Annotated in this window: 33 protein-coding genes and 3 tRNA genes (1 of these 36 running past the window's edge); 21 read left to right on the plus strand and 15 right to left on the minus strand. The window is 45.7% G+C overall.

Annotation, left to right across the window (positions count from 1 at the left end; all coding sequences use genetic code 11):
- Positions 1–72 precede the first annotated feature (72 nt).
- The 3 genes from WD077_04920 to WD077_04930 all read left to right on the plus strand — a co-directional run bounded on the left by WD077_04920 (position 73) and on the right by WD077_04930 (position 25661).
- Positions 73–9495 carry a T9SS type A sorting domain-containing protein gene (locus tag WD077_04920; GenBank protein MEX0966558.1) on the plus strand — a complete coding sequence of 3141 codons (9423 nt, stop codon included), beginning with the start codon at positions 73–75 and terminating at the stop codon, positions 9493–9495.
- Positions 9496–9748: 253 nt separating this feature from the next.
- The gene (locus WD077_04925) at positions 9749–18406 is read left to right on the plus strand and encodes a right-handed parallel beta-helix repeat-containing protein (GenBank protein MEX0966559.1); all 8658 of its coding nucleotides are present in this window, start codon (positions 9749–9751) and stop codon (positions 18404–18406) included.
- A 142-nt stretch (positions 18407–18548) separates the two neighbouring features.
- Positions 18549–25661 (plus strand): T9SS type A sorting domain-containing protein, encoded by a 7113-nt coding sequence (locus WD077_04930; GenBank protein MEX0966560.1) that lies wholly within the window; start codon positions 18549–18551, stop codon positions 25659–25661.
- A 653-nt stretch (positions 25662–26314) separates the two neighbouring features.
- Here WD077_04930 and WD077_04935 read toward each other — a convergent pair.
- The 3 genes from WD077_04935 to WD077_04945 form a co-directional block, all read right to left on the minus strand.
- Positions 26315–26716 carry a VOC family protein gene (locus tag WD077_04935; protein MEX0966561.1) on the minus strand — a complete coding sequence of 134 codons (402 nt, stop codon included), beginning with the start codon at positions 26714–26716 and terminating at the stop codon, positions 26315–26317.
- Positions 26717–26786: 70 nt separating this feature from the next.
- The gene (locus tag WD077_04940) at positions 26787–27518 is read right to left on the minus strand and encodes a ribonuclease H-like domain-containing protein (protein ID MEX0966562.1); all 732 of its coding nucleotides are present in this window, start codon (positions 27516–27518) and stop codon (positions 26787–26789) included.
- A gap of 64 nt (positions 27519–27582) precedes the next feature.
- Positions 27583–28218 (minus strand): 4'-phosphopantetheinyl transferase superfamily protein, encoded by a 636-nt coding sequence (locus WD077_04945; protein ID MEX0966563.1) that lies wholly within the window; start codon positions 28216–28218, stop codon positions 27583–27585.
- 162 nt (positions 28219–28380) lie between these two features.
- On the opposite strand from WD077_04945, the gene WD077_04950 reads away from it, so the two are divergent.
- Positions 28381–29295, plus strand: coding sequence for a WD40 repeat domain-containing protein (locus WD077_04950; GenBank protein MEX0966564.1), 915 nt, complete (start codon positions 28381–28383; stop codon positions 29293–29295).
- Positions 29296–29344: 49 nt separating this feature from the next.
- On the opposite strand, the gene WD077_04955 is transcribed toward WD077_04950, so the two are convergent.
- From WD077_04955 to WD077_04975, 5 genes are all read right to left on the minus strand, one after another.
- On the minus strand, positions 29345–29512 hold the full coding sequence (locus WD077_04955; protein ID MEX0966565.1) for a hypothetical protein: 168 nt from the start codon (positions 29510–29512) through the stop codon (positions 29345–29347).
- 7 nt (positions 29513–29519) lie between these two features.
- Positions 29520–29786, minus strand: coding sequence for a HipA domain-containing protein (locus WD077_04960; protein MEX0966566.1), 267 nt, complete (start codon positions 29784–29786; stop codon positions 29520–29522).
- 59 nt (positions 29787–29845) lie between these two features.
- Positions 29846–29920 (minus strand) — tRNA-Asn (locus WD077_04965).
- Positions 29921–29923: 3 nt separating this feature from the next.
- Positions 29924–29998, minus strand: a tRNA-Asn gene (locus WD077_04970).
- Positions 29999–30001: 3 nt separating this feature from the next.
- Positions 30002–30076, minus strand: a tRNA-Val gene (locus WD077_04975).
- Positions 30077–30408: 332 nt separating this feature from the next.
- Here WD077_04975 and WD077_04980 point away from each other — a divergent pair.
- Both WD077_04980 and WD077_04985 read left to right on the plus strand, forming a co-directional pair.
- Positions 30409–33021, plus strand: coding sequence for an AsmA-like C-terminal region-containing protein (locus WD077_04980; GenBank protein ID MEX0966567.1), 2613 nt, complete (start codon positions 30409–30411; stop codon positions 33019–33021).
- A 3-nt stretch (positions 33022–33024) separates the two neighbouring features.
- A complete protein-coding gene (locus WD077_04985) occupies positions 33025–34182 on the plus strand; it encodes a HAMP domain-containing sensor histidine kinase (protein ID MEX0966568.1) in 1158 nt (385 codons plus the stop codon).
- Between the two features lie 14 nt (positions 34183–34196).
- Here WD077_04985 and WD077_04990 read toward each other — a convergent pair whose 3' ends face one another.
- Positions 34197–34799, minus strand: coding sequence for a thymidine kinase (locus tag WD077_04990; protein MEX0966569.1), 603 nt, complete (start codon positions 34797–34799; stop codon positions 34197–34199).
- 175 nt (positions 34800–34974) lie between these two features.
- Here WD077_04990 and WD077_04995 point away from each other — a divergent pair, with 175 nt between their 5' ends.
- Positions 34975–35982, plus strand: coding sequence for a hypothetical protein (locus WD077_04995; protein ID MEX0966570.1), 1008 nt, complete (start codon positions 34975–34977; stop codon positions 35980–35982).
- A 6-nt stretch (positions 35983–35988) separates the two neighbouring features.
- Here WD077_04995 and WD077_05000 read toward each other — a convergent pair whose 3' ends face one another.
- A complete protein-coding gene (locus WD077_05000) occupies positions 35989–36933 on the minus strand; it encodes a hypothetical protein (GenBank protein ID MEX0966571.1) in 945 nt (314 codons plus the stop codon).
- 150 nt (positions 36934–37083) lie between these two features.
- Here WD077_05000 and WD077_05005 point away from each other — a divergent pair, with 150 nt between their 5' ends.
- Positions 37084–38031 (plus strand): UDP-3-O-(3-hydroxymyristoyl)glucosamine N-acyltransferase, encoded by a 948-nt coding sequence (locus WD077_05005; protein ID MEX0966572.1) that lies wholly within the window; start codon positions 37084–37086, stop codon positions 38029–38031.
- Positions 38032–38121: 90 nt separating this feature from the next.
- Here WD077_05005 and WD077_05010 read toward each other — a convergent pair whose 3' ends face one another.
- Positions 38122–38967, minus strand: coding sequence for a hypothetical protein (locus tag WD077_05010; GenBank protein ID MEX0966573.1), 846 nt, complete (start codon positions 38965–38967; stop codon positions 38122–38124).
- 136 nt (positions 38968–39103) lie between these two features.
- Between WD077_05010 and WD077_05015 the strand changes: the two genes are divergently transcribed.
- From WD077_05015 to WD077_05025, 3 genes are all read left to right on the plus strand, one after another.
- On the plus strand, positions 39104–40171 hold the full coding sequence (locus WD077_05015) for an RluA family pseudouridine synthase (protein MEX0966574.1): 1068 nt from the start codon (positions 39104–39106) through the stop codon (positions 40169–40171).
- 53 nt (positions 40172–40224) lie between these two features.
- Positions 40225–42057, plus strand: a complete 1833-nt coding sequence (locus tag WD077_05020; protein MEX0966575.1) for a sodium:solute symporter family protein — start codon at positions 40225–40227, stop codon at positions 42055–42057.
- Positions 42058–42450: 393 nt separating this feature from the next.
- Positions 42451–43911, plus strand: coding sequence for a TlpA disulfide reductase family protein (locus WD077_05025; protein ID MEX0966576.1), 1461 nt, complete (start codon positions 42451–42453; stop codon positions 43909–43911).
- A gap of 47 nt (positions 43912–43958) precedes the next feature.
- Here the strand turns inward: WD077_05025 and WD077_05030 are convergent, their stop codons facing one another.
- The 4 genes from WD077_05030 to rpsF form a co-directional block, all read right to left on the minus strand.
- A complete protein-coding gene (locus WD077_05030) occupies positions 43959–47012 on the minus strand; it encodes a DUF2723 domain-containing protein (protein MEX0966577.1) in 3054 nt (1017 codons plus the stop codon).
- A gap of 194 nt (positions 47013–47206) precedes the next feature.
- Positions 47207–47659 (minus strand): 50S ribosomal protein L9, encoded by a 453-nt coding sequence (gene rplI / locus WD077_05035; GenBank protein MEX0966578.1) that lies wholly within the window; start codon positions 47657–47659, stop codon positions 47207–47209.
- A gap of 9 nt (positions 47660–47668) precedes the next feature.
- Positions 47669–47941: a 30S ribosomal protein S18 gene (gene rpsR / locus WD077_05040; protein ID MEX0966579.1), complete on the minus strand. Its 273-nt coding sequence runs from the start codon at positions 47939–47941 to the stop codon at positions 47669–47671.
- A 14-nt stretch (positions 47942–47955) separates the two neighbouring features.
- On the minus strand, positions 47956–48339 hold the full coding sequence (rpsF, locus tag WD077_05045; protein MEX0966580.1) for a 30S ribosomal protein S6: 384 nt from the start codon (positions 48337–48339) through the stop codon (positions 47956–47958).
- Between the two features lie 273 nt (positions 48340–48612).
- On the opposite strand from rpsF, the gene WD077_05050 reads away from it, so the two are divergent.
- From WD077_05050 to WD077_05095, 10 genes are all read left to right on the plus strand, one after another.
- The gene (locus WD077_05050) at positions 48613–50394 is read left to right on the plus strand and encodes a DNA polymerase III subunit gamma/tau (GenBank protein ID MEX0966581.1); all 1782 of its coding nucleotides are present in this window, start codon (positions 48613–48615) and stop codon (positions 50392–50394) included.
- Positions 50395–50511: 117 nt separating this feature from the next.
- Positions 50512–51777: an NADP-dependent isocitrate dehydrogenase gene (gene icd, locus WD077_05055; GenBank protein ID MEX0966582.1), complete on the plus strand. Its 1266-nt coding sequence runs from the start codon at positions 50512–50514 to the stop codon at positions 51775–51777.
- 313 nt (positions 51778–52090) lie between these two features.
- Positions 52091–52759: a hypothetical protein gene (locus tag WD077_05060; GenBank protein ID MEX0966583.1), complete on the plus strand. Its 669-nt coding sequence runs from the start codon at positions 52091–52093 to the stop codon at positions 52757–52759.
- Positions 52760–52851: 92 nt separating this feature from the next.
- Positions 52852–53574 (plus strand): hypothetical protein, encoded by a 723-nt coding sequence (locus WD077_05065; protein MEX0966584.1) that lies wholly within the window; start codon positions 52852–52854, stop codon positions 53572–53574.
- Between the two features lie 42 nt (positions 53575–53616).
- A complete protein-coding gene (locus WD077_05070) occupies positions 53617–54342 on the plus strand; it encodes a hypothetical protein (protein MEX0966585.1) in 726 nt (241 codons plus the stop codon).
- A 177-nt stretch (positions 54343–54519) separates the two neighbouring features.
- A complete protein-coding gene (locus tag WD077_05075; GenBank protein ID MEX0966586.1) occupies positions 54520–54663 on the plus strand; it encodes a hypothetical protein in 144 nt (47 codons plus the stop codon).
- Between the two features lie 357 nt (positions 54664–55020).
- Positions 55021–55731, plus strand: a complete 711-nt coding sequence (locus tag WD077_05080; GenBank protein ID MEX0966587.1) for a hypothetical protein — start codon at positions 55021–55023, stop codon at positions 55729–55731.
- A 63-nt stretch (positions 55732–55794) separates the two neighbouring features.
- Entirely contained in the window at positions 55795–56505 is a 711-nt protein-coding gene (locus WD077_05085) for a hypothetical protein (protein MEX0966588.1), read from the plus strand.
- 57 nt (positions 56506–56562) lie between these two features.
- Positions 56563–57276: a hypothetical protein gene (locus tag WD077_05090; GenBank protein MEX0966589.1), complete on the plus strand. Its 714-nt coding sequence runs from the start codon at positions 56563–56565 to the stop codon at positions 57274–57276.
- A 60-nt stretch (positions 57277–57336) separates the two neighbouring features.
- Positions 57337–57671, plus strand: the 5' portion of a protein-coding gene (locus WD077_05095) for a hypothetical protein (protein MEX0966590.1). It continues 46 nt past the right edge of the window; the window shows 335 of its 381 coding nt (coding positions 1–335); it begins with the start codon at positions 57337–57339; its stop codon lies off the right edge, out of view.

The raw sequence follows: 57671 nt of genomic DNA on the forward strand, positions 1-57671 counted from the left end.
AACCGGATCTGGAACAACATTTTTGCGAACAGCGGTGGCGGCCCCGCAGTGTATTACCACCGGCCAAACGACTTGCAGTCAGACTACAACAATTTCTACAGCACCGCCTGCAATCTGGGCCGTTATGACAGCACCAGTCCAAGTTTTCAAATATTCTACCCGGTTGACCTGGCCGAATGGCAAAGCATTACCGGCCTGGACCAGAACTCCCTGGAGGTAAATCCTGCCTTTGTAAATGATACTGACCTGCACTCCATATCCTCCATGCTGGATGGCGCAGGAATAACTACCGGGCGCGTAACCGATGATTTTGACGGCCAGGCGCGCAGCAATCCACCCGATATTGGTGCCGATGAATTTACAGGCGGGGCTGGCACCTATAGTGCGGGCACCTATTCAGTGCCCACTGATTTCGGGACCATACAGGCCGCTATTGATTCCTTTAGCAAACGAGGGATCAATGGGAACATCATCCTTAACATTGCTTCGGGAACTTATACCGAACAGGTGGAGATCAAGGACATCCCGCGCTCATCACCGGCTGACAGCATCATCATCCAATCATCCACACAGGACAGTTCTGATGTGGTGATTCAATACAGCTCCACTGCTTCAGATTCTAACTGGACAGTTTTGCTTGACAAGGCTGAGGGCGTTACCCTTCAGCACCTGACCATCAGGGCCAATGGCAACACCTACAGCAATGCCCTGGCCCTGGCCACAAAGGTCGAGCGGATCAATATCCAGAACAACATCATCGAAGGCCAGGACCTGAATTCTGCCCAGCGGGATGATGCAGTGATCTATGGCAACGGTCTCAGTGCCACTGATCTGAAAATCATGCATAACCTCATAAGGGAAGGTTCGTTTGGTATTGATCTTCGCTTTACCAATAATACCAACTGCGCCACCTCCACCAGTACATTTATCGCTTATAATGTCTTCAGAAGCAATTACAGCAACGGTATGTACATCCAGGATGTATTTTTCCTGAGTGTCATTGAAAATGACATTACATCTGATGATGAATATACAGCATACCACGGCATTTATCTGTGGGACAATGACAGCGCGCTCATGGTGCTGGGCAACTATGTGTATGATGTGAAGAATCTAGCCATGCGGATAGAACATACTGAAAACTCTGCGGGAAATCGCGGACTGGTGGCTAACAACTTCCTCCACTCCCGGGATAATGGTAATGGAGCCTATTTCAATTCTAACGATTACGTCGACATCTTTCATAATTCTGTTCACAAGAGCAACAATACAAGCACGTCTCAGTATGCGATCCAAATGCAGAACAGCGACAACAACAGGGTATGGAACAACATCTTCGCGAATTCAGGCGGTGGGCCTGCAGTGTATTACCATCGCAATGTCAACCTCATTTCTGATTACAATGCTTTCTACAGTACTACCTGTAATCTTGGCCGGTTTGCTTTACCCGTATCTCCATTCACAAACTTTTTCCCGGATGATCTGGCCGAATGGCAATCTGTCACCGGCCTTGATGCCAATTCCTATGAGGTGAATCCCGCATTTTTGAATGACACAGACTTACACTCCATTTCTGCTGTTTTGGATGGTGCAGGAATAACCACCGGGCGCGTAACCCATGATTTTGATATGCAATCCCGTGGAAACCCACCGGATATAGGCGCTGATGAATTTACCGCTGGAGGTTCTGCACTTTCAGGAACATACAGCATTCCTACTGATTTCGGTACATTCCAGGCTGCTATTGATTCATTGGTAGCCCGGGGAATTAACGGAAATGTAATCATAAACGTAGCAAATGGTACATATACCGAGCAAGTGATCGTTCCCAATATTTCTAAAACCAATCCTGGAGATAGTGTCATTTTCCAATCTTCAAGTGGTGTGCGTACTTTGGTGATACTTCAGTATGCTTCTTTGGTAACAGACTCTAACTACACGGTGAAACTTAAAGGTGCTGAAAGTATCACATTTCAGAATTTGACGCTGAAGGCTTTGGGTACAACTTATGGGCGGGTGCTAGAGATCGAATCGTATATCAGAAATGTGAACCTGATCAATAATGAGATTATTGGTGATAGTAGTAATTCCACTTCAACTAACAAAGCTTTGATCTTCGGCAATCCTGTCTACACTGATGATTTTACTGTATCAATGAATGCATTTACAGACGGGTCCGAGGCAATTCACCTTATTTCGAATACTTCAGCCTGTGCTAACGAGAGCCCCATTCATGTACACGATAATAACTTGACAGATCAGTTTTCCAGAGGTGTGTTTCTCCAGCGATTTGATTTCGCTAAAGTTTGTGAGAATGACATAACCACCGCAGGGAATCACTCGACTTTTGAGGGAATTTACTTGCATACCTGTGATAGTGCAATTGAGGTTACAAAGAATAACGTGAATGGTGGAAGAGGAACAGCTTTGCGTTTATGGGACTGTGATGCGTCTTCAGGCAAAGAGGGAAAGATATACAACAACATGCTGCAGACTCATACCAATGGAAGTACAGTAGACATTCAGCATTGCTCATATCAGAATTTTTATCACAATAGTGTTCATCTTTCCAACTCTTCAAATAGCAACATTTACGCTGCCATCATTTGGCATCAGGGACCGATTAGAGTTGTGAACAATATTTTCTCAAATTCAGGTGGTGGACCAACCGTCTACTTTACTAATGGGACCAACATTGATACATCGGACCATAATGATTTTTATTGGACCGGATCCACATTTGGCCGTTGGTTTAATACGGTTGTTAACAGCTTTGGTGCCTGGCAAACTACTTCAGGTCAGGATGCAAATTCTGATACGCTGGATCCCCGGTTCGTTTCAACCACTGACCTGCACCTTACGGATTCATCACTTGCCAATATCGGAATGGATTTACTTGCTGAAGTACCCGAGGACATTGACGAGGACCCGCGTACAACCACACCATTCGTGGGAGCAGATGAATACACAGGGGCCTGTCCGGGTATTTTCACTAACATTAATTGGCAAAACCCGTCCTGCAACGGAGGGAATGACGGCTATGCTATTGTAACAGTGACTGGTGGGGCTACACCGTATACCTATGACTGGTCAAATAATGACACCACTGACAGCATCGGCAGCCTGTCCGCAGGACTTTACGTGGTGACTGTTACAGACAATAATAACTGCGAGGTCAGGGATTCTGTCATCCTCAGCAATCCCCCCGCAATAAACCTGAGCGTATCAACCACTCCGGTAAGTTGCAATGGCGGAAATGATGGCTCAGCTTATGTTTCCAACCTGACCGGAGGAATGGCCCCATACAGCTATTTGTGGAGTTCAAACGAAACCGTGGATTCCATCTTTGGCAAAACTGCTGGCGGGTACTCCTTAACGGTTACTGATTCTAATGGATGCCAGGAAACAGAAAATTTCAACATTACCCAACCCAGTCCGCTTTCTGTATTTTTCAGTCCGGTGGTAGGAGTAAACTGCAGCGGAGACAGCACAGGTTCTGCAAGGGCGCTGGTTTCCGGTGGAAATGGCGGCTATTCCTATAGCTGGAGCAACGGAGATCTCACACAAACTGCCGATAGCCTTGCTGCCGGATATCACACAGTAACTGTAACCGACTCCAAAGGATGCATGGTTGTGGATTCTGTACTGATTAACCAGCAGCCGCCAATCACCATTAACTTCAATTCCAGCAATGCCCAGTGCAACAATGATAGTACAGGTTCTGCAACTGCATTCGTATCAGGTGGGCAATCGCCATATTCCTACAGTTGGAGCAATGGCGACATGACCCAAACTGCTGACAGCCTCCCTGCCGGTACGCACTATGTAACCGTAACTGATGTTAACGGCTGCACCGGCAATGATTCGGTAACTATAACACAGCCCTCTGCACTGACCACTTCAATTCCACATAACGATGTGAATTGTAATGGAGACAGCACCGGATCTGCCATGGTCAATGTATTTGGCGGGACATCCCCATTCAGTTACAACTGGAGCAACGGTGAAACCACCGCGGCCATAGACAGTCTTGCTGCCGGGATATATTATGTGCAGGTAACTGACGACAATGGTTGTATGGGATCCGATTCTGTTATAATCAATGAACGTCCGGCTTTGGTGTTGAATCTTGACTCAACGGATGTAACCTGTAATGGAGCTGCCGATGGAACCGCTACGGTATCAGTAAGTGGCGGAACACCGGGATATTCTTACGCCTGGAGCAATGGGGACATTACGGCAACAGCCGACTCTTTGCCAGCCGGAATTTACCAGGTGGTGGTTACCGACTTTTTCGGATGTATAGATTCAGCATCTATTCAGGTCAACGAGCCTGCAGCACTTACCATATCCATTAATAACACTGATCTATTGTGTCATGGTGACAGCACGGCCACTGCCACGGCTTCTGTAAATGGTGGCACTCCCCCCTACTCTTATCAGTGGAGCAATGGGGATGCAACGGCAACGGCAGACAGCCTCCCGGCCGGAATGCACTACCTCACTGTTACTGATTCAAATGGTTGCCAGGTAATGGATTCAGTGGAGATCACACAGCCTTCACTCCTTTCACTTGGCCAGAACCATACAGATGTTTCCACTTCCGGAGGCAATGACGGTTCAATCGACCTGAGCGTATCAGGCGGAACATTTCCTTATACTTATCTGTGGAGCAATAATGCCAACACTCAGGACATAAACAACCTTACCGCGGGGCAGTACTGCGTGTTGGTGACCGATGACAATGGGTGTCAGGACAGCCTCTGCGTTATAATCAACGAGCCCGGCTGTGCCGGATTTTCCGTAACAGTCGATTCCACTGATGTTTCCTGTAATGGTGGTGATGATGGTACGGCCACGGCAGTCGTGACCGGTGGTGCCTCACCATATTCCTATAACTGGAGTAATGGGGATACGGGCATCATGGCAGATACATTGAGTGCCGGGGCTTATTCGCTCACGGTGGTTGACAACAATAATTGTAGTACCAGCACCAACTTTGTAATCAACGAACCCAGTGAATTGCTCGTAACGGTGAACGGAACCGATGTGCTATGCAATGGCGATAACACCGGAACGGCCACAGCCAATGTTTCAGGCGGAACAACTCCTTATTCTTATTCCTGGAGTAATGGTGATACAACTTCAACTGCTGACAGCCTTGACGCAGGAATGCACTACGTTACGATTACTGATTCTAATGGGTGCATGACATTGGATTCTGTAGAGATAACAGAACCACCGGCCTTATCCGTTTCAACTTCAGGAACCGATGTATTGTGCAATGGAAACAATAGCGGCACTGCAACAGCCAACGTTACTGGCGGAACCGGCCCATACAACTATGAGTGGAGCAATGGTGATACGGGTTCAACTGCTGACAGCCTTGCTGCAGGAATTCATTATGTCACCGTTACGGATGACAATGGTTGTATGATCCTGGATTCAGTTGAGATTTTGGAACCACCTGCCCTCTCTGTTTCAACCTCAGGAACGGATGTGCTTTGCAATGGTGATAACACCGGATCAGCAACAGCGACACCATCAGGTGGAACCATGCCTTATGCCTATAATTGGAGCAATGGCGACATGACCCCAACTGCTGATAGCCTCGCAGCCGGTTGGCATTACGTAACGGTTACAGATTCCAATGGCTGCATGGTGACGGATTCGGTTGAGATCACTGAGCCTGCTGTATTGGACCTTACCCACAACAGAACAGATGTTTCCACCAATGGCGGCTCTGACGGTTCAATTGATCTCACCGTCTTAGGAGGAACATCACCTTACTCCTATCTGTGGTCTAATTCTGACACCACCCAGGACATTTCAGGCCTTACCGCTGGACAATATTGTGTGGTAGTTACAGACGACAATGGTTGCATAGACAGCGTTTGCGTCAACATCACTGAACCAGCACCTGGCTGTCCTTCCCTGGGCCTATCTACCGTTGATACTGACGTGCTTTGCAATGGAGGCAATACAGGATCCTCCACTGTTTCTACTTCCGGTGGAACTGCACCGTTTACCTATCAATGGTCAAATGGCGATACCGGTACCACTGCTGATTCTCTCTCTGCAGGCGCTTATTCCGTAATTGTTACTGACGACAATGGATGTGTAGATACTGCCACCGTGAATATTTCAGAACCGGCTTTACTGACCGTGTCAGTTTCAGGAACGGATGTGCTTTGCAATGGTGATAACACCGGGTCTGCAACAGCTACTCCTTCAGGAGGCACAACGCCTTATGAATACAGTTGGAACAATGGCGATATGACAGCAACTGCCGATAGCCTCGCAGCCGGATGGCACTATGTAACCGTTACCGATTCCAACGGCTGCATAGTCACTGATTCGGTGGAAATTACGGAACCAGCGTTACTGACTGTTACGACTTCTGTGGACAATCATGTTTCCTGCAATGGAGAAAGCAATGGCATGGCCACAGCATCAGCATCTGGCGGCACAATGCCTTATGAATTCAGTTGGAGCAATGGCGACATGACGGCAACTGCTGATAGCCTTCCAGCCGGATGGCATTACGTTATGGTGACAGATTCGAATGGCTGTATGGTGACGGATTCAGTAGAGATCACTGAGCCTGCTGTATTGGACCTTACCCACAGCAGTACAAATGTTTCTACAAATGGCGGCTCTGACGGATCAATTGATCTCACTGTCACTGGAGGAACATCACCTTACTCCTATCTTTGGTCTAATTCAGCCACCTCGCAGGACATTTCAGGCCTTACTGCTGGGCAATATTGTGTGGTCGTTACAGATGACAATGGTTGCATAGACAGCGTTTGCGTCATCATCACTGAACCTGCACCGGGTTGTCCTTCGCTGGGCCTCTCTACTATTGATAATGACGTACTTTGCAATGGAGGAAATACGGGCTCATCCACTGTTTCTACTTCCGGTGGAGCTGCACCGTTTTCTTATCAGTGGTCAAATGGCGATACAGGAACCATTGCTGATTCCCTCTCCGCTGGTGCTTATACCGTGATAGTTACTGACAGCAATGGATGTGCAGATACCGCCACCGTGAATATTTCAGAACCGACTTTACTGACCATGTCTGTTTCAGGAACGGATGTGCTTTGCAATGGTGATAATACCGGGTCTGCAACAACTACTCCTTCAGGAGGCACAACGCCTTATGCATACAACTGGAGCAATGGCGATATGACGGCAACTGCCGATAGTCTCGCAGCCGGATGGCATTACGTTACAGTGACAGACTCCAACGGCTGCATGGTCACGGATTCCGTGGAGATAACCGAACCTGCTATTTTGAGTGTTTCCATTTCGGGAGTTGGCCATGTGCTTTGCAATGGTGAAAACACCGGAGCAGCAACTGCTAATGCTTCAGGAGGAACAACGCCTTATTCATATAGTTGGAGTAATGGCGACAAGACCGCAACTGCCGACAGCCTCGCAGCCGGATGGCATTACGTTACGGTGACAGATTCAAATGGCTGCATGGTCACGGATTCGGTAGAGATTACCGAACCTGCGTTACTGACAGTTTCTGTCTCTGTTGACAATCATGTTTCCTGCAATGGCGGCAGCAATGGAATGGCCACAGCATCAGCTTCCGGGGGAAGTAATCCTTATGAATACATCTGGAGCAATGGCGACATGACTGCCACAGCCGATTCACTGCCTGCAGGATGGCACTATGTCACTATTATGGACGACAACGGATGTACCCTGCTGGATTCCGTTGAAATTTCAGAACCCACACCAATTGAGATTACGGGCAATGTAACTGATGAATCCAGTTCAGGCGCTTCTGACGGGGCTATAAATATTACAGTTACCGGTGGTACTGCTCCTTATGCTTTCGCGTGGAGCAACAGCGACACCACTGAAGATATTTCCGGGCTGTCTTCAGGAAATTATTGGGTGGTGGTGACCGATGACAATGGCTGCCAGGATTCTGCAGAATTTGATGTATTTGTAGGAGCGGTTGTTCCGGTTGTAAAGGTTACTCCTTCTGACAGTATTGGTTCAGGCCGCGCAGGATATTCCACAGCCATCAGAGGCGACTGGGCAATAGCAGGTGCCCCGCTGGATACTACTTATGGGCCTAAATCAGGGGCTGCTTATATTTATCAGAAAGTTGGCGGGGCATGGACAAGCCATGACAAACTCACATCAACCTCGAACCAGTCTGGTGATAAATTCGGCTTTGCTGTGGACATTTATGATACGCTCGCCATTATCGGAGCCCCCGAGGAAAACAGCCTCGGCTTTGGTACCGGTGTAGCCTACGTGTTTGCCCGCAGGTCTGGCTCATGGGTCGAACTCCAAACCCTAACTGCTCCAACCATCAAACGTGGCGACTTCTATGGCTATGATGTGGCAATCTTTGGGGAACGAATCGCAATTGGAAGTTTTGGGGCTGATCTCTCGGGTTACACACAATCAGGCGCAGTCTATATTTATGAAAGATCTGCAGGCACCTGGGCTCACACAGAAACGCTGTTGCCAAATGACGTAAACCACAACGACTACACCGGTCTCTCCGTGGATATGTATGAAGACCGCGTGGTGGCAGGATCGCCCACCAAAAACTCAGGATTGCTCTTAAAGGCCGGTGCTGCTTACGTCTGGAAATATGATGGCGCAGGCAACTGGGCGCAGGAGGGCAAGCTGGTTTCAGGCGACCTGGATACCCGCGATTCATTCGGTATATCAGTGGCCGTTGTAGATAGCACCGTGATCGTAGGTGCTTATGGTAATGATGATGACGGCAACAACTCTGGTTCGGCTTACATCTTTCAGAAAGGTGCTAGCACGTATGCGCAAACAGGTAAACTCACCGCGAGCGATGGCGATGCCACCCATCTGTTCGGCCATTCCGTAGGCATTACAAATGACACTGCCATTGTAGGGGCCTATGCTGATGACCACAGCGGCATCCGCTCAGGTTCTGCCTATCTCTTCGCCAACAGTGGCGGCTGGGGCCAGTTCAAAAAGCTGGTGGCACCCACGCCTGGCGCGTATGAAGATTATGGATTCTCTGTGGATGCCTCTGAAGACTGGGCAATGGTAGGTGCAAAGGGCGATGGCGAAGTAGCTGCCCTGGCGGGAGCTGTGTATTTCTATCACCTGCCGTCTGTTCCCACGCCAATCCTGGTGCATCGTGAGACCAACCTTTTTGATGAGGATGGTGAAGATGCTGGAAATGATGAAGAAAGCGCCATATCAGCTTTTGACATCGCTGAGGAAGAAGCATTTGAACGGATGTTTGATCAAATCACAGTTTATCCCAACCCGGCCCGCGACAGGCATGACATCAACATCAGCATTCCCGAAGGCAAAGAAGCCCAGGTGCAGATTATTGATGCAGCAGGCAACTTTGTGGTAAACCGCTTTGAGTATGGACCTATGAAGATCCACAACCTTCGGGCTGGCGTTTACTTCCTGCGCATCCAGATTGATGCACATGTGGTACACAGGAAAATTGTTGTAGTAAAATAGTTCATCAAATACCACTTTTTTCAGATAGGGCTGCCTTCATAGATGGCAGCCCTTTTCTTTTTGAGTTAGACCTGAATTTCCTCTAAATTCGACAAGTAATTTTTTAGCAATTCTTCCCTCTATAAGAAATACACTCGGCATCTAAAGAAGTACATTAGCGTATATTCCTCTTCCTGAATTTTAATGAAGTACATTCGGGGCTACTCGCCCATGTTTTTTTACCATGATCTCAAATCAGTCAATATTTTTAACTATGAAAACGCTTACAACTACCCTGGTACTAATGCTGCTTTTTGGCTTCACTTCAATTATGGCCCAGCCCCTGAGTGGAAGCTATAGCATAGATGCCGGGATGGCAACCGGAGGAACCAACTATCAGAACTTTACTGATGCCGTGAGCGATCTCACAACCAATGGAATTTCCGGAAATGTAATTTTCAATATCGCATCTGGAACTTATCCTGAACAAATCACGATTCCGTGGATTTCCGGCTCCTCCCCTAGCGACTCCATAATCTTTCAGTCGGCCACCGGAGATAGTACCGATGTTGTGCTCACCTATAATGCAGGCAGTTCAGCGAACTACACCTTGCAACTTGACAGCACTGCCTACATTACTTTCCAAAACCTGACCCTTCGGGCTTCCAATCTCACTTATGGCCGGGTGGTACTTTTTACAGATTATGTGAAGAGCATTCATTTCCTGAACAACCATATTCTTGGTACAGATGCAAATGGCGCTGCAAACAGCATATTGGTTTATGGCAATAATATCGGAGGGTCCGATATTAACTTTGAGAATAACAGAATTGAAGAAGGTGCCAATGGAATATATCTTAATTTTAAGGGGAGTTCACGCGGGACAGATATAACGATCGCCAACAATTTCTTCCTGAACAATTTTTTGAGGGGAATAGATTTGACGCGGATAAACTTTTTGGAGGTCCGCGGGAACAAGCTAACCACTGACGATGAAGCCACCGGATACATTGGAATCTTTCTTTTTGATGTTGACAGTGCCTTAAAGGTAATTGGAAATCAGGTATCTGATATAAAAAATGTAGCATTGTACCTCCAATTTTCAGAGAACTCATCAACTGACCGGGGCCTGATTGCCAATAATTTCTTCCATGCACGGGATAATGGTGATGCGGTCATGTTGATCAGGAGCAATGAATATCTGGATATATTCCATAACTCCGTTAATCGCAGTGATGACGCCAACCAAGACGATTATGCCCTGGAATTCCAATTTGGGAATAACAATCGAATCTGGAACAATAATATCGCAAACACAGGTGGTGGGCCGGCTATCTATTATCATCGACCGGGTAATCTAACTTCAGACTATAACAATCTCAATGTGCCGGGCTGTAATTTGGGCAGGTATACCTCGCCAGTTTCGCCATTTACGGAATCCTATCCCGGCAATCTCGTTGAATGGCAGGCTACAACGGGATTAGATCCAAACTCAATTTCAGTTAATCCTGCATTTAAAAGTGACAAAGACTTGCACTCCAGTTCATTTATCCTTAGGAATGCAGGTGTAAATACCAGCCAGGTAAGTAATGATTTTGACGGGGAACCGCGCAGTAACCCACCGGACATTGGGGCAGACGAAATAATGGGCCCCGGGCCTTATGCAGGCGGCACTTATACAGTTCCTGGTGATTTTGTCACCATACAGGCAGCCGTAGATTCATTGGCGGCACGCGGGATTGGAGGCAATGTAGTACTCAATATTACTCCCGGCACTTACAATGAACAAGTGGAAATCGGGTACATTTCCCGAGCTTCTATCAGCGACTCCATCATCATCCAATCCTCAACGCAGGACAGTTCGGATGTGATTATCCAACATACCTCCACCCAAAGCACGGCAAATTGGACCATATTATTGGACCAGACGGAAGGATTGACCTTACAGCACCTTAGCATCAGGGCCAACAACAATACCTACGGGCATGCCTTGGTGTTAACAAAAAGGGTGGACGGCCTAAACATTCTCAATAATTCAATTGAAGGGACGGATATGAGTACCAACGGCACAGATGGCGCTCTGATATATGGGAACAATGTACTTAGCACCAGTAGCCTGCACATTGAGAGAAACCTAATGAGCGAGGGTACCCGTGGAATTTCCCTTGATTTTGCGAATAGTGCGATCTGTCTTTCCAATAATACGGTCATCGCGCACAACCAGCTAAGCGGCCATTATGATAGGGGAATTTCCATTCAGAAAGCCTTTTTTCTGCAAGTCCTGGACAATGACATTACCTCTGATGATGAATTTTCAAAATTCGTGGGCATTTACCTCAATGATAATGACAGTGCCCTACAGGTAATGGGCAATTATGTTTCCGATGCCAGGAACATCGCATTGGAACTGAGGAATTCAGATAATTCTGGAGCTAACCGGGGGTTGGTGGCCAATAATTTCGTGCACTCGACCGGCAACGGAAATACTGTTTTGGTTGACAGCAATTCTTATTTGGATTTCTTCCATAATTCCGTGCACCAAAGTACGGGTAACGGGGCAGCATTTTTTGCCTTCGTTTTTGCCAGCGGGGATTCTAACCGGATATTGAACAACATTTTCGCGAATAGCGCAGGAGGGGCTGCTGCATACTATGGATTGGCACCCCAGGCATCAGACTTTAATAATTTCTATAGCACCACATGTTATCTCGGCCGATACATCAATTCTTATCCTATAGATTTAGCTGAATGGCAATCAGTAACCGGACTTGATGCCAACTCCTTTGATGTCAATCCATCTTTCGAAAGCAACAGTGACCTTCACAGCCATTCATCGGTACTTGATGGGGCTGGAGTCTTTACAGGGCGTGTGCCTGGGGATTTTGATGGAGAAGCGCGCAACAATCCTCCAGATATTGGGGCGGATGAATTCACCATCAGCCAGTCGCCCTATGCTGGCGGTACCTATACGGTTCCCGGTAACTTTGCTACGATACAGGCCGCAATGGATTCTCTTGAAAAGCGGGGCATAGCCGGTACTGTGCTTTTGAATATTGCCTCGGGCACTTACAATGAACAGGTTGAGGTAGGGTACATTGAGCGCGCGTCCAGTACTGATTCTATCATCATACAATCATCCACGCAAGACAGTAGCGATGTGGTGATCGAATATGCGTCTATGCGTGCCGATTCGAACTGGACGGTGCTATTGGATGGTACGGAAGGAATTACCATCAGGCACCTGACCATACGCGCCACAGGCACTAATTACGGGCGGGCATTGGTGTTCTCAGATCGGCTAATAGATGTGAATATCCTGAATAATGCGGTTCAGGGCACGGACTATAACGGCAATCTCACCGATTTCTCAGGAATCTTTACGGAGAAACTTGGCGCTACTAATCTTCGTATTAGAAATAACCTGGTGGAGGAGGGCGCCTACGGTATTTATCTGCATTTCAACACCTTCTCTGTATGCAGATCGGCCGATAACCTGATTGTAGCCGGCAATAAGGTTATCGGCAGTTTCGTAAACGGTATTGATGTACTCCGGGCTTCCCGGGTCCAGGTGTTGAACAACGAGGTTACTACAGACGATGACTATTGCTGCGGCAGCGGGATATACTTGTACCAGGTGGACAGCAGCCTTAAGGTTACAGGCAATTATGTGTATGATCAGCCCGGTTATGCGCTTTACCTTTTAAATTCAGATAATTCGGCCCTGGACCGTGGGCTGGTGGCCAACAACTTCTTCCATAGCGATTCCAGTGCGGACGGGGTATTTATAAGTGAGGCGACCTATCTGGATGTTTTCCATAATTCTGTTCATAAAACCAATAACAACAGCACGGACGAATATGCCTTTGTGATCCGGGAGGGCAGCGACAATCGCATTCTCAACAACATCTTCGCAAACAGCGGTGGCGGCCCGGCAGCGTTCTATTTCCGCCCGGATGGCCTAACCAGCGATTACAATGGCTTCTTCAGTACTTCCTGCAACCTGGGACGGTACGATAGCACCGCCCCCAGTTTGGAAACCTACTTTCCCGCCAACCTCGCTGAATGGCAGGCTGTATCGGGGCTTGACATGAACTCACTGCAAGTGAACCCTGCTTTTGCCAGTAATGCGGACCTTCACTCCAGTTCGATTTCACTGAACAATGTGGGCATGACCACGGGCCGTGTGCCCAACGATTTCGATGGGGAGGCGCGCAACAACCCGCCTGACATTGGTGCCGATGAATATGGCCTAACGGGTGCCCCACCCTATGCGGGAACCTATTCCGTCCCGACTGATTTTGCCACCATACAAACGGCCGTGGATTCCTTTGCCAAGCGCGGCATTAACGGAAATGTGGTGCTCAATATCGCCACGGGCACCTACAATGAGCAGATAGAGATACCCAACATTCAGCGATCAGCGGCTGCGGACACCATCATCATCCAGTCATCCACGCTGGACACAGCGGACGTGATAATAGAATATGCAGCCTCACAAGCCGATTCCAACTGGACGATATTGCTGGATAATGTGAAGGGGCTGACACTGCGGCACCTGACGATCCGTGCTATTGGGGGTGCTTATGACCGGGGCATCGCCATCCAGACCCAAGTAGAAAATGTGAACATTCTCAACAACGCACTGGAGGGTGGCACACCACTTTATGGGAATGGGTTTTTTGACAACGATCTGATCATAGTCAAAAACCAGATAACAGCCAGCGTCAGGGCTATAGATTTCAGCTACGAATACAGCAATGCCTGTAGTAGCAATAGCAGCCTTAACCATACTGTGATAGACAGTAACATAGCTTCCAATGGCGTAGCCCTGGGATATGCCTTGAACCCAAATATCCGCTACAATGATTTGGTGGGGCCCATTAGTTTGGAGAGAGGGCAGGATGCCCTGGTGGCCAACAACCAGTTGGCAGGTGGTGTATTTGCCTTTAGTACCGTGAACCTCACGGTCAGGGACAATGAGTTAAGTTCAACCAATGGCAAGATCGGCCTAACTACCGATACGAATACTACCATCGCCAATAACCGGATACAGCAAGGTATATCTTCTGACGGCTCGTTGTACCTGACCATTCACGGCAATGAGATCGGCAGGGGAATAAGTGTGGACGATGCCGAGGAAAACTTTACCATAACACAGAACCAGATATTCAATGTGGGAGGCCCTGCACTTGAAGTCAGGCGGTTTAATTATCCAAGTGACGCGTATTTGGCCAATGGTTTAATCGCGAACAACTTCATCTATTCCACAGGCAGTGGCCATGGGGTTCATTTATATCTTAATACTTCAATTGATTTCCACAATAATTCGGTGCATAAAACCGGCAATTCCGATCCCAACGTGTATGCATTCGTAGTGGAATTCGGAGGTGGTACTTTTGTAAAGAACAACATTTTGGTTAATAGCGGTGGCGGTCCTATCGTATTTTACTATGATGGATCAACAACATCCGACTACAATAATTTCTTCGGTTCGCCTTGCATATTTGGGCGTTATGGGGATCTTTATCTTCCAACCGACCTTGCCGAGTGGCAGGTTGTCACAAGGCGAGAGGACGCACATTCCTTTTACGGAGATCCTATGTTTTTGAACGACAGTGACCTGCACATCAATATCGCTTTTCTTGATGGCGCAGGAACAAGTTTAAGCCAGGCAACAATGGACTTTGACGGTGAGCCGCGCAATAACCCACAGGACATCGGTGCCGATGAATTTACGTATACCGGGCCAGGTCCTTATGCAGGTACTTATTCCGTTCCCACCGATTTTGCCACCATTCAGGATGCGGTGGATTCCTTTACAATTGGGGGCATGACAGGCAATGTAGTGCTGAATATTGAACCCGGCACCTACAATGAGCAGGTTGAAATCGGTCGAATACATCGCTTCTCTTCAGGAGACAGTATCATTATTCAATCAGAAAACCAGGACAGCGCTGACGTAATTATTGAATTCGCCTCCACCTCCAGCGACTCCAATTGGACGGTCCTTTTGGCTGAGGCCCAATACCTGACCTTGCAACATCTCACCATTCGCAATACGGGTGGCACAACTGCCCTGGCCATACAGGACAGGATAAGGGAAGTCAATATCCTCAACAATCAACTTGAAGGGTCTGGCAGCAAGGCCTTGCATGGGAATGCAAGGATAGACGACCTCTTGATTGCGAATAATCAGGTAAACGGTATTTATATGTTAACCCCTCAATGTGGCATTCATAGCAGTGCTGTTGCGATTGTTGATGGCAATATCTCTGATGAAGGGATATATATCGAGGGAATTAATATGCTCAATGTGCAGTACAACATCGTCACTGCGGATGACTTAGAGGTGGTAGAGGCAGACACCACGTTGCAGATAATCGGAAACCATATTTATGATGGAAAGCTAAAGGTCCTCCATTCTATCAACACTTCTTCGGCACCTGGCCTCATTGCCAACAACTTCGTAAGTGGTGGCGGGATTGACCTGGCATTTACGGCCTATATGAACATCTATCATAATTCGGTCAACAGCCGTTCTGATGCTTTCCGCGTAGCACCCGGACCTGACAACCTCGTTTACAACAACAGTTTCGTGAGTGATTTCGGTTTTGCTATTTACATTGATGAGCCGGTGCTCCTTAATGCAAGTGTCCGCTCTGATTATAATAACCTGCTTACCAACGGAACTTACCTGGCCGCTTATGATCTTGCGGATCCATATTTTACTACTTACCCGGTTAAGTTCTATGAGGATTTGGCAGATTGGCAGCAGGGAACATTAGAAGGTACCAACTCCGTTTCCGTTAACCCTGGATATGTGAACGATACGGACCTTCACGCCAGTTCGAGCGTCCTGAACGGGACAGGCAAGATTGTGAGCGGTGTGCCCTTGGATATTGACAAGGAAACACGCGGAACGCCTCCTGATATCGGTGCCGATGAATTTTCGGGTTCGTGCCCTGGCGCGGTCATCACTTTCACGGTCTATGGCCCGTCCTGCAACGGTGACAGCGATGGCGCTGTGAAGGCCACTGTTACCGGAGGGACACCACCTTACACCTTTCTGTGGTCCACCAATGAAACCACGGACAGCCTCGGAAACCTGTCCGCAGGTAAGTATTTCTTAGAGGTAGGGGATGCGAATGGCTGCACCTATTTTGACACTGCGGACATTGTTGACCCTGCACCACTTGGCATCACAGCGCTGGTCACGGGCGAATCGAGCAATGGGGCATCTGATGGGGCCATTGACATTACCGTGAGCGGAGGTACTACGCCCTACAGCTACCTGTGGAACAATAGCGCCACTTCCGAGGATCTATCGAATATTGGGTCTGGGAATTATAAAGTCATTGTCACCGATTCGAACGGTTGCCAGGATTCCGCTGAATACGAGGTAGACCTAAGAACCATGACGCTCGTGGTGAAAGTCACTCCCTCAAGTAGCGCAGGTTCTGGCCGGGTAGGATTCTCCACTGTAATCAATGGCGACTGGGCGATGGCCGGGGCACCACTTGATGCCACAAAAGGCATAAAAGCAGGTGCAGTCTATGTCTACAAAAGGAATGGTGGCACCTGGACGACAAATGCCAAGCTCACTTCCAATTCCACGCAAGCAGGCGATAAATTTGGATTTGCAGTTGGCATTGATGATACGCTGGCCATTGTCGGTGCGCCCGAAGAGAACAGCCAGGGCTTTGGTACCGGTGTAGCCTACGTGTTTGCCCGCAGGTCTGGCTCATGGGTGGAACTCCAAACCCTAACTGCTCCAACCATCAAACGTGGCGACTTCTATGGCTATGATGTGGCAATCTTTGGGGAACGAATCGCAATTGGAAGTTTTGGGGCTGATCTCTCGGGTTACACACAATCAGGCGCAGTCTATATTTATGAAAGATCTGCAGGCACCTGGGCTCACACAGAAACGCTGTTGCCAAATGACGTAAACCACAACGACTACACCGGTCTCTCCGTGGATATGTATGAAGACCGCGTGGTGGCAGGATCGCCCACCAAAAACTCAGGATTGCTCTTAAAGGCCGGTGCTGCTTACGTCTGGAAATATGATGGCGCAGGCAACTGGGCGCAGGAGGGCAAGCTGGTTTCAGGCGACCTGGATACCCGCGATTCATTCGGTATATCAGTGGCCGTTGTAGATAGCACCGTGATCGTAGGTGCTTATGGTAATGATGATGACGGCAACAACTCTGGTTCGGCTTACATCTTTCAGAAAGGTGCTAGCACGTATGCGCAAACAGGTAAACTCACCGCGAGCGATGGCGATGCCACCCATCTGTTCGGCCATTCCGTAGGCATTACAAATGACACTGCCATTGTAGGGGCCTATGCTGATGACCACAGCGGCATCCGCTCAGGTTCTGCCTATCTCTTCGCCAACAGTGGCGGCTGGGGCCAGTTCAAAAAGCTGGTGGCACCCACGCCTGGCGCGTATGAAGATTATGGATTCTCTGTGGATGCCTCTGAAGACTGGGCAATGGTAGGTGCAAAGGGCGATGGCGAAGTAGCTGCCCTGGCGGGAGCTGTGTATTTCTATCACCTGCCGTCTGTTCCCACGCCAATCCTGGTGCATCGTGAGACCAACCTTTTTGATGAGGATGGTGAAGATGCTGGAAATGATGAAGAAAGCGCCATATCAGCTTTTGACATCGCTGAGGAAGAAGCATTTGAACGGATGTTTGATCAAATCACAGTTTATCCGAACCCGGCCCGCGACAGGCACGACATCAACATCAGCATACCCGAAGGCAAAGAAGCCCAGGTGCAGATTATAGATGCGGCAGGCAACTTCGTGGTAAACCGCTTTGAGTATGGACCCATGAAGATCCACAACCTCCGGGCTGGCGTTTACTTCCTGCGCATCCAGATTGATGCACATGTATACCATCGTAAGTTGGTGGTAGTGAAGTAATATTGCCCTAATTTCGACATCAGTTTTTAATACAAGAAATTCCTCAGTGATTAAGCATATTAAAGCGGAGCCTCAGCTCTTACGTATCTGGAAACAACCTTAAACGAAAGCTATAATCACAAATCAACCAAAATATATCAACATGAAAACGCCTACACTTATCCTTGGATTATTCCTACTATTTGGCTTCACTTCAATTATGGCCCAGCCCCTGAATGGCAGCTATAGCATAGATGCCGGGATGGCTACTGGTGGCACCAACTATCAAACCTTTAATGATGCTGTGAGCGACTTGACAGCCAATGGAATTTCCGGCAACGTAATTTTCAATATCGCATCTGGAACTTACACCGAGCAGGTCACCATTCCGTGGATTTCCGGCACCTCTCCCACTGACTCTATAATCTTTCAGTCGGCCACCGGAGATAGTACGGATGTGGTGCTCACCTATAATGCAAGCAGCTCAGCTAACTACACCTTGCAACTTGACAGCACTGCCTACATTACTTTCCAAAACCTGACCCTTCGGGCTTCCAATCTCACTTATGGCCGGGTGGTACTTTTTACAGATTATGTGAAGAGCATTCATTTCCGGAATAATCATATTCTGGGACAGGATGCAAACGCTGCCAGCAATACAATACTAATCTATGGAAATGCTATTAGAGGATCACATCTGGAATTCAGCAACAACAGAATAGAAGAAGGTGCCAACGGAATATATCTGAACTTTCAGGGTAGTTCGCGTGGAACTCATATTACCATTGCCAATAATTTCATCTTAGATAACTTCTCCAGAGGAGTGGACCTTACCCGGATTAATTTTTTAAATATAATTGGAAACAAAATCACTACTGATGATGAGGCTACAGGCTATATTGGTATTTATCTTTTTGATATTGATAGTGGAATCAGGGTGGTTGGCAACAATGTTTACGATGTGAAAAATGTAGCCCTTTACCTCCAATTTTCAGAGAACTCTTCAACTGACCGGGGCCTGATTGCCAATAATTTCTTCCATGCACGGGATAATGGGGATGCTGTAATGTTGATCAGGAGCAATGAATATCTGGATATTTTCCATAACTCCGTTCACCGCAGTGATGACGCCAACCAAGACGATTATGCCCTGGAATTTCAGTTTGGGAATAACAATCGCATCTGGAACAACAATATCGCAAACACAGGTGGTGGGCCGGCTATCTATTATCATCGACCGGGAAGTCTTGTTTCTGACTATAACAATCTCTATGTGCCGGGCTGTAATTTGGGCAGGTATACCTCACCCGTTTCTCCCTTCACAGATTATGCAGTAGCCGGGCTTCCGGAATGGCAGTCGGTAACAGGATTTGATGCCAATTCCCTTAATGCCAATCCTGCTTTTGTTAACGACACAAATTTGCATTCATCCTCTATCGCGTTAGCGGGTGCGGGGGTATATACAGGGCTTGTGAGTGAAGACATTGACGGTCAACCGAGAAATAATCCTCCGGCCATCGGTGCCGATGAAATTATTGGACAAGTGCCTTATAGTGCTGGAACATACGCTGTACCCAATGATTTTGCTACAATACAGGCTGCCGCTGACTCCTTTGCCAGTTACGGTATTAGCGGACATGTAGTCCTGAATATCGCCCCGGGAACCTATAATGAACAAGTAGAATTTAGGTACATACCCCGTGCATCTCAAAATGACTCTGTAATTATTCAATCATCAACACAGGACAGTTCTGATGTTATTATCGAATTTACCTCAATCCAAAGTGAGGCTAATTGGACAGTAATGCTAAAGGAGGTTGCAGGTATCACGCTGCAATACCTCACTATCAGGGCCAGTGGCACTACCTATGGCCGTGCGCTGGTTTTTGAAAAAAGAATGGAGAATATTAACATCCTGAACAATTTAATTGTGGGGCCGGATGTGACAATTGCAAATACAAATGCCTCCCTTTTTTATGGCGAAGATATTTTCAGTGCAGGCAATTTGCGTATTAAGCATAACATGATCCGGGGAGGATCGCAAGGTATTTCCTTAGTTTTTTCTAATAGCACAAACTGCATATCAGGAAGTACCATTGTCGCCAATAATATTCTCAAGAGCAATTACAATGGTGGAATTTTTATCGAAAACTCTTATTTCCTGCAGCTCCTGAAAAATACCATTACTTCAACGCACAATTATGCTAACTATACAGGAATTGAACTCATCAACAATGACAGCGCACTCGCAGTAATTGGCAACCAAGTGTACAATGTTATGAATCACGCAATGCGTTTGGAAAGCTCAGACAATTCTCCGTCAGCTCGTGGTCTGGTCTCCAATAATTTTTTCCATTCTCATGGCACTGGTGATGGCGTGGTTTTGATCAATAACCAAAATCTGGATATATTTCATAATTCAGTGCATAAAAGCATGAATGCGGATGTGGAAGATTATGCTTTCGTTGAGCAATTAGGGAATAACAACCGCATATTAAATAACATTTTTGCAAATTCAGGTGGTGGCCCGGCTATCAACTATGACCGTTCTGACAACCTCATTTCTGATTATAACAATTTCTATAGCACCGCCTGTAATTTGGGCCGCTACTATGATCTGGTCATAACTGATCCGCAATATTATGGTGACCTGGTCGAATGGCAATCAATCACAGGTTTGGACAGTTCCTCTTATGCAGTCCATCCGGCATTTTTAAATGATTCAGATCTTCATACTACGTCTTTTATTTTAAATAATGCGGGTACACATACAGGCCGTGTACCAATGGATTTTGATGATGAGCCACGTAACAACCCACCTGATATTGGAGCCGATGAATTTATTCCATCTGGCTTGGGACCATACACAACAGGCAGTTATGCAGTTCCTACTGACTTTCTTAACATACAATCAGCCGTAGATTCATTCACATTGCGTGGAATTGACGGCAATGTAATTCTAAACATTGAACCAGGCACCTATTACGAGCAAGTCAAAATATCTTCCATTCCTACCACTTCCCATTTGGATAGCCTCGTTGTGCAATCGGCCACGGAAGACAGCGCTGATGTGACCATTGAATTTGCAGCTGCATCCAGCGATTCAAACTGGACGATTTTATTGGATAATGTATCAAATTTAACGCTCCAGCATCTGACGGTCCGCGCTATTGGAACATTTAAGAATGTTTTGGTAATAAAAACCTTAGTGCAAAATGTAAATATTCTTAACAGCAGGCTGGAAGGGGATCTACCTATTATTGGAAGTGAATTTACCGATAAAGATTTTTTAATTGCAAATAACCGTTTGCTGGGTGCATCTTCAGGTATTTTCTTAAAAATGAAAAGCAGCGAAATATGCAGAAGCAGTCTTAACAATACTACTATTTACAATAATTCATCTAATGAAATACATGTAGAAGGCGCATTGAATCTTAAAATACTAAATAACAAAATAGCTGCTGGCGATAATGGAATAACATTACACAATACCGATAGTGGATTGCAGGTGATTGGCAATTATGTTTATAATGTAGAAAGAACGGCACTTGAAATACGAAACACCGAAAATCATGCAGACAAGCCTGGCCTTGTAGCCAATAATTTTCTTCATTCAAAAGGACAAGGACATACTTTCTTAATGTTTAACAATGAGTTCTTTGACGTATTTCACAACTCCGTTCATTTAAGTGGGGATACTGCTGACTCCAATAAATATGCTTTTACCGTCCAATTTGATCTCAACGACCGCGTTCTCAATAATATCTTTATGAACAGCAGCGGTGGCCCTGTTGTGTGGTATGACGAGGTAGCACTTCTATCAGATTATAATAATTTTTATGGTTCGCCCTGTATTTTTGGCCGCTTTGAAGATTTCGATTTTCCTGCCAACTTATCAGCGTGGCAAACCACTACTGGCTTTGACCTAAATTCCTATGAGACAGACCCTAAATTTCTCAACGATACAGATTTACACGTTACTTCTCTGGTGCTCAATGGTGTAGGCACTCCGGTTTCTGTAACCAATGATATTGATGGAGAAGCCCGCGCCAACCCACCTGATATTGGTGCTGATGAATTTACGCCTGTTGGTATGCCTTATGCCGGAGGAACGTACGCTGTTCCAACCGATTTTCCCTCCATACAATCAGCGATGGATTCTTTTGCCAGGCATGGCATAGACGGGAACGTGATCCTGAATATCGCCCCGGGCACATACAACGAGCAGATAGAAATTCAGTTTATTTACCGTGCTTCACCTGAAGATAGTCTCATTATTCAATCTTCAACAGGTGATAGCGCTGATGTAGTGATACAGTCTGCTTTCACCCCTGTTGTATTAAAGGATGTTGGCGCTTTAACGCTTCAGCATTTGACACTTCGAAGTACGAACAGCTCCACTGTGATAGCATTTCAAAAAAATTTATATAGGATAAAAATTCTGAATAATTTAATGGAAAGTCTTGGTAGTACGAGTATTTATGGAGAAAACTTTCAGGCTTCGGATATTTTAATTGCGAATAATAAATTAAACGGTGTCCGTTTCTTAATTAATAACACTTGTGCCGGGCTAAATACCAATGTAATTATTGAGAATAATGTATCCGGCAGCAGCATTACCGTAGATGGAATTAACGGTCTGAAAATACGGGATAATGTATTGACCCAAGGTTCCCTTACCCTGAGCAATACCGATAGCGGGTTGATGGTAACAGGCAACCATGTGTATAACGGACACCCTGCGTTGACCATTAACTCATCCACTAATTCTTTAGCCAACCGAGGTTTAGTGGCCAATAATTTCTTTCATTCCAGTGGTAGTGGTCATGGAATGCATATAAGATTGGCTGAATATCTTGACCTCTTTCATAATTCGGTGAATAAGACAAATAATAGCAATAGTAACAATTACACGCTGCTAATAGAATTTGGGAGCGATAATAGAATCTATAACAACATATTTGTGAACAGCGGTGGTGGACGGGTGATGTGGTACAATGAAGAATCAAGTCTTATTTCCGATTATAATAACTTCTACACCACGGGCAGCATCCTTGGCCGATACAACGATCCCTTCAGCTTCGGGGTGAGCTTCGATGCTGATCTATCTGATTGGCAAAGCAACTTCGGAGGCCATGACCACAACTCCTTTTCGGTTGACCCCGGCTTTGTGAACGACACCGACTTGCACGTAAGCGCAACGGAACTTAATGGAACGGGCATAACGACTAACCGCGTAACGGTGGATTTTGACAAGGAAACCCGAGGCATTCCTCCTGATATTGGGGCTGATGAATTTATTGGGAACTGTCCGGGAGTTGTTATTTCCTTCACGATTAAAAACCCATCCTGCCACGGTGACAATGATGCATACATAAAAGTATATGTAACCGGTGGAGCAGCACCCTATCTATTTGCGTGGTCCCATGGTCAAACGGGCGACAGCATTGGAAATCTACATCCAACCCGGTACTTTCTCACCACAACAGATACGAACGGATGCAAATACTTCGACACAATAGATATTATCAATCCTGAACCACTGACTATTACAGCGAGTATAACGGATGCATCCGGTGCCGGAACCGCTGACGGAGCCATTGACCTAATGCCAACAGGGGGGACACAACCATACAGCTTCCTTTGGAGCAATAACGCGACATCGGAGGATTTATCGGGCATTGATCGCGGTACTTATAAGGTGGTTCTGACAGATTCAAATGGCTGCCAGGATTCCGCTGAGTTCCTCGTAGAGATCATATCAATTACGCCTGTGGTAAAAATATCACCATCTGATAGCTTAGGCTCAGCCCGCGCAGGATTCTCCACAGCCATTCATGGCGACTGGGCTGTAGCAGGAGCTCCACTTGATACTACTTATGGACCTAAATCAGGTGCTGCCTACATTTACCAAAAGGTGGGTGGTTCATGGACAAGCTATGAAAAGATCACCTCCACTTCTAACCAGGCAGGCGATAAGTTCGGGTCCGCAGTTGGCATTGACGATACCCTTGCCATCATCGGGGCACCAGAAGAAAACAGTCTCGGCTTTGGTACTGGTGCAGCTTATGTTTTTGCCCGAAGGAATGGCGCTTGGGTAGAACTTCAAACCCTGACTGCCCCAGCCATCAAGCGTGGTGATTTCTATGGGTACGATGTGGCTATATTTGGAGATCGCATCGCTATTGGAAGTATTGGTGCTGACCTATCAGGCTATTCCCAGTCCGGTGCTGTTTACATTTATGAAAGAACCGGTGGAACCTGGGCACATACGCATTCCCTGTTGCCGAATGACGTAAACCACAACGACTACACCGGCTTCTCCGTAGATATGTACGGGGATCGCGTGGTGGCAGGATCGCCCACCAAAAACTCCGGATTGCTGACAAAGGCCGGTGCTGCTTACGTCTGGAAATATGATGGCGCAGGCAACTGGGTACAAGAAAGTAAGCTGGTTTCTAATGACCTGGATACCCGCGACTCTTTCGGCATTTCTGTGGGCATTGTGGACAGCTCCGTAATCGTGGGCGCTTATGGCGATGATGATGACGGCAACAACTCCGGCTCTGCCTACATCTTCCAGAAAGGAGCAAGCACTTATTCTCAAACAGGCAAACTCACCGCTGGCGATGGCGATGCCAACCATCTGTTCGGCCATTCCGTAGGCATTACACGTGACACCGCGATTGTTGGCGCTTATGCTGACGACCACAGTGGCATTCGTTCAGGTTCTGCCTATCTCTTTGCCAACAGTGGCGGCTGGGGCCAGTTCAAAAAGCTGGTAGCACCTACGCCTGGCGCGTATGAAGATTATGGATTCTCTGTGGATGCCTCTCAGGACTGGGCAATGGTAGGTGCAAAGGGTGATGGCGAAGTAGCTGCCCTGGCGGGAGCCGTGTATTTCTATCACCTGCCGTCTGTTCCTACGCCTATTATGGTTCAGAATGAGGAAAACCTCTTCGACAACCAGGGAAAAGAAGCAGAAGCCGGGAATGACCAGGCAATCTCAGCCAATGAAATCACGGATGAGTACAATGCGAACCTGGACAGAATTACGGTATATCCTAATCCGGCCCGCGACAGGCACGACATCAACATCAGTATACCCGAAGGCAAAGAAGCCCAGGTGCAGATTATAGATGCAGCAGGCAACTTCGTGGTAAACCGCTTTGAGTATGGACCCATGAAGATCCACAACCTCCGGGCTGGCGTTTACTTCCTGCGCATCCAGATTGATGCACATGTGGTACACAGGAAAATAGTTGTAGTTAAATAATAATCAAATACCACTTTTTCAAAAAGGGCTGCTTCTACAAAAGGTAGCCCTTTTTATTTTTTTGAGAAATAGCAACAACATTTGTATTTGAGGCAGTGAATATAACTCTTCGGAATTGGCTAATGCTTTTCTCCTGTATTTCTATAATAATTTCATTCGTTCCAGATTTCATAATAACACATAAATTCATACGTGTCCTTATACACCTTTGATTCTAACAGTCCTCTCCAAATGCTTGTATCGCGTCACGGTCGGGAACGTCCGGCCACAATAAATTAACGGAATAATAAATATAAACAATAACAAAAAGAAAGATCATTACTATATAAACCCCAGGTTTTTTAGTCCTCCATGACCCCAGGTAAATCAGGATGAATAAAATTACTGGTGAAATTAATCCTAAATTCTCGGCTAATTCTTCGTTTTCATATATTACTTCACAACCATAAAAACTCGAATCCTGGATTCCGATAGCATCTCCACGGGTTGTATTATAAATTATAAGAGAAGCCGGAAAAATTAAAAGTATTAAAAAAATCTTTTCGAAATAAATCATAACTGGATATTTAAGATTGGACCTTTTACTCCACATAAATCACAGCACTTTTAGGAAGAGTTGTGCCTCAGTTACCACGTCTCTGGCGCAGTAGCGGTTATGCGATTTGTGCCGGCTTAATACCAGTAGCAGCAGTAACTTCAACCGTATGCCCATCCGGATCATGGGTGTCGATGGAGTGATAAAATATGTGATCGCTGAAGCGGTATTTAATACCTTCCTTATCGTAGTGTGCTTTTACATCTTCAAGTTCATCTAATGGAACATTAAAAGCAAAATGATCTATCCCAATTCCCTGGCGCTGCAATGCCGTTCGGTTATCAGCTTCAGAGGCTGGAAAAATGGCAATACCTGTATCTCCCGCCATCAGGAAAACCGGCACTCCCTCCCATTCAGGCGGGGAGAACCGTGCAAGCTTTAACACGCGCTGATACCAATCAACCGAGCGTTTAACATCCGATACCCGAATGGCTACATGGTCTAAATGTCGTATTTTCATAATGTCTATTAATATTATTTTAAAACCTGTATTAAAATAAAAGAGTGACCGGTATTTTTCATAATTCCCTTCACTCCACATAAATCACATCTTCTTCTTTCAGCAATTCCAGGCCGCGCATTTTCAGGAGGAGTTGTGCTACCGTTACCACGTCTTTGGCGCAGTAGCGGCTTATCCGGTCCAGATCTCGCTCCTGCCAGTACACCCGGCCTACATCGCTGCCGTTGATATCGTCTTTGGGTGAAGGGATGCCAAAAGCAGCAGCCAGAAGCGTGAGGGAGGTGTAGTTCTTATAATCACCAAACCGCCACAACTGCATCGTGTCCAGAAGGTGGTTCAGTTCCCAGCTTTTGCGGCCAGCTACGTTCAGCATTGCGGGCAACTTCAGTCCGTTGATGAGCATGCGCCTGCCGAGATAGGGAAAGTCGAATTCGCGACCATTATGAGCGCAGAGGTAGCTGCCTTTGCCGCCAAAATGATTTTGAAGCAATGCAGTAAATGACTGCAAAAGTTGCCGCTCATCATCTCCGCAATAGCTCTTGATGCGGAAACTGTACCCGCCCTTTTCGCGTTTCAGATAGCCTGCGGAGATACAGGCCACTTTTCCGAATTCCGCATAAATGCCAGCTCTTTCGTAGAGCGTTTCAGGGCTTACCGGTTCCGGTGCATTCCGGTTCAGGAAGTTGCACTTATGGCACCACAACTCCTTGAAATTTTCCTGCAACTCTTCATAGGTGGCTTTGGCTGGAACCGTTTCAATATCCAGCACCAGCACTTTTTCGAGGTTAATATCATCTAGCATTTTATCAAAATATTTGATGGTTCGCTGCCCAAATTAATAAAACACCGGCAGATGATGCATGAAGCTACTCCTCGGCAGTATAGGCGAGCATATAGCCGTCAATCCTTTCGAAGTGTACCTCATAATTCCTGATGAAATTGTTTTTATGGATTGTGGCCTTTAGGGTTTCCGCAGTAATATCAAAAGGATGGACTCGGATATGACTCCTGAAATTGAGTTGCCCCTGGCCATATAGCTTGAACAGGCTCTCCTTAGCACACCAAATCGCGTATAGCTGCTCTACCTCTGTTGCGGGTTTCAGGAAATCCTGCTCCTGTGGCGTGACAAAGCGGGGGGCAATTTTCCGGATCTTATCCTTTACCATTTCAATATCAATCCCCACCCGGCTCTTGCCGATAATCGCAGCCGCATAACAGAAGGAATGGGAAAGAGAAACCTCAAAGGGGAAATTAACCAAGGCCGGTTTACCATTTTCATCCGTTGTCATTTCAATAAAATGATCCGTTTGCAGCAATTGCCTCAGGAGCACTCGGCTACCCAGCCATTGCATTCTCCGGGACGCTCCGTTTAATGTCAGGAAAAGTGCCTTCTCCTGGTCATTAAACTGAAGATATTGCAAAAGCTCCTCTGGTGTTTCGGTGAGCTTCCAGAGACCCAGACGCGAGCCGTTATCAAGGTTTCGTATGAATTGCAGTGGCAAATCGAAGTAGGTTGAATTTATATAACAACCGCAAATCTAATTGTAGAAAACTTAAACAAAATGATGCGCGTTTGACAAGTGCGCCTGTGATCACTGTTTTAAATTCGCAGCCTTTTCAATTAATAAACCGGTACAACAAAATTTTTAAAATAATAGAGGGAAATGAAGATCTCAGTTTCTAAAACTGGCGAGCTGGCCGGGCACCGCGATTCAATTTACTGCCTTGCCCCAGGCCCGGATACAGATAGTTTTTATTCAGGCGCGGGCGATGGATTGATCGTGAAGTGGAATCTGGCGGAGGGACACAATGGCAAAGTGGTGGCTGAGACTGAGGGGGCTGTGTATGCGATGCAATACCTGAAAGATTCGAACCGGCTGCTGGCCGGCACCAACTCCGGAGTTATAATCATGCTGGATCTGGAGGCTAATCAACTGGTGACGCAGGCGAAACTGAACCACGGCATTTTTGACCTGAAAGTTGTGCCGGGACAGGATTTCATGATCGTGGCAGGAGCGGAGGGTTATCTCAAATTGTTGCTGGTGGATACGCTTCAGGAGCTGCTCACTTTACGGCCATCCCAGCGAAATGCCCGCTGCATTGCGCTGCATCCTTCACAACCCGTTTGCGCCATAGGTTTTAGTGATGGCGATATACGCGTTTTCTCTTCTCACGACCTGAAGCCCTTCTTCCGGTTCGAGGGCCACCAATTCTCCACTTTCTGCCTGCAATTTACCCAGGACGAAATACGGCTGCTTTCCGGTGGCCGGGATGCACACCTGAAATCATGGCTTATACACGAAGAATATGCGCCCCAACTTGAGGTGCCTGCACACCTGTTTACCATCAACAGAATTGCGCAACAACCAGGGGGACGGCTTTTGGCAACCGCAAGCCGGGATAAGTCTGTGAAAATATGGGACAGCCGCAGCTTCGAATTGCTTAAGGTAATTGACGCGGAAAAATTCAATGCCCATGTCCATTCAGTCAACCACCTCATCTGGCTTGACGAGGAAAGGCTGGTGACGGCAGGAGATGATAAAAGGATTTTAGTTTGGCGGATAATTATTGAGGAATAATATTTTGCAGATCTGAAAATTTTAATGTAATTCAGTTTTTTTAATCTTATTACAACTCAATCTGTTCGGCCTTCTGACTAATCAAATTTTTATACTCCTCCTTCATTTTATTCGGCAGAAAACTGACATCAATAAAATTCATCCAGTCAGCGATACTTCCGGCCATGCGGGAGAAAATGTTCTCTATAGCATTGGCGTCAAGGGAGAACCGGTTCATTGCTACTTCAAAATCCCTGTCGCTTCAGTTTTTTCTTCTTTCCATTTAATGTGAGGGCAAGTTCTTCGTCATCACCTTTTACGATTAATGCCGAAGAAACCAAATCATAAGCAGGACATAGCGTATATCCAATTTCGGTATGTTTTAAAAGCGAAAAATTCTTGAGATGCATATAAGCGTAAAGGAAGAAAGTCTCCTCAACCAGGAGGGGCTTACAGTTAGCCTCTATAGTATCCAGAAATATCCGGTCGTTATTGACTACGGAGCTATCCATTTCCCCGGTCTTTCCGGTGTAATACCGGAATGCTCTGAACCAACTGAGCTAAACTCATGTGGGAGTTGAGGGATTCGAACCCCCGACCCTTCCGGTGTAATACCGGAATGCGCTGAACCAACTGAGCTAAACTCGTGTGGGAGTTGAGGGATTCGAACCCCCGACCCTTCCGGTGTAATACCGGAATGCGCTGAACCAACTGAGCTAAACTCGTGTGGGAGTTGAGGGATTCGAACCCCCGACCCTCTGCTTGTAAGGCAGATGCTCTGAACCAACTGAGCTAAACTCCCATTTTACTTCATCATTTCCAAGCCGACCCTTCCGGTGTAATACCGGAATGCGCTGAACCAACTGAGCTAAACTCCCATTTTACTTCATCATTTCCAAGCCGACCCTTCCGGTGTAATACCGGAATGCTCTGAACCAACTGAGCTAAACTCCCAATTTTAAACTAAACTCCCATTTGGAAATTCGCCTTGCTCTATCGCGAAAGCGGGTGCAAAGATATGATTCCCCGGCATTCATTTCCTAATGATGCCCCAATATTCCGCCCATATTTTGCATCCGCTCAGGCTGCGACTTATTTTTATGTCATCATTCTGGTTATTTTCGTTCCCTCCACATGAGCAAATTCAAAAAAATCCTCCTCTTCGCCTCCGGATCGTTGGCCGTTTTAATAGGCATTGCACTGCTGCTGGCCTGGATATACGGCCCCGAGATTAAGCAGAAAGTGGTGCAAAAAGCCAATGAACAACTGCAGGTCGAGGTACAGGTCGAGGACATCTCTTTTTCATTCCTGAGCAATTTCCCTTATGCCTCCGTAACTTTTAAGGATGTACAGATGCGGGAATCGTTCCCTGGTTCGGAGCAGAATCTGGCAGAAGTGAAAAGCATCAGCCTTCTCTTTAATATCTTCAACATTTTCAGTGATAATCTGCAGGTCGAAAAAATCGTGGTGGAGGATGCGATTGTTTTTCTGAGGATAGATGAAAATGGCCGCACCAATTTCGAGATTTTTAAGGAAGATGACCAAAGCACGGCTGAAACAGATACTGTCTTTTCTTTGGATCTTAAAGAGATTTTGCTGGTGAATGTGGATCTTCGGTTTGAAGATTTGAGCGGAGGCCAGAAGTTTAGGTTCGTGGTGGATGATGCTCAACTGAGTGGAGAATTTACAGCAGATGTATTTGATCTGGAATTTGACGGTGACCTTTATGCTGATTATTTCCAGATAGATTCGATGAGGTTTGTAAAAGACAAGCGATTGAAACTCGCTGGTATACTGGCCGTAGAGAGCGCTGAAAAGATTTATAAAATCAAAGAGGCTGAACTGGAACTTGGTGGAAGCAAGTTCATGGTGCACGGATATGTGCAGCAACAAGGCGAAGATTATTACAGCGACCTGGAAATAGAGGGCAGGGAAACAGACGTGAAATCACTGCTGGCGCTGATTCCTGACGAATATCTTACTTCCCTGGAGGATTACGAAAGCAGCGGTCGTATTTATTTCGAGGCGCAGATAAAGGGCATTTTTACCGGCTCCGAAAATCCGGCAATAAATTTTGATTTCGGGATTGAGGATGCCACCATCAGGAATAAAGAAAAAGGAATAGCGCTGGAAAATGTGTATCTGAAAGGCAATTACAACAATGGGGAAAGCCGGATGCTCGCCTCCTCGGTGGTTGATCTTTCAGGCATAAAGGCTACGCTGAAAGGTAAAGAAATTCAGGGAGATTTCTTTCTTCGAAATTTTGATACGCCTTTTATCAAAACGCATCTGATTACGAATATCAATCTTGAGGATCTCCATAGTTTTTTGCATATAAAAGGAATCGAGGAAATGCGCGGCAACCTCTACCTTGATGCTTCTTTTTCAGGAGATACACGGAATCTTAAAGATGTTTCTTCAATTCACAAAACCAGCCTTAGCGGTAAAGCTGTGATTGGTGATGTGAATATTATTCCTGAAAATACTCACCTCGAATTTCGGAATCTGAATGGTCGCTTTTTCTTTGACAAAAAAGATATGGTGATTGAAAACTTCTCAGGCCGGATTTCTGAAAGCGATTTCACGCTGAATGGCTTCTTCCGGAACTTTGCCTCCTTTCTTTTTCTCCCTGATAAAAAACTGGTGGTGGATGCCGATTTACAAAGCCAGAGAATTAATCTTAATGAATTATTAAAACAAGAGGTCTCCGAAGACGAAACTGATACGACCTATAGTTTTTCATTTCCTGAATATTTGCAAATAAATTTTGGAGTAGCATTAGATCAGATCGTATTCCATAAGTTTGAAGCACAAGAAGTAAGGGGCCGGTTTAATTTTAATGAAGGCGTTATGAGAACGAACGGCCTTTCCTTTATCACGATGAATGGAAAAATGAACGTGAATGGAAAAGTATCAGAAAAAGATAAGAAATTTTATGTGGATGCAGAAGCTGATTGTACTGATTTAGATATTAAAAAACTATTTTATGCATTTGGAAATTTCGGACAGGAATATTTAATGGATAAACATCTGAAAGGAAAACTAACGGCTGATATTTCATTGGAAGCCGTTTATAACAATGATTTTTCACCGGAATATGATAAGCTGAACGTGGTTTCAAATATGGTGGTTCGTGACGGGGAATTGATAAACTTTGAGCCGGTGACTGAGATGGCGGGTTTTATTAAAATGAAGAAAATGGAACACCTGAAGTTCGATGAACTCCGGAATGAAGTGCTCATCACCAGGCAGGTAATTACGCTGCCTCAGATGACGATCAATAATAACGCGATGACGATGAAGGTTTCCGGCACTCATAATTTTGAAAATGAATTTAATTATAAAATTGACATCAATTTATCTGAACTGCTTTTCGGCAAAAATGATCTTGGAGCTGAAAGCTACCGCGAAACTGAAAGCGATGGGCGGGGAGGAATGCATCTTTATCTCTTGATGTATGGAGATGATGATAATTATTTTTTTAAATATGATAAAAAAGAAGTGAAGCAAAGAATAGCTGAAGGAATAAAAGAAGAGGGCCGCGAATTGAAGAATTTATTTAAGAAGAAAAAGGATGAAGCTCCACCACAGGAAACTAAGCGAACTCCGGATCCTGCTGGGGAGGAATATGCCATTGATCCTGTAAATCCGGGAACCAACAGCCGGAATGGCCGGGAAGAGTCTGAAAAAAAGGAAGAAAGCAAAAGTGCATTTAAAAGGCTCTTTGAAAAGCCGAAGGAAGAATAAGCGATGGGAGCATACGAAAAGAAGAAGCATTGGAAAACGGCACTCTTTGTAGCGGCATTATTAATAGGAATTTCCTCTTTGTGGTATACCAATTATCTTGTCGAAAAATTAGCCCACGAGGAGAAAAAGCGAATTCAGCTCTGGGCCGCTGCGTACAATGAACTGATCAACCTGGACAATGACAGTGGCGACCTCACTTTTGAAAGTGAAGTAATCAAAACCAATGAAACAATCCCGGTAATCCTGGCTGACGAAAATGATAATATTATTGATGCCCGGAACTTTGATTCTATTCCGATGCAGGATGAGGATTACCTGCGGGAGCAACTCCGTGAAATGAAAGCTGAGCGCGACCCTATCGTAATTGAATATGGAAATGGATCGCGGAATTTTATTTATTATAAAAATTCAAATCTCATTGCACAACTTACTTATTATCCATACATACAGCTTTTTGTTATTTCACTTTTTGTTATTGTTTCTTATTTGGCTTTCAGTGCTTCACGGAGGTATGAGCAAAACCGGGTTTGGGTGGGAATGTCAAAGGAAACAGCACATCAACTGGGCACTCCGATTTCATCGCTTATGGCGTGGACAGAATATTTGAATGAGGATACATCAAGGCTCAGCAAGGAAATTTTGGTCGAAATTGAAAAGGATATTGAGCGGCTCAACATGATTACGGAGCGTTTCTCGAAAATTGGTTCAGAACCTGTGCTGATAAAGGAAAATGTGGCCGATGCCATTGAGGAAACGCTGAGCTACCTGCGCAAGCGCGTTTCGCGAAAGGTGACGATGGAAGTAGATCCGCAGTCCCAGGTGCAAACTCAGGCTTTCATCAGCCGCCCTTTATTCGCGTGGGTGGTGGAGAATCTGGTGAAAAATGCCGTGGACGCAATGAGCGGAGAGGGCCGGGTCAGCTTCCACATAGAAGAGCGCTCCAGGCAGGTATTGGTGGATATTAAAGATACAGGCCGGGGTATTCCCAAATCCCAGTTTAATACCATATTTAATCCGGGCTTCACCACGCGGAAACGGGGCTGGGGCCTTGGCCTGTCGCTCGTAAAACGCATTGTAGAAATCTATCACAGAGGTGCCATTTACGTGAAAACCTCAGAGTTAGGCACAGGCACCACATTCAGGATAAAGCTCAATAAATGAACGGCCCGGCTTCATCATAGCAGCAATTGCGCTCCGCCCGATTCTTCAATTCCCTGGTTAAAGCAATAGCGGCAACGGGGTTCATAATGCTCCTTTTCACCGACAAGCACATGTTCCGTGTTGGGTGATTTTCGATAAGAATGGGAGGCCAGTGAACCGCAGATCACGCAAATCGCATGGATTTTAGTAACGTACTCCGCAACGGCCATAAGCTCCGGAATAGGGCCGAACGGACGTCCTAAATAGTCCATATCCAACCCCGCTACTATTACGCGCTTTCCCTTGCCGGCCAGGATCTGCACCACCCTCACCAGTATTTTGCTGAAAAACTGCGCCTCATCAATCCCGATCACCTGTGCCGGATTTTTATCATACAAAATCTCTTCGGCCATTTTTATGGAAATAGAGGAAAGCTGGTTGTAATCGTGCGAAACGATGTTCTCGCGGCTGTACCGGGTATCCATTTCCGGTTTGTAAATGGCAACCTGCTGATTCGCAATGGTGGCACGTTTCAGCCTGCGGATCACCTCCTCCGTTTTGCCGGAGAACATAGGTCCGCAAACCACTTCAATCCATCCACGAGGCTTATCTACATAAAATTTCGGTTCAAGAAACACAGTTCGGAAGGTTGAGATAAGTTAATGGGGTCAGGGCTATAGCGCGGGTTTACGCACTGCAAAAATAGAAAACGCAGCAAAGGAACATGGTGCTAACTATCAACCGGCTCGCATATTACCTGTTATTCCGGGCAGGCTCTTTCTCTTTCTATAATTTTGCAGCAAATATTTTAATATGCCAAACGACAAATTATTTGATATCGCCACTTCACTGCTCCAGGATATTAATGAAACTTACGTACGCACCGGGAAAGAGCAGGGAGAGGTGCCAGCGCTGGAAATGGCCTTATTAAAAAAACAGGTTATTTCTTTTTATGAAATAGTATTAAAACTTGAAAAAGAATACAGGGATGAAGGAGCAGCCGGAAAGGTGAGCAGCCATATCGCAGAACTGCGGGAGGAGGTGAAGCAAATGTCAGAACATGAACCGCAGGCATTCCGGCACCAGCAGCCTGAACCTTCAGGATATGAGCAGCCCCCGGTATATGAACCTTCGGTGCCGGAACCACCGTCCACTCCTGAGAGCGATTTCACGGATGCACAGGCAGACACGGAAGACAAAACCCCGCAAGAGGAAGCCGAACCTGCGCAGGAAACAGTGCCTGACTCTACTGCGCCACGGGAAGCACCGGTAAATCAGGAGGAAGAAAAACCGGAGGAGGAATTACCGCAAAAAATTCAGGACGAAGAAAAACCCGATTTACCGCCTGAAACGGAAGAGTCGGCACCAGCAGAACCAATAATGGCAGAGTCCCCGGAAAATGAGAAAACCAAGAAGGAAGCAGCGGAAAAAGAAAAATCCGCAAAGGATGCAGCCCCCGCGAAAGAACCGGAGCAAGAACCGGCTTCGAGGCAATCCCTGAATGAGCGGTTTGCAGGACGCACCGCGCTGCACCAGCGACTGGGAAAATCGCAGCCGGGAATGGCGGATAAATTTAAGCTCACGCCTATTGCAGATCTGAAATCAGCCATTAGCCTGAATAAAAAAATCGCCTTTATAAATGATCTGTTTAAAGGAAACCAGAAGGAATATCGCAAAACGATTGATTTCCTGAATAAGAGCGGCAACTACAGCGAAGCCCGGTTTTATTTGCAATCGGAATTAAAACCTAAATACGACTGGAAGGATTCCGATCCGCTTTATCTGGAATTACAGGAACTCGTACAGCGGAAGTTTCTCTGACGGCCATCACCATTTATCGTGCAGCGTGAGGAAGAGGCGCGCCTGCCAGTAAAAGTTCCTGACGGGATTATCGCTGTTTATGTGGTTGAGGCCGGGCCTGATGCCGGTTTCGAGGGAAGCGATAAATCCCACATGATCTGAGAAACGCAGATATTCCTCAATGCCAACCCTGAATCCAAAAGGACGCTCGCTGTACTCATCGCCTGATAGGTCGTAGCTATTATAACCATAGCCCACCTCATCAATGAGCAGGGCAGGACTAACCATCATATCAGCAAATATTCTCCGGAACCTGAAATCCTCGTTTTCTCCAAAGTCGCTGGTTTGAATTCTGAAGTTGCGAATGGTGAATTGTGAAAGTCCGAGATAGAACGACCGCACGCGAATGTTGGTGAATTTGCGGCCGGGCATATTATCAAGAGAAGTACCGCTCGCATGTTGGATCCGGTCCAGCCGCAAATAATTGCCGGATACCACGCTCGACATATAATTGTACCCGGCCTTTATGCCCCAGGCTTTGCGCAGGCTCGATTGCGTACGATACAACCTTTCAGGATTCCTGCCTGAGCCTATGAACATGTTCAGCGCCTTTAATTTGATAGTGTCGCTGATGATCCAGGTGAGGCCAATGTCAGCTTCAAATCCGCGGACATAATCACCACGGGCCGAGTCCTGCTCTGCGGCCTCCTTTGCCCCGTCAACCACTGGAGAATAAGGAAGCTTGGCATATACATCAAAAAAAACCTGGTTTTGCCATTGATATTGAAAACCTAATGCAGCGCCTGCATCTACTTCCGCTTCGTAAAGCGAACCGATATAGAGCGGGGCTGCCTTTATCCAGACATTGCTGATGTCGTAAGGATCATCTCTCAGGATCAGGGCATCAATATCAGATTGCGCTTTTGAAATAACTGAAGCGAAGAGCAGGACGAACGCCAGAAGTATTCTCATGGATGATCTGTTAAATTTTGGGCGAAATTAAAGATTGCTGCACAGGTGAAGGTAAGGACGCATCAGAGAGGATGTGTTGATACAGCAACATTTCTTCATCTTTGTTGCGCCCTGCGTGCTTTAATACTACAATTTAAAAATCCCTACATTATGAAGTTTCAAAATCCTCAACCCCTGCGGGAAGTTGCAGAAGTTTTAAACTGCCGTTATAAAGGTCCTCACGATCTTTCACTTACCGGAATCAATGAAATCCACAAAGTGGAAGCCGGGGATATTACGTTTACCGATGTTCCCAAATATTATAAAAAGGCGCTGAATTCAGCAGCTACAGCAGTGCTCATTAATAGCGAAGAACAGGAACCTGCGGCAGGGAAAGGACTCCTCATCTCCGAAGATCCTTTCAGAGACTATAACCGGCTGGTGAAGCACTTCAGGCTGCCGGCTCCCATTCCGCAGGGGAAGTTTACGGTAGGGAAGAGCGTGACGATCGCAGAAAATACGCAGGTTCATCCGGGCGTGGTGATCGGCAATTTTGTGAAGATTGGCCGCAACTGCATAATATATCCTAACGTGGTGATCTATGATCAAACCACCATTGGCGATAATGTGGTTATTCATGCCAACAGTGTTTTAGGAGCCGATGCCTTTTATTTTAAAAACAGAAATACGCACCACGATAAATTGATTTCCTGCGGAAACGTGATCGTTGAGGAGGATGTGGAAATTGGCGCTTCATGCACGATTGACAAGGGGGTGAGCGGCAGCACCGTGATTGGCAAAGGCAGCAAACTGGACAATCACATCCATGTGGGACATGGCGCCATCATTGGTAAACGCTGCCTGATTGCGGCTCAATGTGGAATAGGCGGCAAAGCCATCATTGAGGATGACGTCATCATCTGGGGCCAGGCAGGAATAACGAAGGACATCAGGATCGGTAAAGGTGCCGTGATCTCTGCGCAGGCCGGAGTTTCCAAGTCATTGCCGGGAGGCAAGCTCTATTTCGGATCTCCCGCCCGTGATGCCCGTACAGCCTACCGGGAAATGGCTGCATTAAGAATGATGTCTGCCAATCCGGAAAATAAACCTGATACCTGAAATCAAAAGTTCCGGGCGCTGAAAAAAAAAGCCTCTTCCAACCATTGCTGGCTGAAAGAGGCTTCCCCCGTCCTTTGTATTACAAATAATTTATTCTGACAGCGTAAATGTACGGGTTGTTGAATTAAAAGGACCCGGTATAACATTTCCGTCCTCATCAATCAGTTCAATCTTCACCGTGTTCTCTCCCATCGGCAAGCCTTCCATGGCGTAAGGCACCCAACGTGAAAGAATGAATTCGTTTCCATTGATCGTGGCTTTTACCTTGTTGCCATTCTGACCAAGTTCTACATTATGAAGATAAAAATCCAGCAACACCTTATCGGTTTGCTTTTTTCCTTTGTACTCGCCTTTCGGACGGCTGTAAAAAAGATGTGGATCATCCATGTTAAAATCAGGGCCACTTTTGCCATCGCCCACAGTAACTTGCCGCAACACCATCGCATTCTTATTTTTCAGGCTCATGTGGTATGACCGCGAAAGGAATGCAAGGACTACGTGCTTACCGGCTTCCATTTCCTTCTGAAATTGCGGACTATAATGAGCGGAATAAGGTCCGTTATTAATGATGAGGTGGATGTGTTGTCCATCGGGCGAATTGGCCAGACCCATCTGATCTGCATCAGGAGTTTGCTCCCCCAAGTTGTAGTCTGAAACCTCAAACGTATAATTGATTTTTCCGGGTTCCAGTGCCGCTCCGTCTGCAGGCTCGTTCAGTTTCAGGCTCGCATTTTCAAATTGCTTTGCCCCCTTTACGATGGAAAGCGTAATCCCGCCTTGTTCCATAGAATTGCCACGGAAGACATTATCCATTCCAGGGCTGTCCACCGCCATTGTCTCACCTCTTTCATCTTCATCCTTCACCTTTTCTGGCGAATCGCAAGAGGCAAAAAAGATCAGGTTCAGCATCATCATCAGATAAATAGTCGTCTTCATAATTGAAATTTATTGGTTGTTGAAATTCAGTACGGTTTATAATCAGTGAGTGTACAATATGTTCAGTGCAAAAGTAAACACAGCGGGGTGTTGTAATTTTTACTTCTTTTGAACAATGCTATGCAAATAAATTCTAATGGAAGAAGAAATCAAGGATCAGGAACCGGGCGGGGAGAATGATGAATTATATGAGCATTATCGTATAAAGGTAGATCGCGGCCAACAGCCCCTGCGGATTGACCGGTACCTGACGCAGCGTATCCAGAACGTGAGCCGCAATCGCCTGCAGAATGCAGCAAAAGCAGATTGCATCCTGGTGAATGGCGAGGCGGTGAAATCTAATTATAAAGTGAAGCCTCTTGATGAAGTTTCGATCGTATTGCCGGAGCCGCCTCGGGATAAAGAAGTTTACCCGGAAAATATTCCGCTGGATATTATTTATGAAGATGAACATCTCCTCGTTTTGAATAAAGCTGCCGGAATGGTGGTGCATCCGGGTTTTAATAATTATACCGGTACGCTGGTCAATGCCCTGGTTTATCATTTCGATAATCTTCCCACCCATGCAAATGGCGAAATCCGTCCCGGCCTGGTTCACCGGATAGACAAGGACACTACGGGCGTAATGGTGGTGGCGAAGGAAGAATATGCCATGAGTTTTCTGGCCCGCCAGTTTTTCGACCACAGCATAGAACGCGCCTATACTGCGCTGGTGTGGGGCGATGTTGCAGAAGATAGCGGCACCATTCGCGGAAACCTGGGCCGGAGCAAGCATGACAGGCGAATGAGCCAGGTTTATCAGGAAGAGGAAATTGGCAAACCTGCCGTTACGCACTACAAAGTGCTGGAGCGATTCACCTGGGTAACGCTGGTAGAATGCCGCCTGGAAACAGGCCGTACACACCAGATTCGTGCACACATGCGCTACCTCGGCCATCCCCTTTTTGCTGATGAACTTTATGGAGGAATGCGCCTCCTGGCCGGTACGCCCACTTCCAGGTACAAGCAGTTCATTGAAAATTGCTTCAAGCTGTTGCCACGGCAGGCGCTGCACGCCCGGTCGCTTGGATTTATCCATCCGCACTCCAAAAAGCATCTGCACTTTGAGCAAGCGCTGCCACAGGATATGCAGGCCGTGATAGAAAAATGGCGTACCTACATTAATGCAAAATTTGGAGATGCCAGGCAAACAGAAGACAACTGAACAATCATGCATAATTCATAACTCATAACTCATAATTCATCATTCAATTAACTATGGTGCTCGAAACGCTGGACTGGCTGCTGATCGGACTTTTTGTAGCCATCACTCTTTTTGTCGGACTTAAATTCGCTGGACGGGCGGGCCAAAGCCTTGGGGAATTTTTCCTGAGCGGGCGCAAACTCACCTGGTATGTCGCAGGCTTCAGCATGGTAGCCACCACTTTCGCAGCCGATACTCCGCTCTACGTAACCGAGGAAGTAGGGCAAAACGGCATTTCAGGAAATTGGCTCTGGTGGAACATGCTCATTGGCGGAATGCTTACTACTTTTTTCTTTGCCCGCTTGTGGCGCAGGGCCGGAATCCTGACGGATCTGGAATTTATAGAATTGCGGTATGGCGGCAAACCGGCCGCTTTCCTCCGTGGGTTCAAATCAGTTTATTTGGGACTGCTGATGAATGCCGTGATCATTGCCTGGGTAAATGTGGCGCTGGCCAGCATTCTCCATGTTTTTTTCAATATTCCTGAAGAAGAAACGATATGGTACGTGGGCGGGGCGATGGTATTTGTAGCCGCATATTCCTCTCTTGCCGGGTTGTGGGGCATTGCCATCAACGATTTCATTCAGTTTGCCATTGCCATTACCGGTTGCATTGTGTTGGCCATCCTGGTTGTTAATTCCGAACAGATCGGGGGAATTGCAGGATTGCAGGCCAAGCTTCCCGAATCTACGCTCAACTTTCTTCCCACCCTCGGAGGGGGTGATGGCGGTATGCAAAATCTTTCCATTGGTATTGCAGGATTTATCGCCTTTGTGGGGGTGCAGTGGTGGGCAAGCTGGTATCCCGGTTCTGAGCCCGGTGGAGGCGGCTACGTGGCGCAACGGATGATGAGCGCCAAAGACGAGAGAAGCTCTCAGATGGCCACTCTTTTCTTCCAGATTGCGCATTATTGTATACGCTCCTGGCCCTGGATTTTGGTCGGCCTGTGCGTCATTGTTCTCTATCCTGAACTGGAGGATGAAAACCGCAGGCTCGGCTATGTATATGCCATGAGAGATTTCCTGCCGGCCGGGCTCAAAGGGCTTCTCCTCGTTACTTTCCTGGCGGCATACATGAGCACCATTTCTACACAGCTTAACTGGGGTACTTCCTACCTTATCAATGACCTCTATAAAAGATTTCTCAAACCATCCATAAATTTTGCTTCTGAAAAACAAGGCGATGCCCATTATGTCGCGGCCAGCCGTATCGGAACGCTGCTGTTGATGGTATTTGCTTTCTACATCACCACGCAAGTTACTACAATAAAGAGTGCCTGGGAATTCATCATCCAGGGAAGTGCGGGCATGGGACTGGTGCTGATCCTGCGCTGGTATTGGTGGCGCATCAACGCCTGGAGCGAAATTGTAGCGACTGTTACACCTCTCCTCGCTTACGGCTTGTTAAAGCTGTGGGAATACTTTGTCTGGCAAAACTGGAAATTGGCTCACGGAAAAGACGAAATGGCAACAGCGGCTTTCGAAAGTGAATATTGGTATTTTACCTTCCCCTACAGTTTTTTTATCACGGTTGCTGTGGCAACTGTAGCCTGGATCATCGCCACTTATATGACGAAACCGGAAAAACCGGAATTGCTGCGAAGTTTCTATGACAGGGTGCAGCCGGGAGGAAACTGGGGTCCGGTAGCCACCACTGAGGAAGCGAAAACCGGTGGCATCGGGTATCAATTGCTATCCTGGCTCAGCGGAATTGCCATGACGTATGCACTCCTTTTTCTGGTGGGGAATGTGATTTTCCAGCGGTGGGAAGCCGCCCTGATTACTGCGGCAATTGCCATTGCAGGATTCATTGGCCTGCGAATCGGACTGGGTAAGAGCCGGAATTAAATCAGACTTAAATGCTGGCGATTTCGGTCTTTCCCAATAATCGCCTTTGAATCTTATTCCAGAAGCATGAAAATTTCTAATTCCAGGCACCTGTTTTAATACTGAAGAGCGCCCCTGTTACGTTCGCGGAATTTGCGAAAAATGTATCGTGCCGCCAACAGAAGTCCGGCACTATATACAAAAGAGACCAAAAGGGAGCAGAGTATAATAAGGATCATAGTAGTGTGTTTTTATCTCGATTTCAAAGCGCTAAATTAAATTAAGCCGAAGCACGGGTAAATCCAAAAAGCGCCATATCCTTACATATGATGTGATTTCAGGTTGAATGTCCGGCAAAATTATATTTGAAAGAATTTTTCCGGCTTAAGATTATTAACCAAACTCCATATTAATATGAAAATTTACACGCTCATTTTTAGCATACTATTCTTGTCCTTTAACGCTGCGGCCGTTGAACCCAATGTCTGGTTTTCCGGCAAAATAAAAAAGTACGCAGGAGATTCCCTGTACCTTAAAGGCCAGAATACCTATGAAAGCCTAATCACCGAACATCAGGAAATAATGGCCGTAAAAGCCGGAAAGGATGGTTCCTTTCAATTTGCCTTTCACACCGATTGGATAACTGAGCTGCATCTCTACTCAGAGAAGGGAATTATCCTCTTTGATATTTATTTGGGTCCTGGAGATTCGCTGTTTCTGGAGGTTAGAAAAGGATTGTTCAAAACAAAGCAAAGCTATCGTGGCAATGCCGCGCAGATGAATGCTTCCAGAACTCAATTTGTAGATCGGTTCTTTCGAACTGCAAAGGCGATGATTTACTATCAGAGTTACAGCGAAATGAGCCTCGATAACTTCAATCATTTTATAGATGAAAGAAGGCAGGACCAGCTTCAGTTTTGGGATAGCCTGAATGAATCCGGAATTGTATCTGCGGTGCATTCCGATTTTATGAAGCAGGATATAAATCAGAGATGGGCTATTGATAAACTGCAGTATCTCTGGAGGCACCCAATGTCCAAAGGATCGGGCACATCAATTTTTCCGGAACCGGGCTACTATGCTTTTTTAGATGAGGCAGGGCTTTACGCAGATTCTTCTGTCTATCTCGGTTCCTATTATTCGCTGCTGAATGCTTTCAGCACCAATTTATTGTCGCGTGGCGCAAACGAGGTAAAAGAGGATGAAGAAAAACATAAAAAGATCTTTGAAAATCAGTTTATATATAAGGCTAAAGAAGGAGAGAAATTACTGGCTGGCCCAAACCGGGATGCATTTTATGCACATCAGGTAGAAATGCTCACGCAGGCCGAATGGATTGCTGATAGCGAGGAATTGGATTTATTGCTTGCCATGTATTATCAGAAAGAAACGAGTCCGGCCTTTTCAAATGTGATTGAAGCAATAGCCGGTAATTTCCGGGCAGGACTGGCCGAAGAGATCACACCTTCCTTTGTAGTAAAAAATTTAAAAGGTGCGCCAATTTCCATTTCAGATTTCCGTGGAAGTGTGGTATATCTGGACTTCTGGGCTACAAACTGCGCTCCCTGCATCAAGGCTATCCCGGAGAGCAACCTGCTGCAGGAGCAGTTGAAAGATGAAGATGTTGTATTCCTCATCATTGCATTTGATACAGACAGTAAGCTCTGGGAAAAAATGGTAAAGGACAAAGCATTTTCCGGCACGCATGGGATTACACCTAATCAGGCTACCCGTGAATATCTCTATAAGACATTTAACTTTCGCGGTTATCCCCGATACGCCATAATTGGCAAGGATGGTAAACTCAAAACTATGAATGCGCCCGGCCCAGGGAAAGAGGCATTAAATAAAATAAAGGAGGAATTAACGAGGTAAATCCCTCCTTTATCATCATTTAATGATTTGTCTTAAAAATCCTTTCGCTAAGGTAATGACGGTGTGGTGCCGGAATAGCGGTCGAGGTCGGCCTGCATTCTTTCTGCAAATGCAGTTTGCCCGGCATCCTGTGCCATACGAACCAGGGAGCGCAATCCGTAAAGATTCCGCTGAATATCTTCCTGAGCCTCCTGCCTTTTTCCCGGATCGAGCGCCATGAGGTAATTCAGCTCATCTGTGTAGATAAAGTGCAGCCGTTCTGCCACTTCCTGGCCTTTCTCCTCTGCATCGGCAGTATAGTAAAGTTCTACGATGGGGATCATAAATACATCATAAGGTACATTGCGTTCCGGCAGCACTTCCAGAGAACGGTCAAGCACTTCAATCGCCCTTTCATTTTTATTCTCCACAATAAGGGCTCTGGCAAGGCGCGCGAAAACGTTCCTGAGGTTTACGCATTGGCGCTCCAATACATTATCAACATAGAGCTCTTCTTCGTCAAGCCGGCCCCATTGAAACTTATTCATTACGTTGTCATACATCAGGTCCGTATTTATGCGGCCAGTTTGCTGATCGTAATTCTGTTCATTTTTAATGGGTACGAGCCGGTAAGTCAATCCTTCCAGTTGGAAATAGTCAGTCATATTAATATACGCATCTGAACCGGTAGTAATGGCAAAATATATCGGCCTTTCCCAGTCATTGGTCGCTATAAGGTCGAGCACCACCAAGTCATTTTTCATCAGGGTATTCTTGCCCAGATCCCATTGCATAGAACTTACGATCTTATCCGCGAGTTCAGCAGGCACGGTGCCATTGTCAATTACCTTCTGCTTGTTTACCGGAACACTTACCTTTTTAGTAGGGAAGTAGTAAATGGATTTTCCCGAAGCCACAGGAACCATCGTTTTCGGATTGTCATCAGCAATAAATTCGATCATTTGTTTCAGATCAACGTAGCGATCTTTTGCAATGCCGAGCTGCGGGTTTTCGTAATGAATCACATAATCACGGGTACCCTGCCGCAACTGATCAGGCGTAAATGAAAGTTTCAAACCTTTGGATTCGTTGAAATCCTGCCGCATCTGATGCACATACCAGCTTGTGTTGAGCAGGCTCAGGTTAATCACACGCACGTCCGTTCTGATTCCCAATACTTCCTGATCGAACCATACCGGGTATGTATCATTATCTCCGTTGGTAAATAATACGGCATCCTGCGCACAGCTTTGCAGGTAATTGTTGGCATAATCCCTTGAGGTAAAGCGGCCGGAACGATCATGGTCATCCCAGGTTTGGCTCACCATCTGGATGGGAACAAGGATGCCCAAAACTGATGCAATGAGAGCGGCTGGCGCCCATCCCGTTCGTTTGCGAAGCAGATCAGCTATGAACAATACGCCCAGGCCAATCCATATTGCAAATACATAGAAAGAGCCTACGAAAGCATAATCCCGCTCCCGTGGCTGCAATGGTGGCATATTCAGGTAGACCCCGATGGCAATCCCCGTCATCACAAAAAAGATCAGTACTACTGCAAAACTGTGTTTGTCCCGGCTGTAATGATAAGCCATGCCCAGAAGACCCAGGATAAAAGGTAAAAAGAAATACAAATTCCGTCCTTTATCGGTCTTCATATTATAGGGCAAGTCCTTTTGCGGTCCTACCCTTCCTTTATCCATGAATTCAATACCGCTGATCCAGTTTCCATTGTTAAACTCACCATGTCCCTGGATGTCATTTTGCCGGCCAATAAAATTCCAGGCGAAATACCTCCAGTACATGTGGCCCATTTGATATGTAAAGAAGAAGTGAAGATTCTCCTTGATAAAATTCGGTTTTCGATCCCCCTGAATTTGCGACCAATTCTTATAGAAGTTAGCATGATGCTGCTGAGGACTCCACATTCGCGGAAATACAGTCATGTCTGCCTCATTGTATTGTGGAATGACCTTATTATCAGGAACCACTACGTATTCGTCATCTCCTTTGAAATACTCATCTTCATAATCGTATTCCCTGACCCCTGCATTGTACCAGGGCCCCCTTACAAGCGGCAATTCTCCGTACTGCTCCCGTTTCAAGTATGAAATAAAGCTGAACACATCCTCCGGGTCTCCCATATCAATGGGAGGATTGGCTGCGGAACGAATTACTACCATAACATTGCTGGTATAGCCAATCATTACTACGGTAAGTGCAATGAGCGCATTATGCAGGGCCACCATCTCCTTCTTGCGGGTGTAATAAAGGCCATAAGCCAGTGCTCCCGTCAGTATCACGAAAAAGAAAACCGCCCCTGACCAAAATGGCAGTCCCATCGAATTCACAAATACGAGTTCCACTTTTGAGGCTATCGTTGGGATTAATTGTATGACCCCAATTTGAATCACGCCAAGTGCCACCAGGCCAAAGAGGCCGGTAATGATGATGCCTTTGACGGAAGGCTTATAAAGCCGGAAGTAATAAATATATGCCAGGGCGGGAATAACCAGGAGTCCTAAAAGGTGGACGCCAATGGCCAGTCCCACTAAATAAGCTATAAATATGAGCCAGCGCACTGAGTGTTTTTCATAAGCCCGTCTTTCCCATTTCAGCATAAGCCAGAAAACGATGGCAGTGAAGAAAGATGAAAGGGCATAAACCTCTCCTTCTACGGCTGAAAACCAGAACGAATCACTCCAGGTATAAGCCAGGCCGCCTACTATACCGGCACCCATTATGGCGATTAAAGTCCCTTGGCTGAGTTGAATTTTATCCTTTGCGAGCAGTCTCCATGCAATGGCGGTAATGGTCCAGAAAAGGAAGAGGATGGAGAATGCACTTGCCAGGGCAGATGAGGCATTTACCATCACCGGTACCAGGCTCTTATCCCCCATGATGTCTGCCACCAAAGTAAACATCCGGTTCAGCATCAGGAAAAAGGGTGCTCCGGGAGAGTGTACTACCTGCAGCTTGTAAGAGGCCGAAATGAACTCTCCTGTGTCCCACAAGCTGGTTGTAGGTTCGATGGTAGCAAGATAAGTAAAAGCTGCTATGGCAAATACGACCCAGCCCGTTACATTATTGATGAGGTTAAAGCGTTTAACCGAAATTTCCATAGGTTTTAAAATTAAGGGCCGAAATTATAAAATAAAATTACGGTACAGGGATTTGATTTTAAAGATTGACTATGAGGCGAAGTGTTCAACGGTTTCAGGATTGTACCTGTTATAGTAAATCAAATTTGCAGGTGGCAAAAAAAAGGTGTCTGAACTTGTATTCAAACACCTTTTTTCTCTCATTGCGGATAAAATCAAATTTCCTTCTCCGCTACAACGTTTAATTCTACTGTGGCTTCTATGTCGCGGTGTACCTGTACTTTAGCATGATAAGTTCCCAGGTTCTTTATTTCTTCCACCACTGAGATTTTCTTCCTGTCCACTTCAAATCCCTGGAGCTTGAGTGCGTGAGATACCTGAAGTGTAGTGATGGATCCGAAAATCTTCCCACTGGTGCCTGTTTTTGCCGGAATGGTGATCTTGGCTTCATTCAGCTTCGCAGCTACTTCCTGAGCCTCAGTCACCACCTTTTCGCGTTTGTGGGTAGCCTGGCGCTGATTTTCTTCCACCATTTTCTTGTTGGCCTTATTAGCCGTAATGGCCTTACCTCCGGGAATCAGGAAATTTCGTGCATAACCTGCCTTCACCGTTACCACATCTCCTTCATATCCGAGCTGCGGTATTTCTTCCAATAATATGATTTCCATTCTTCCTGTTTATTTTAAAGAGTCGGCAACGAAAGGAAGCAAAGCCAGATGCCGCGCACGCTTCACTGAAGTAGCCAGTTTTCGCTGATATTTCAGTGATGTTCCGGTAATGCGTCTGGGGATGAGCTTGCCCTGTTCATTAAGGTATTTCAAAAGAAAATCAGGATCTTTATAATCAATGTACTTGATGTTGTTCCTTCTGAACCAGCAGTACTTTTTCCGCTGTGGCCTCTCCTGAGGAAGGATATTGATAAAAGGATTTTTATAATTACTTGCAGCCATGATTCATTTTCTGATTATACGTTCTCTTCTTCCTTTTCTTTTTCTGAGAAAGCTTTCGGTTTTTTACCTACTTCACCTTTCCTCCGCCTGTCAGCATAAACCTGAGCATATTTATCCAGTTTCACGGTGAGGAAACGCAGGATCCGCTCATCACGTTTGTATTCCACTTCAAGCTTGGCTATCAGTTCAGGATTTGCTTCAAACTCCAGCAAATGATAAAAGCCTGTGGATTTTTTTTTGATTGGATAAGCTAATTTTCTCAGTCCCCAGTTTTCTTCGTTCACGATCTTGGATTCGTGACTATTGAGGAGATCTTTGAATTTATCCACTACCTCTTTTGTCTGATCCTCAGTGAGGAGTGGAGTGGTGATAAAAATTGACTCGTAACGATTGGACATTTTCAGGATGTACCTTTAAAAAATTGAGGTGCAAAGATAGCAGAATTCATTATATCCAAAAATTGTCGTGATTCTTTAATATCCATCTTTTAATGGAAGTGAACACAGAACGCGGAACACTGAACACAGAACAAAGACCAATACATTAAATACACGGGAATTTGGGGAACCGGTCCGGGCAAACGGCCTGGAATTTTCTAAATTGCGCCCCCGGCCGGAAGGTCATTTCAGGCTTGAACGCGCCATTTTCCCAATTTTCAGAAGCCAATTACTATGGAACAATACACCGTTTCTGCACGAAAATATCGTCCCCGCAAGTTTTCGGATGTAGTGGGGCAGCAACAGGTTACTTCCACGCTCAGGAATGCGATCATGAAGGATCACCTCGGCCATTCATTCCTATTTTGCGGACCGCGCGGAGTAGGCAAAACCACGTGTGCCCGCATTCTCGCCAAAACCATTAACTGCACCAACCGCACAGCAGAAAGCGAGGCATGTAACGAATGTGACTCCTGCAAGGCTTTCAATAATCAGCAGTCATTTAATATATATGAATTGGATGCTGCCAGCAACAACTCCGTGGAAGACATGCGCAACCTTGTACAACAGGTGAGATATGCCCCCCAGAGCGGTAAGTACAAAACATATATTATAGATGAGGTTCACATGCTCTCTCAGGCAGCCTTCAATGCTTTTTTGAAAACTCTTGAAGAGCCGCCTTCCTATGCCATTTTTATTATGGCCACAACAGAGAAGCATAAAATTCTTCCTACCATCCTCTCCCGTTGCCAGATCTTCGATTTTCAGCGTATTCGAATAAAGGATATTACGGAGCAGTTGCAGCAGATTTGCCGGGAAGAAGGACTGGAAGCAGCAGAGGAGGCTTTGCATATCATAGCTCAGAAAGCTGATGGTGCGATGCGCGATGCACTTTCGATCTTCGACCGCATTACCAGCTTTACCGGAGAGCAGATCACATATCAGGATGTAATCCAAAATTTGAATATCCTGGATTATGAATATTATTTTAAGCTAACCGATCAGATGCTGGAACGTGATGTGGCCGAAACGCTGCTCACGCTGCATGAGATCCATGACCGGGGTTTCGATCTTCACAACCTGCTGTTGGGGCTGAGCGAGCATTTCCGCAACCTTTTGGTGTGTAAGCATCCGGCTACCGTAAAGCTGCTTGAGTTACCGGAATCTGCACAGGAGCGCTACCGCCAGCAGGCAGAAAAACTCCCGCTTTCGCTGATCCTAACAGCGATGAATATTCTCAACCAGTTTGAACAGGGATTTAAAGCCAGCAAAAACCAACGGCTGCATGTAGAACTTGCATTGATCAAGCTCTGTCATATTCCTGATGCACTCCAACTTGCCGGTGCTTTGCAAAATGGCGATCCAAAAAAAAAAGCTAAGCCGGTAGAGAAAACGCCTGAAAAGGAGAGCGAAAAGGCGGAAAATGTACCTTCGGACGACAGCAGCCTTGAACCTGAACCGGCTGCGCAGGCGGCCACCTCTCCTGCCGCCAAAAAGGAAAAGGAGACAAAACCTAAAATGCCTGATTCCGGAGGTGGCGCCTTTGGCTCTCTGCACGATGTAAAGCGACAGGTGAAAGCGAAGAAGCAGCAGGAGCTTGAAGAGGCAAGTGAAAACAACTCTACAGCCGAAGAACCGGAAGCGATCATCCCACTGGATCCGGAGGCAGCAACTAAGGCCTGGAAGGATTTTGTAGCGGCCAATAAGGACCGCAACAGCTTCTATTCTTTCCTGGCGGAGCAGGAGCCTGAAATAAAGGAGAACGAAATCTGGATCAGCTTGCCCAGTTCCCATCTCATCAGCATCCTGGAGATGGAGCGGACTGAAATGGCTGAGCACCTGAAGAAAGAACTGAAGAATAATTCGCTCGTTATCCGGCACAAAAAGGTGCAATCAACTGGGATGGATACCTCCAAATATTTGGTAAATGACCGCGAGATATTTAAAAGAATGGCAGAACTGAATCCTGTCCTGAAAAAACTAAAGAGCGAGTTTGACCTGGATGTGGGATACTGAACAAATACAACTGTGAATATATTGGAGATACTCCATGTTGGCAGGCAGCCAGGAATTTTTAGTTTTGCCGCCCGATTTTTCAAACAATGAACTGATAGAATTTAAAATAAAAAGAGCATGAAAGGAGAAAGAATTACCAAAGACAAGGACTGTCTTAATGTTCCTGATTTTCCCGTCATCCCTTTTATCGAAGGAGATGGTACAGGCCCGGACATTTGGAAAGCCGCGAAAAACGTGATTGATGCGGCTGTAAAAGCTGCATACGGGGAGAATCGCCAAATACAGTGGAAGGAAGTATATGCAGGTGAAAAATCTTTCAAAAAGAATGGAAGCTGGCTGCCGGACGAAACACTGGATACGTTCAAAGAATACCTTGTGGGAATAAAAGGACCGCTCACCACGCCAGTGGGTGGCGGCATTCGCTCCCTGAATGTGGCACTTCGCCAGGAACTTGACCTCTACGTTTGTCTTCGCCCTGTGCGCTGGTTCGAAGGTGTGCCCACACCGGTAAAACAGCCCGATCAGGTAAACATGACCATTTTCCGCGAAAACACTGAAGATATTTATGCCGGCATTGAGTTCATGACAGGTACGGAGGATAACAGGAAACTGAAGAAATTTCTCAAGGAGGAACTGGGTATTAATAAGATTCGTTTTCCTGAAACTTCTTCCCTGGGCATAAAACCCGTTTCAAAAGAAGGCTCCGAGCGCCTGATAAGAGCAGCCATCGAATTTGCCCTTGAAAATAATTTGCCGTCAGTGACTTTGGTACACAAAGGCAACATCATGAAATTTACCGAAGGCGCATTTAAAACCTGGGGCTACGAGCTGGCCGAGCGCGAATATGGAAAAGAAGTATTTACCTGGCAGCAATATGATAAGCTGAAAGATGAGCAAGGAACAGATGCCGCAAACGCTGCTCAGAAAAAGGCGGAAGATGAGGGCAAGCTGATCGTGAAGGATTCCATTGCCGATGCGTTTCTGCAACAGATCCTGCTGCGCCCTGCTGAGTATTCAGTAATTGCCACCATGAACCTGAACGGTGACTATATCTCTGATGCGCTCGCTGCGATGGTAGGCGGAATTGGGATTGCGCCCGGAGCCAACATTAACTACAACACCGGCCATGCGATTTTTGAAGCCACGCACGGCACTGCTCCCAAATATGCTGATCAGGACAAAGTAAACCCCGGCTCGGTAATCCTCTCCGGAGCCATGATGCTGGAATATATGGGCTGGAACGAAGCCGCTGATCTGGTTTACAAAGGAGTGGGAAATGCCATTGCAAGCAAGCGCGTTACCTACGACTTTGAACGGCTGATGGATGGTGCGACACTTTTGAAAACTTCAGAATTTGGCGATGAGGTAATCAAGGGGATGTAATCTTTTAAGTTTTAAATTTAATTAATAAAAAAACCCGGGCCTGTTGGTACCGGGTTTTTTTATGGTGTATATTTATTTTAAATTTTAAAAAGAAGAGAGATAAAATAATTGAAACGTAATTTAATAAATAGCAATTAATCAATTCAGATGGGTTGGGTGTTCATCATTCTTTTCATCAAATATTCATAGTGCTTGCCTTAACAACCCACTGCCCCACGCAAGGGGGGATTCGCGATGTGGATGCAACGCTTACCACTTTATCGGTATCATATTATTCATTAACTTTCCATCCTCAAACATCAAAAATAACCTCATGAAAACCCTACTTTTCTTTTGCACAATGTTCATTCTGCTCCTCTCCTCCTGCGGTTTGTTTGAGGACGATGAAGGCCCTTTCAATCCGCTGTCTGAAGAGTTCAAATCTTATGTCTACTTCCCGGCAGGCAGCTATTGGATATACAAGGAATTGGGGAGTGGCAGGCTGGACAGTTCATACATAATTAATAGCCAGATACGCGTTAAGCATAATCCAAAAAAAGGAGGAGGACCTGAGCGCTATGAGTCCATGGGTATGCAAATAGTGCGGGAAATTATGCCAGGAAGAAGAGATACCATTATCGGGTTGGGAGCACCTTCCCCATTGAGCTTTGACAACTCTTACTACAATGGTATCGTAAGAAATAGTTATGAAGAGATAATTTACAAATATGGTGTAGGCGGCCATCCTTATTTTGCAACCCCTGTAGACACCGGAAATGATAATGACTTTTTCAGGCTTGATATTTTTACGGTGCAGGAATCAATGGAAATTCAGGGTGTTCATTATCATGATGTGGTTACAACCCTGCACGGTGATCCCAATGATTTAGAGGGAAATAACCCAATAAAATCAGAAATTTATGCAAAAGATGTAGGCGTTATCCGCAGGGAATATTATGACGGAAGGGTGTACGAGCTTTTGCGACATCATATTGCTGAATAAAAATCCTACAAAAATGTTTGATTCTTCTTTTTGTTAATTATTGTATTATAGCTTGCAATTGCAAACAGCATTTTAACCCAAAACCCTGAGTAATGAAATACCTGCTTTTCTTCTTTTTTACTGCTGCCATCATGGCCTCCTCGTGCCGCAAAGAACCTGTAGACTGCTGCGATGATGACTCCTGCCCCCATATATTCGACTGTCTTGACGACAGCTATTTCACCGATACCATCTTTAAGCCGCAGCAGTTCTTAGATTATTGGTACTTTGAAAAAGGCAGTTGGTGGGTATACCAGCGAATGGATACTAATGCCACAGTATATGATACCGTTCGGGTGATCGCCACGGTAAGGAATATTTACTGTGATTTTAACCAAGGACCCGTTTGCGCTGAAAGTGCCTTGATGAATATGCGCCATAGTAATTCCTTTTTCTTTAGAAAGGATTCGGCAAGCCTTTCCCAAATACTTGGAAGCTCCACAAATTTTAATTTGAGTGACGAATCTGTTCATTCCAATGGATATATTCATAATGGTTTTCTCATGGGCGTGGGTTCATTCTTTCAATGGCCAATAAGGATTGGAGATGAATATTTCCATGGAAATATAGTCTTAGATTCTAATGTTGTGATCACTCCTTATGGTACATTAAGTAACACGGTTCATATTCAAATTAATTATTCAACTTCGGCAGGTGGGGAAATTTGGATTACGCGAAATATTGGTTTCACAAGGATGAAATTTTATCCGCCCCAATCGGAGAATGACCTACCCGAAAGTGAATGGGCATTGGTGGATTATCATGTTGTGCAATGATGAATACCAACTTTCAGATAATAACGAATTAAAACCCTCATTATGAAATTATGTCAAGTATTCTTTCTCACTGTTTGTACAATACTACTGATAGCCTCATCCTGCCGGAAGGAGCCTGTAGACTGCTGCGATGACAACTCCTGCCCGTCAATTTATGATTGCATTGATGACAGCTATTTTACAGATACCGTCTTTAAGCCACAGGAATTCCTGGATTACTGGTACTTTGAGAAAGGCAGTTGGTGGGTATACCAGCGAATGGATACCAATGCCACGGTATATGACACCGTGCGGGTGATAGCCACGGTACGAACTATTTATTGTGATGCCCGTAAATATGGCCCTACCTGCTTTGAAAGTACCCTGGTGAATATGCGCCATAGCAATTCTTTTTTTTATAAGAAGGATTCTGCGAGTTTAACGCAAATTTTAGATTCATCGCCTAACCTTAATTTGGGGGAAGAGAAGGTTTACTCATCCGGCTATGTTCATAATGGTTTGGGTTATGGAGTAATTATGCAATGGCCTATCCGTATAGGACAAGAGTTCATTGACGGAAATAAGGTTTTAGATTCTAATGCCGTAACCACGCCTTACGGAACATTAACCAATACAGTTCATATCAAAATCAATCGAGGCATCACAAAGAAAGAGGTTTGGGTCACAAAGAATATTGGATTTACCAAGTTAAAATTGCATTCTCCTGAATCTCACCATGATCTTCCACAGGGAGAGTGGGCATTGGTGGATTATCACATTGTGCGATGATGAATACCAACTTTCAGATAAAAACGAATTAAAACCCTCATTATGAAATTATGTCAAGTATTCTTTCTCACAGTTTGTACAATACTACTGCTAGCCTCATCCTGCGTTAGCGCGCGTTTAGCGAAGCGTAACGCGTGCGGTGTCGGTTGCACCCCTAAAGTTCCTTAACTTCACGCCATGTCAGAAAAATACAAATTTGACGATCCGGAAGGAATTTACTTTGTCACAACCTCGGTAGTTTTTTGGATTGACCTCTTCACGCGGAAGGAGCTAAAGCACATCATTTTAAATTCACTTCAATATTGCCAGGGCGAAAAGTGACTGGTAATAAATGCCTGGTGTTTGATGCCAAGCCATTTGCACATGATTATTTGCACATCCGACCAACCCTTGTCTGAGATTATGAGAGATTTCAAAAAGCATACTTCGAGGGAGATTGTATCAACGCTACATGAATTCAATGAGAGTAGGAAGGAGTGGCTGTTGAACGCCTTTAGGAAAGCGGGAAAGAACATGAAAAGGGTAAAGAACCATAAGGTTTGGCAAGATGGCAACCACCCCGAACTTTTGACAGTAGAATTGATACAGTAGGTTGAGGGCAAGAGGCACGCGTTACGCTATCGCTAAACGCGCGCCAACGGGTGAGTATGAATTCTATACTGCCAAAAACAAAAGCAGATGAAGGCATTTAAATATTTAATTATAGCGACTACAAAGCCAGTTTTTCTTATTCTTTTTTGTGCATTGCTACTCTCGCATTGCGGAAAAAAGAACGATTGCGAAAAAGTAACTGAAGCTCCGGCAGAATTTCTTGCCCCGTTTTGGTTTCCAGAAGGCAGCTATTGGGTGTATGAACGAACTGATACCAATGCCCTGGTCATTGACACCATGACCATCGGATTCAGGAAAATGAGTTATGAAACGCTTGCTGACCATGAGGCTTTTAATCCTTGCTACATGGATTATTTGATACGGTACGACCATAGCAATGACCTTTTTAACGTGCCTGGACTTGACTGGGGTAATGAAGTATTCACGAGCCATCATAGTTCAAGTCGCTGGACATGGAAACATAGTGGTGATGGCCGGAGTGGAGGAATGGGGTTTATTTTCAGGTGGCCTCATATATTAAGAGACACGATTATGTTTTCTTCCAGCAGCAGACACACCATCTACATTCAACTGACGGATACAAGTGTGGTAGTTGAAGCAGGGAGTTTCTCCCAAAGCTACCTGATTAATAAGCACTTTAAAGATTATTCCAGCGCTGATTCGGTTAATATTGCTACTGCACTGAAACAAATAATTGTGAAAGATCAGGTTGGCATACTGGCTTTTGAGTATGTGGATGGAATGCGCTGGGAACTCGCAGATTATAATCTAAAATAAATTAATAACTAATTTAATTAATTATGGCTACTTCATTACACAACTCCTTATCAAAATAAGCAGATGAGTACATTTAAGACATTGATTGTAGCGACTACAAAGCCAATTTTTCTTATTCTATTTTGTGCATTGCTGCTCGCGCATTGCGGAAAAAAGAACGATTACGAAAAAGTAACCGAAGCTCCGGCAGAATTTCTTGCCCCATTTTGGTTTGCCGAAGGCAGCTATTGGGTGTATAAACGAACTGATACCAATGCCCTGGTCATTGACACCATGACCATCGGGTTCAGGAAAATGGACGCGAAAAACTCTGTGTACCAAGATACCTATAATCCCTGTGAGATCGATTATCTGATAGGGTACGATCACAGCAATAGCATCTTATTCCTACCTGGCACTGAGCGAGGTGGAGAATTTTTTATAGGCCATCATCATTCAGGGAATTGGACGTGGAAACACAATGGAGATGGCCGGAGTGGAGGAATGGGTTTTATTTTCAGGTGGCCTCATTCATTAGGAGACACAATTAAGTATTCTTCCACCAGCAGACACACCATCTACATTCAATTGACGGATACAAGTGTGGTAGTTGAAGCAGGGAGTTTTCCTCAAAGTTACCTGATTAATAAGCACTTTAAAGATTATTCCAGCGCTGACTCGGTTTACATTGCTACTGCACTGAGACAAATAATTGTGAAAGATCAGGTTGGCATACTTGCTTTTGAGTATGTGGACGGAATGCGCTGGGAACTCATAGATTATAGTTTAAAGTAGGTTTTAAAAATAAGTCATTGTTACTTCACTACACAGCTCCTTACCAAAACAAAGCAGATGAGAATATTCAAACCATTGATCATAGCGACTACAAAGCCAATTTTTCTTGTTCTATTTTGTGCATTGCTGCTCGCGCATTGCGGAAAAAAGAACGATTGCGAAAAAGTAACCGAAGCTCCGGCAGAATTTCTTGCCCCGTTTTGGTTTGCAGAAGGCAGCTATTGGGTGTATGAACGAACTGATACCAATGCCCTGGTCATTGACACCATGACCATCGGGTCCAGGAAAATGAGCTACGAAACCTTTGCTGACCATGAGGCATTTAACCCCTGCTATATGGACTATCTGATTTCGTATGTCCATAGTAATGATCTCTTCAACCTGCCGGGAACTGACCGGGGGTTTGAGGTCTTCACGAGCATCCATTTGGCAGGTCAGTGGACCTGGCAGCATGATGCCGAATCTTCACGTGGATATATTGGGTTTTTATATAAATGGCCCTATTCCTCAGGGGATACTATTATGCTGAGCAAAGCAGGAAATAGTTCTTGGTGGGTGGATATTACGGATACCAATAATGTTTCTTTGAAAGCGGGAGACTTTAATCATGCTGATGTTATTTCGGTACATTTAAATAATTATTCAAGAGCCGATTCGATCAATATCGGGGGGGGCTACAGGCAGTTGATCATTAAAAAGAATGTTGGCATCCTTACCATTGAATATGTAGACGGAATGCGCTGGGAACTCGCAGAATATAGTCTAAAATAAATTTTCTAATACCTTAGCACGCGTTACGCTATCGCTAAACGCGCGCCAACGGGGATCGTAGTGTTTGACAAGGATGGTGTTCCAATTATCAGTAATAGAGGCGAAGGATGCCAAATTACAGCGAGAAATAAGCTAAAAGATCTGGGCATAGTAGAATTTCAAATACCTGACGGAACAAATCCGGGAGTTTCAAGTCTTGATTCTTTATTTGCGCGGGTCTCTAATATAAATAAATCCGCATTGCACAATGAAATCGGGTATGATTATACTGTAGTCTACACGTGGGCAAAATATTTACCTGAACATTCAATTGAAATGATGGAGGCCGTAAACGAAGGATTAAGAGAAAACAAAGCAAACGTTTTATTGATTTCTCTCAATCTTGATTTCATAGA

The organism is Bacteroidia bacterium, assembly GCA_040880525.1.
Lineage (GTDB): Bacteria > Bacteroidota > Bacteroidia > CAILMK01 > JBBDIG01 > JBBDIG01.

Bases quoted from the DNA above. Each gene is read 5' to 3' on its own strand.
- WD077_04980 (MEX0966567.1), top strand. From the start codon at position 30,409: ATGAGCAAATTCAAAAAAATCCTCCTCTTCGCCTCCGGATCGTTGGCC.
- WD077_04950 (MEX0966564.1), top strand. From the start codon at position 28,381: ATGAAGATCTCAGTTTCTAAAACTGGCGAGCTGGCCGGGCACCGCGAT.
- WD077_05085 (MEX0966588.1), top strand. From the start codon at position 55,795: ATGAGTACATTTAAGACATTGATTGTAGCGACTACAAAGCCAATTTTT.
- WD077_05000 (MEX0966571.1), bottom strand. From the start codon at position 36,933: ATGAGAATACTTCTGGCGTTCGTCCTGCTCTTCGCTTCAGTTATTTCA.
- WD077_05065 (MEX0966584.1), top strand. From the start codon at position 52,852: ATGAAATACCTGCTTTTCTTCTTTTTTACTGCTGCCATCATGGCCTCC.
- WD077_05060 (MEX0966583.1), top strand. From the start codon at position 52,091: ATGAAAACCCTACTTTTCTTTTGCACAATGTTCATTCTGCTCCTCTCC.
- WD077_05025 (MEX0966576.1), top strand. From the start codon at position 42,451: ATGAAAATTTACACGCTCATTTTTAGCATACTATTCTTGTCCTTTAAC.
- WD077_05075 (MEX0966586.1), top strand. From the start codon at position 54,520: ATGTCAGAAAAATACAAATTTGACGATCCGGAAGGAATTTACTTTGTC.
- WD077_04955 (MEX0966565.1), bottom strand. From the start codon at position 29,512: ATGAACCGGTTCTCCCTTGACGCCAATGCTATAGAGAACATTTTCTCC.
- WD077_04940 (MEX0966562.1), bottom strand. From the start codon at position 27,518: ATGCTAGATGATATTAACCTCGAAAAAGTGCTGGTGCTGGATATTGAA.
- WD077_05080 (MEX0966587.1), top strand. From the start codon at position 55,021: ATGAAGGCATTTAAATATTTAATTATAGCGACTACAAAGCCAGTTTTT.
- WD077_04985 (MEX0966568.1), top strand. From the start codon at position 33,025: ATGGGAGCATACGAAAAGAAGAAGCATTGGAAAACGGCACTCTTTGTA.
- WD077_05070 (MEX0966585.1), top strand. From the start codon at position 53,617: ATGAAATTATGTCAAGTATTCTTTCTCACTGTTTGTACAATACTACTG.
- rpsF (MEX0966580.1), bottom strand. From the start codon at position 48,339: ATGTCCAATCGTTACGAGTCAATTTTTATCACCACTCCACTCCTCACT.
- rplI (MEX0966578.1), bottom strand. From the start codon at position 47,659: ATGGAAATCATATTATTGGAAGAAATACCGCAGCTCGGATATGAAGGA.
- rpsR (MEX0966579.1), bottom strand. From the start codon at position 47,941: ATGGCTGCAAGTAATTATAAAAATCCTTTTATCAATATCCTTCCTCAG.
- WD077_05030 (MEX0966577.1), bottom strand. From the start codon at position 47,012: ATGGAAATTTCGGTTAAACGCTTTAACCTCATCAATAATGTAACGGGC.
- WD077_05050 (MEX0966581.1), top strand. From the start codon at position 48,613: ATGGAACAATACACCGTTTCTGCACGAAAATATCGTCCCCGCAAGTTT.
- WD077_05010 (MEX0966573.1), bottom strand. From the start codon at position 38,967: ATGAAGACGACTATTTATCTGATGATGATGCTGAACCTGATCTTTTTT.
- WD077_05020 (MEX0966575.1), top strand. From the start codon at position 40,225: ATGGTGCTCGAAACGCTGGACTGGCTGCTGATCGGACTTTTTGTAGCC.
- WD077_04935 (MEX0966561.1), bottom strand. From the start codon at position 26,716: ATGAAAATACGACATTTAGACCATGTAGCCATTCGGGTATCGGATGTT.
- WD077_05090 (MEX0966589.1), top strand. From the start codon at position 56,563: ATGAGAATATTCAAACCATTGATCATAGCGACTACAAAGCCAATTTTT.
- WD077_04995 (MEX0966570.1), top strand. From the start codon at position 34,975: ATGCCAAACGACAAATTATTTGATATCGCCACTTCACTGCTCCAGGAT.
- WD077_05015 (MEX0966574.1), top strand. From the start codon at position 39,104: ATGGAAGAAGAAATCAAGGATCAGGAACCGGGCGGGGAGAATGATGAA.
- WD077_05005 (MEX0966572.1), top strand. From the start codon at position 37,084: ATGAAGTTTCAAAATCCTCAACCCCTGCGGGAAGTTGCAGAAGTTTTA.
- icd (MEX0966582.1), top strand. From the start codon at position 50,512: ATGAAAGGAGAAAGAATTACCAAAGACAAGGACTGTCTTAATGTTCCT.
- WD077_04930 (MEX0966560.1), top strand. From the start codon at position 18,549: ATGAAAACGCCTACACTTATCCTTGGATTATTCCTACTATTTGGCTTC.
- WD077_04925 (MEX0966559.1), top strand. From the start codon at position 9,749: ATGAAAACGCTTACAACTACCCTGGTACTAATGCTGCTTTTTGGCTTC.
- WD077_04960 (MEX0966566.1), bottom strand. From the start codon at position 29,786: ATGGATAGCTCCGTAGTCAATAACGACCGGATATTTCTGGATACTATA.